The sequence below is a fragment of the Dermabacter sp. Marseille-Q3180 genome (assembly GCF_940792985.1).
GTDB classification, from domain to species: domain Bacteria; phylum Actinomycetota; class Actinomycetes; order Actinomycetales; family Dermabacteraceae; genus Dermabacter; species Dermabacter vaginalis.
Window position 1 is genome coordinate 1,153,160 of record NZ_CALNWU010000001.1, and the last position, 57,076, is coordinate 1,210,235.

Annotated in this window: 49 protein-coding genes and 1 tRNA gene (2 of these 50 cut by a window edge); 24 read left to right on the top strand and 26 right to left on the bottom strand. The window is 63.0% G+C overall.

Features of this window, described 5'->3' with window-relative positions; all coding sequences use genetic code 11:
* The 4 genes from NBW56_RS05195 to serS all read right to left on the bottom strand — a co-directional run.
* On the bottom strand, positions 1–250 hold the 5' portion of the coding sequence (locus tag NBW56_RS05195; protein ID WP_150332589.1) for a peroxiredoxin. 224 nt of this gene lie to the left of the window's left edge; only the first 250 of its 474 coding nucleotides appear in the window; it begins with the start codon at positions 248–250; its stop codon lies off the left edge, out of view.
* A 138-nt stretch (positions 251–388) separates the two neighbouring features.
* A tRNA-Ser gene (locus NBW56_RS05200) sits at positions 389–476 on the bottom strand.
* Between the two features lie 110 nt (positions 477–586).
* Positions 587–1,480: an HAD family hydrolase gene (locus tag NBW56_RS05205; RefSeq protein ID WP_250258236.1), complete on the bottom strand. Its 894-nt coding sequence runs from the start codon at positions 1,478–1,480 to the stop codon at positions 587–589.
* On the bottom strand, positions 1,477–2,736 hold the full coding sequence (gene serS, locus NBW56_RS05210) for a serine--tRNA ligase (RefSeq protein WP_250258237.1): 1,260 nt from the start codon (positions 2,734–2,736) through the stop codon (positions 1,477–1,479). The genes NBW56_RS05205 and serS overlap by 4 nt, the downstream gene beginning before the upstream one ends.
* A gap of 44 nt (positions 2,737–2,780) precedes the next feature.
* Between serS and NBW56_RS05215 the strand changes: the two genes are divergently transcribed.
* Positions 2,781–3,722: a diacylglycerol/lipid kinase family protein gene (locus tag NBW56_RS05215; protein ID WP_250258238.1), complete on the top strand. Its 942-nt coding sequence runs from the start codon at positions 2,781–2,783 to the stop codon at positions 3,720–3,722.
* 6 nt (positions 3,723–3,728) lie between these two features.
* Here NBW56_RS05215 and pheA read toward each other — a convergent pair whose 3' ends face one another.
* Complete coding sequence (gene pheA / locus NBW56_RS05220; RefSeq protein ID WP_250258239.1) at positions 3,729–4,697, bottom strand: prephenate dehydratase; 969 nt, start codon at positions 4,695–4,697, stop codon at positions 3,729–3,731.
* An 18-nt stretch (positions 4,698–4,715) separates the two neighbouring features.
* Between pheA and NBW56_RS05225 the strand changes: the two genes are divergently transcribed.
* Positions 4,716–6,758, top strand: a complete 2,043-nt coding sequence (locus tag NBW56_RS05225) for a hypothetical protein (protein ID WP_250258240.1) — start codon at positions 4,716–4,718, stop codon at positions 6,756–6,758.
* Here NBW56_RS05225 and NBW56_RS05230 read toward each other — a convergent pair.
* The 6 genes from NBW56_RS05230 to NBW56_RS05255 form a co-directional block, all read right to left on the bottom strand.
* On the bottom strand, positions 6,697–7,665 hold the full coding sequence (locus NBW56_RS05230) for a glycosyltransferase (RefSeq protein WP_250258241.1): 969 nt from the start codon (positions 7,663–7,665) through the stop codon (positions 6,697–6,699). The two genes, NBW56_RS05225 and NBW56_RS05230, sit on opposite strands and share 62 nt — an antisense overlap.
* Positions 7,662–8,486 (bottom strand): DUF5926 family protein, encoded by an 825-nt coding sequence (locus NBW56_RS05235; protein WP_065248496.1) that lies wholly within the window; start codon positions 8,484–8,486, stop codon positions 7,662–7,664. Before NBW56_RS05235 ends, NBW56_RS05230 begins: the two co-directional genes overlap by 4 nt.
* A gap of 9 nt (positions 8,487–8,495) precedes the next feature.
* Positions 8,496–8,747 carry an acetyltransferase gene (locus tag NBW56_RS05240; RefSeq protein WP_250258242.1) on the bottom strand — a complete coding sequence of 84 codons (252 nt, stop codon included), beginning with the start codon at positions 8,745–8,747 and terminating at the stop codon, positions 8,496–8,498.
* Positions 8,744–10,063, bottom strand: coding sequence for a uracil-xanthine permease family protein (locus NBW56_RS05245; protein ID WP_250258243.1), 1,320 nt, complete (start codon positions 10,061–10,063; stop codon positions 8,744–8,746). Before NBW56_RS05245 ends, NBW56_RS05240 begins: the two co-directional genes overlap by 4 nt.
* 27 nt (positions 10,064–10,090) lie before the next feature.
* A complete protein-coding gene (locus tag NBW56_RS05250; protein WP_250258244.1) occupies positions 10,091–11,836 on the bottom strand; it encodes a DUF7937 domain-containing protein in 1,746 nt (581 codons plus the stop codon).
* 160 nt (positions 11,837–11,996) lie between these two features.
* Positions 11,997–12,485: a flavin reductase family protein gene (locus NBW56_RS05255; protein WP_250258245.1), complete on the bottom strand. Its 489-nt coding sequence runs from the start codon at positions 12,483–12,485 to the stop codon at positions 11,997–11,999.
* 172 nt (positions 12,486–12,657) lie between these two features.
* Here NBW56_RS05255 and NBW56_RS05260 point away from each other — a divergent pair, with 172 nt between their 5' ends.
* Complete coding sequence (locus NBW56_RS05260; protein WP_250258246.1) at positions 12,658–14,304, top strand: ABC transporter substrate-binding protein; 1,647 nt, start codon at positions 12,658–12,660, stop codon at positions 14,302–14,304.
* Here NBW56_RS05260 and NBW56_RS05265 read toward each other — a convergent pair.
* The gene (locus tag NBW56_RS05265; RefSeq protein WP_250258247.1) at positions 14,301–15,044 is read right to left on the bottom strand and encodes a FadR/GntR family transcriptional regulator; all 744 of its coding nucleotides are present in this window, start codon (positions 15,042–15,044) and stop codon (positions 14,301–14,303) included. The genes NBW56_RS05260 and NBW56_RS05265 overlap by 4 nt on opposite strands.
* A gap of 155 nt (positions 15,045–15,199) precedes the next feature.
* On the opposite strand from NBW56_RS05265, the gene NBW56_RS05270 reads away from it, so the two are divergent.
* The 4 genes from NBW56_RS05270 to NBW56_RS05285 all read left to right on the top strand — a co-directional run bounded on the left by NBW56_RS05270 (position 15,200) and on the right by NBW56_RS05285 (position 20,771).
* Positions 15,200–16,819 (top strand): ABC transporter substrate-binding protein, encoded by a 1,620-nt coding sequence (locus NBW56_RS05270; RefSeq protein WP_250258248.1) that lies wholly within the window; start codon positions 15,200–15,202, stop codon positions 16,817–16,819.
* Positions 16,820–16,921: 102 nt separating this feature from the next.
* Complete coding sequence (locus NBW56_RS05275) at positions 16,922–17,887, top strand: ABC transporter permease (protein ID WP_065248508.1); 966 nt, start codon at positions 16,922–16,924, stop codon at positions 17,885–17,887.
* The gene (locus tag NBW56_RS05280) at positions 17,887–19,935 is read left to right on the top strand and encodes a dipeptide/oligopeptide/nickel ABC transporter permease/ATP-binding protein (RefSeq protein WP_250258249.1); all 2,049 of its coding nucleotides are present in this window, start codon (positions 17,887–17,889) and stop codon (positions 19,933–19,935) included. Before NBW56_RS05275 ends, NBW56_RS05280 begins: the two co-directional genes overlap by 1 nt.
* Positions 19,932–20,771 (top strand): ABC transporter ATP-binding protein, encoded by an 840-nt coding sequence (locus tag NBW56_RS05285; protein WP_153246499.1) that lies wholly within the window; start codon positions 19,932–19,934, stop codon positions 20,769–20,771. Before NBW56_RS05280 ends, NBW56_RS05285 begins: the two co-directional genes overlap by 4 nt.
* 55 nt (positions 20,772–20,826) lie before the next feature.
* Here NBW56_RS05285 and NBW56_RS05290 read toward each other — a convergent pair whose 3' ends face one another.
* On the bottom strand, positions 20,827–23,064 hold the full coding sequence (locus NBW56_RS05290; protein WP_349815705.1) for an exo-alpha-sialidase: 2,238 nt from the start codon (positions 23,062–23,064) through the stop codon (positions 20,827–20,829).
* 213 nt (positions 23,065–23,277) lie between these two features.
* Between NBW56_RS05290 and NBW56_RS05295 the strand changes: the two genes are divergently transcribed.
* From NBW56_RS05295 to argS, 6 genes are all read left to right on the top strand, one after another.
* On the top strand, positions 23,278–24,204 hold the full coding sequence (locus NBW56_RS05295) for a dihydrodipicolinate synthase family protein (RefSeq protein ID WP_250258251.1): 927 nt from the start codon (positions 23,278–23,280) through the stop codon (positions 24,202–24,204).
* 6 nt (positions 24,205–24,210) lie between these two features.
* A complete protein-coding gene (locus tag NBW56_RS05300; RefSeq protein WP_250258252.1) occupies positions 24,211–25,185 on the top strand; it encodes an ROK family protein in 975 nt (324 codons plus the stop codon).
* 3 nt (positions 25,186–25,188) lie between these two features.
* On the top strand, positions 25,189–25,884 hold the full coding sequence (locus NBW56_RS05305) for an N-acetylmannosamine-6-phosphate 2-epimerase (protein ID WP_126846902.1): 696 nt from the start codon (positions 25,189–25,191) through the stop codon (positions 25,882–25,884).
* Complete coding sequence (locus NBW56_RS05310) at positions 25,881–26,795, top strand: DUF4862 family protein (protein ID WP_126846900.1); 915 nt, start codon at positions 25,881–25,883, stop codon at positions 26,793–26,795. Before NBW56_RS05305 ends, NBW56_RS05310 begins: the two co-directional genes overlap by 4 nt.
* Before the next feature lie 32 nt (positions 26,796–26,827).
* Positions 26,828–29,095, top strand: a complete 2,268-nt coding sequence (locus NBW56_RS05315) for an exo-alpha-sialidase (RefSeq protein ID WP_250258253.1) — start codon at positions 26,828–26,830, stop codon at positions 29,093–29,095.
* 193 nt (positions 29,096–29,288) lie between these two features.
* Positions 29,289–31,046, top strand: a complete 1,758-nt coding sequence (gene argS / locus NBW56_RS05320; protein WP_250258254.1) for an arginine--tRNA ligase — start codon at positions 29,289–29,291, stop codon at positions 31,044–31,046.
* 24 nt (positions 31,047–31,070) lie between these two features.
* Here argS and NBW56_RS05325 read toward each other — a convergent pair whose 3' ends face one another.
* A complete protein-coding gene (locus NBW56_RS05325) occupies positions 31,071–32,030 on the bottom strand; it encodes an alpha/beta hydrolase fold domain-containing protein (protein WP_250258255.1) in 960 nt (319 codons plus the stop codon).
* A gap of 39 nt (positions 32,031–32,069) precedes the next feature.
* On the opposite strand from NBW56_RS05325, the gene mtnN reads away from it, so the two are divergent.
* From mtnN to NBW56_RS05340, 3 genes are all read left to right on the top strand, one after another.
* The gene (mtnN, locus tag NBW56_RS05330; RefSeq protein ID WP_126846893.1) at positions 32,070–32,855 is read left to right on the top strand and encodes a 5'-methylthioadenosine/S-adenosylhomocysteine nucleosidase; all 786 of its coding nucleotides are present in this window, start codon (positions 32,070–32,072) and stop codon (positions 32,853–32,855) included.
* A 313-nt stretch (positions 32,856–33,168) separates the two neighbouring features.
* Positions 33,169–34,977, top strand: coding sequence for a BCCT family transporter (locus NBW56_RS05335; protein WP_250258256.1), 1,809 nt, complete (start codon positions 33,169–33,171; stop codon positions 34,975–34,977).
* Positions 34,978–35,117: 140 nt separating this feature from the next.
* Positions 35,118–35,306, top strand: a complete 189-nt coding sequence (locus NBW56_RS05340; protein ID WP_250258257.1) for a CopG family transcriptional regulator — start codon at positions 35,118–35,120, stop codon at positions 35,304–35,306.
* A 22-nt stretch (positions 35,307–35,328) separates the two neighbouring features.
* Here the strand turns inward: NBW56_RS05340 and NBW56_RS05345 are convergent, their stop codons facing one another.
* Together NBW56_RS05345 and NBW56_RS05350 are read right to left on the bottom strand one after the other, a co-directional pair.
* Entirely contained in the window at positions 35,329–36,261 is a 933-nt protein-coding gene (locus NBW56_RS05345) for a sulfurtransferase (protein WP_250258258.1), read from the bottom strand.
* Entirely contained in the window at positions 36,258–37,133 is an 876-nt protein-coding gene (locus NBW56_RS05350) for an HAD family hydrolase (protein WP_250258259.1), read from the bottom strand. Before NBW56_RS05350 ends, NBW56_RS05345 begins: the two co-directional genes overlap by 4 nt.
* Here NBW56_RS05350 and NBW56_RS05355 point away from each other — a divergent pair.
* From NBW56_RS05355 to NBW56_RS05365, 3 genes are read left to right on the top strand one after another with little or no spacing between them, the layout of a single operon-like run.
* Positions 37,132–38,076 carry a PfkB family carbohydrate kinase gene (locus NBW56_RS05355; protein WP_250258260.1) on the top strand — a complete coding sequence of 315 codons (945 nt, stop codon included), beginning with the start codon at positions 37,132–37,134 and terminating at the stop codon, positions 38,074–38,076. The genes NBW56_RS05350 and NBW56_RS05355 overlap by 2 nt on opposite strands.
* Positions 38,077–38,135: 59 nt before the next feature.
* Positions 38,136–38,648: a glutathione peroxidase gene (locus NBW56_RS05360; protein ID WP_250258261.1), complete on the top strand. Its 513-nt coding sequence runs from the start codon at positions 38,136–38,138 to the stop codon at positions 38,646–38,648.
* Between the two features lie 22 nt (positions 38,649–38,670).
* On the top strand, positions 38,671–39,795 hold the full coding sequence (locus NBW56_RS05365; protein WP_250258262.1) for an SPFH domain-containing protein: 1,125 nt from the start codon (positions 38,671–38,673) through the stop codon (positions 39,793–39,795).
* 73 nt (positions 39,796–39,868) lie between these two features.
* Here the strand turns inward: NBW56_RS05365 and NBW56_RS05370 are convergent, their stop codons facing one another.
* Positions 39,869–40,810: an aldo/keto reductase gene (locus NBW56_RS05370; protein WP_250258263.1), complete on the bottom strand. Its 942-nt coding sequence runs from the start codon at positions 40,808–40,810 to the stop codon at positions 39,869–39,871.
* 214 nt (positions 40,811–41,024) lie between these two features.
* On the opposite strand from NBW56_RS05370, the gene NBW56_RS05375 reads away from it, so the two are divergent.
* The 3 genes from NBW56_RS05375 to NBW56_RS05385 are packed head-to-tail and all read left to right on the top strand — an operon-like array spanning position 41,025 to position 43,264.
* Positions 41,025–41,264, top strand: a complete 240-nt coding sequence (locus NBW56_RS05375; RefSeq protein WP_250258264.1) for a sulfurtransferase TusA family protein — start codon at positions 41,025–41,027, stop codon at positions 41,262–41,264.
* 1 nt (position 41,265) lies between these two features.
* Entirely contained in the window at positions 41,266–41,625 is a 360-nt protein-coding gene (locus tag NBW56_RS05380; protein ID WP_126846877.1) for a DsrE family protein, read from the top strand.
* A gap of 22 nt (positions 41,626–41,647) precedes the next feature.
* Positions 41,648–43,264, top strand: a complete 1,617-nt coding sequence (locus NBW56_RS05385) for a 5-methyltetrahydropteroyltriglutamate--homocysteine methyltransferase (RefSeq protein WP_250258265.1) — start codon at positions 41,648–41,650, stop codon at positions 43,262–43,264.
* 84 nt (positions 43,265–43,348) lie between these two features.
* Here the strand turns inward: NBW56_RS05385 and NBW56_RS05390 are convergent, their stop codons facing one another.
* Positions 43,349–44,533, bottom strand: a complete 1,185-nt coding sequence (locus NBW56_RS05390) for a MalY/PatB family protein (protein ID WP_250258266.1) — start codon at positions 44,531–44,533, stop codon at positions 43,349–43,351.
* Between the two features lie 91 nt (positions 44,534–44,624).
* Between NBW56_RS05390 and NBW56_RS05395 the strand changes: the two genes are divergently transcribed.
* The gene (locus NBW56_RS05395; protein WP_250258267.1) at positions 44,625–45,659 is read left to right on the top strand and encodes a glycosyltransferase family 2 protein; all 1,035 of its coding nucleotides are present in this window, start codon (positions 44,625–44,627) and stop codon (positions 45,657–45,659) included.
* 108 nt (positions 45,660–45,767) lie between these two features.
* On the opposite strand, the gene NBW56_RS05400 is transcribed toward NBW56_RS05395, so the two are convergent.
* The 6 genes from NBW56_RS05400 to NBW56_RS05425 form a co-directional block, all read right to left on the bottom strand.
* Positions 45,768–46,103, bottom strand: coding sequence for a branched-chain amino acid transporter permease (locus NBW56_RS05400; RefSeq protein ID WP_055090293.1), 336 nt, complete (start codon positions 46,101–46,103; stop codon positions 45,768–45,770).
* The gene (locus NBW56_RS05405; RefSeq protein WP_074298466.1) at positions 46,093–46,848 is read right to left on the bottom strand and encodes an AzlC family ABC transporter permease; all 756 of its coding nucleotides are present in this window, start codon (positions 46,846–46,848) and stop codon (positions 46,093–46,095) included. Before NBW56_RS05405 ends, NBW56_RS05400 begins: the two co-directional genes overlap by 11 nt.
* A 143-nt stretch (positions 46,849–46,991) precedes the next feature.
* The gene (locus NBW56_RS05410; protein ID WP_250258268.1) at positions 46,992–47,378 is read right to left on the bottom strand and encodes a type II toxin-antitoxin system VapC family toxin; all 387 of its coding nucleotides are present in this window, start codon (positions 47,376–47,378) and stop codon (positions 46,992–46,994) included.
* Positions 47,375–47,632: a type II toxin-antitoxin system Phd/YefM family antitoxin gene (locus tag NBW56_RS05415; protein WP_081976389.1), complete on the bottom strand. Its 258-nt coding sequence runs from the start codon at positions 47,630–47,632 to the stop codon at positions 47,375–47,377. The genes NBW56_RS05410 and NBW56_RS05415 overlap by 4 nt, the downstream gene beginning before the upstream one ends.
* Positions 47,633–47,749: 117 nt before the next feature.
* Positions 47,750–48,760, bottom strand: coding sequence for an adenosine deaminase (add, locus tag NBW56_RS05420; protein WP_250258269.1), 1,011 nt, complete (start codon positions 48,758–48,760; stop codon positions 47,750–47,752).
* A 94-nt stretch (positions 48,761–48,854) separates the two neighbouring features.
* Entirely contained in the window at positions 48,855–49,349 is a 495-nt protein-coding gene (locus NBW56_RS05425) for an NUDIX domain-containing protein (RefSeq protein WP_250258270.1), read from the bottom strand.
* An 83-nt stretch (positions 49,350–49,432) separates the two neighbouring features.
* Between NBW56_RS05425 and NBW56_RS05430 the strand changes: the two genes are divergently transcribed.
* Complete coding sequence (locus NBW56_RS05430) at positions 49,433–50,416, top strand: DMT family transporter (RefSeq protein WP_250258272.1); 984 nt, start codon at positions 49,433–49,435, stop codon at positions 50,414–50,416.
* Positions 50,417–50,552: 136 nt separating this feature from the next.
* Here the strand turns inward: NBW56_RS05430 and NBW56_RS05435 are convergent, their stop codons facing one another.
* Positions 50,553–51,158, bottom strand: a complete 606-nt coding sequence (locus tag NBW56_RS05435; protein WP_250258273.1) for a hypothetical protein — start codon at positions 51,156–51,158, stop codon at positions 50,553–50,555.
* A 428-nt stretch (positions 51,159–51,586) separates the two neighbouring features.
* Positions 51,587–57,076 carry the 3' portion of a S8 family serine peptidase gene (locus tag NBW56_RS05440; protein WP_250258275.1) on the bottom strand. Its footprint extends 48 nt past the window's final position, so 5,490 of the gene's 5,538 nt are visible here — the last part of the coding sequence; its start codon lies off the right edge, out of view — the gene reads right to left on this strand; the stop codon is at positions 51,587–51,589.

A 57,076-nucleotide genomic window follows, 5' to 3' on the forward strand; every position in this document is an offset into this window, starting at 1 on the left:
CCACGAATTCCTCGACCTTTTCAATCGGGTCGGGGGAAATGCCGAGAATGCGCGCACCATTCGCGGTCAGTTCTTCGGCATGATCGCGAAGGTCGCGTGCCTGACGGGTGCACAGAGAAGTTCCCGCTGCTGGGTAGAACCATAAAAGGGCGCGCTCGCCAGCAAGGTCAGCGAGCGTGATTCGACCGCCGCCTGCGAGCGGAAGATCGAAATCGGGGGCCTTGTCGCCGGGCGCAAGTTTGACGTTCATGGGGGTTCTCCTTCGTGTCAGAACTGAGTCTCTTGATCGTACGTACGGCCACGGTGAGAAAGGCAAAACCCCGCACCGAACGCGCATTAAGCACGCCGGAAACGGGGTGGAACGCACGATGAGGCGTGCGCCTTCTTGCGGAGAGTAAGGGATTTGAACCCTTGGTGCAGGGTTGCTGCACAGCGGTTTTCAAGACCGCCACATTCGGCCGCTCTGTCAACTCTCCCTGCGCCCCAGAAGCGAGGCGCCCGTACATCCTACCCTCTCTCGATCAGGGTGAGGAACACAGACCGGGCATCCCCCGCATCAACGCCCTTTCGACGTTTTTCCCCACCCTCAAGGGAGGAAGCGGGAGTCGGGACCGCCGGTGAGGAGGCAGCGCAGCACGAGCTCCGCGCCGTGCTCATCAATATCGAGCGTTTCCGCATCGGCATACGACTTCACACGATCGCTCGCCTGCCCCATGGCCACGCCCACGGCTGCCCAATCGAGCATTTCGACATCGTTCGAACCATCACCAACGGTCACGGTGTGCTCGGGATCCACTCCAAGGCGCTTCCGCAGCGATTCGAGCGCACTCGCCTTCGTCGTCCCGGGGGCCGACATGTCGAGCCAGCTCGACCAGCCCACTGCATACTCGCAACCACTCACACCCGCGCGCTCAACGATGCGCGCAAATTCATCGAGGGGAATATCGGGCGCAGTCACCACGACACGCACAACATCCTTCGCCTCGAAAAGCTCCTCAATGCTCGCTGGGGCCGCCTGAATACCGAAGTCAAGATCATCGAAGCTCTCGGTCCCGATGAAACCACCGCTCACCCGTTCAATCGCGAAGCGGGCCGTGGGCACAGCTTGGTACATGGCGCGTAGCGCAGGCTCGGGGTCAAACGTCACCGTCTCAACAATCTCGTAGGCGGCGTCGGAGGCCCCCGTGATCCGCGTAGTGACCGCACCGTTCGCGCTCACCGACCAACCGTCTGATACGCCCGCCAAGCGCACGATCGGGAGAGTCGTGTTGAGCGAACGCCCGGTCGCAATCACCACGTGGTGGCCGGCCTCGCGAACCGCATGAAGCGCGCTTCGCACGCGCGGATCCATGACACCCGCGTGGTCCACGAGCGTGCCATCCACGTCGAGGCCAACGAGGGCCCGATGCCCTGAAAGCGGTTCGAGCAGGGAACGCAAGTGTTCCTCGTCGAATCCTCTGGTGCTGCGCGCCGGGCTCATTGAACCTCGAAGACTTCGCGGCCGCCGAGGTAGGGGCGCAGCCCTTCGGGAACGACGACGCTGCCATCGGCCTGCTGGTGGTTCTCGAGAAGGGCGACGATGAAGCGGGTCGTGCCGAGCGTGCCGTTGAGGGTCGCCACCGGGCGAAGCGCACCATCGACGCGCTCACGAATATTGAGGCGGCGCGCCTGGAACTGCGTGCAGTTCGACGTGGACGTGAGCTCGCGGTACGTGTTCTGGCTCGGCACCCACGCTTCGCAGTCAAACTTGCGGGCGGCGGATGTGCCGAGGTCGCCCGCGGCGGTGTCGATCACGCGGTAGGGCACGTCGATGAGGTCCATCATCTCGCGCTCCATGTCGAGGAGCCTCTCGTGTTCCTCGTAGGAGTCCTCGAGCTTGCAGTACGAGAACATCTCGACCTTGTGGAACTGGTGCACGCGGATGATGCCGCGCGTGTCCTTGCCATAGCTTCCCGCTTCGCGGCGGTAGCACGCGCTCCAGCCGGCGTAGCGGATCGGGCCACCCTCAAGATCGAGGACCTCGTCGCGGTGATAGCCCGCGAGCGCGACCTCGCTCGTGCCGACGAGGTAGAGGTCATCGTCCTTATCGAGGTGGTAGACCTCATCGGCGTGCTCGCCGAGAAAGCCCGTACCGTCCATGGTTTCGGGCAGGACGAGCGTGGGGGTGATGACGGGCGTGAAGCCCGCGCTCGTCGCCTTGTCGAGGGCGGCGTTGAGGATCGCGAGCTCAAGTTGCGCACCCACCCCGGTGAGGAAGTAGAAACGCGAGCCGGAAACCTTCGCGCCACGTTGCATGTCGATCGCCTTGAGCTTCTCGGCGATGTCGAGGTGGTCGCGCACCTCGAAGTCGAAGCTCGGGATCTCGCCGTGGGTCTCGCGGACCTCAAAGTCCTCTTCGAGCCCTTCTGGGGCGCCTTCCGCGATGTTGGGGATCACACGCAGCGCCTTCTCGCGCGCCTCCTCAGCTTCGCCTGCGCGCTGTTCGAGGTCCTTAACCTTCTGGCTGAGCTCTTTCGCTTCGGCGACGAGGGCCTGCTTTTCCTCACCCTTGGCCTGGGCGACTTTCTTGCCGAAGGTTTTCTGTTCGGCACGCAGCGACTCAAACGACTGCGTGGCCTCACGCCAGGCCTGATCGGCTTCGAGCACGGCGTCAACAGTTTTGGGGTCGCGGCGGCGCGCTTTCTGGGCCTCTCGCATGCGTTCGGGGTTCTCACGGAGCAATCGCAGATCGATCATGTTTTCCAGGGTACAGTGCCACGCCGCCCCCGTATGCTGGAGTGGTGGAAAAACTACACGTTGGGGTCGTCGTCAACCCGTCAAAGCTCAAGGATGTCGCCGAATTTCGCGGCCGGGTCGTGAGCCACGTCTTCAGTGTGGACCCGGATGCGCAGGTGTCGTTCTACGAAACAACCGTGGAGGATGCGGGCTTTGGTCAGGCTCAGCAGGCGGTGTCCGACGGCTGCTCGGTTGTCCTCGCGGCCGGTGGCGATGGCACGGTGCGCCTCGTCGCCGCGGGGCTCGCCCATACTGGCGTGGCGCTCGGCATCATCCCGATGGGCACCGGTAACCTTTTTGCGCGCAACCTCGACATTCCGATCGATAATCTGCGCGGCGCGGTCAAGGTTGCCCTCACGGGTGAGGCCCTCACGGCGGACCTCGGCTACCTCCAGCACGGTGAGAGCCTCGAGGGTGCGAACAGAGCGAAGGAAGAACCGTTCCTCGTCATCGCGGGTTTCGGCTTCGATGCGGTCATCATGGAAAATACCGATTCACGCCTCAAAAAGACCGTGGGCTGGCTCGCCTACGTGGTCGCCGGCGCGAAGAAAATTGTGGGCCGCGGGCAAAGCGTCGACATTGAACTCGATGGTCGGTCGCCAAAGACGCTCAAGGCCCGCACGGTCATGATCGGCAACGTGGGGCGCCTTCCCGGCGGGATCACGCTCATGCCGGGCGCGGATCGCTCGAATGGTTCCCTTGAGATTCTTGCGCTTGATTGGAAGGGCGCGGCGGGCTTTTCCCAGATCCTCGGCCAGCTCGTGCTTCCCGGCGCACCGAAAACCCTCGCAAAAATCTCGAATCACCGTACGTTCCAGGCTCGCGAGGCGATCGTGAGCACGTCGAAGGCGCTCCCCGTGCAGGTCGATGGCGATTATCTTGGCGATGCCACGCACCTCGTCACCCGCGTAGATCCGGGTGCGCTCGTGATCCGCTCGGGTCGCTGAGAATCGCTAGTCCCTCGCGATAAGCCCCTCGAGGCCCGCGACGAAACCGCGCGCCTCTTCGTAAGCGGTATCAGCATTGTGGTCCACAACGTAGGGCACGGAACCGTCGGCCCTACCGTACGAGCCGAGGAATACGAGGCGCGAACAGATGCGATGGAGGCCTCGCAGCGCGGAGGCCACGCGACGATCCTCGAGGTGCCCCTCGAGGTCGAGGGAGAAGGAGTAGCGGCCGAGCGCATCTCCGATGGGGCGCGATTCGATGCGCGAGAGGTTCACGCCGTTCGAGCTGAGAACCTCGAGCATCTCGAGAAGCGATCCGGACCGATCGTGGGCGAGGTGCGCAACAATCGTCGTTTTATCGGCGCCCGTGCGCGCCGGGATGAGACCGTCGCGTTCCACGAGCACAAAACGGGTTTCGGCACCCTTCGTATCCTCGATGCCCTCGGCGACAATGTGCAGTCCAAAATGTTCGGCGGCGAGCGGCGAGCAGATCGCGGCGGCGGTGCGAGCACGCGGATCTGCGTCGTCAAGCTCCGCGATCTCGCGGGCCGCAGCTGCTGTAGAGAGCGCGGGCTGCGGTGAGGCGCCGGGAAGGTTTTCGCGCACGAACGCCTGGCACTGCGCTTGGGCGTGCGGGTGGGAGTACACGGCTTCAAGATTCTTGAGGCTCGACGGCACACGGGTCGCGAGCACAAACGTGATGGGAACGATCTGCTCGGCGACGATCGTGATTCCGCCGGTCGCGGCGAGCACGTCGAGGGTGCCTGAAACCCCGCCTTCAACGGAGTTCTCGATGGGGGCCATCATCGCGTCGACCTCGCCCGCGACGAGGTCGCCGATCGCTTCGGCAACACTGCGGTAGGGCACGAGGGTCTGCTCTCCGTCATCCGGTCGCACGGGCAGCGGACCCATGAGCGCCTGCAAGAGCGCCTGATGGGTGAAGGTCGTCTCGGGGCCGAGGAATCCATATCGCATGTCCCTAAGAGTACGGGTATGCGCATGATCGCTACGCTTGAGTCCATGCACGAGATCTCTCATGCGCGTACACGCGTCGCTGGCGCGGGCCTCATCGCCGCCTGCCTCGCGCTTCTCGCCGCGCTCATCCTTGCCCCGTCCCTCCACTGGGGCGGTCTGCGCAAAGATGCGACACCACCGATCGACCGGGTGCACACGCTCTACGTCACGAGCGGTCTCACGTGGGCAGACATCACGAAAGAGGACACTCCTGCCCTGTGGTGCTTCGCCGAAAATTCTGGCGCCGCGGGCCTCGCGCTTTCGAGCGAATCGGTCATGCCCACCAAGCGGCAGGGCCTCGAAACCCTTGCGACGGGCGCCCGCACCCCGGCACTCGGGGATACAGATGCAGCGGGAAGGGGCGGCAGTCCGGGTGGGAAGGAATGGTCCGACGCCACCTCCGCGCTCGCCGAAGCCGGCATTTCACTCGTCGATCTCGGCGATGTGGCAACGGGCAAGGACGTCAGCAGGTTCGCGCACGAACGCAGTGTGCGCAGAATCGATGCGGCATTCGCGAAGTACGCGGGCGAGTGTGGCGAGCGCGGGGTGGCACTCGCGAGCATCGGCTCCCTCAACCCCTCCTCCGAGCAGGCCTACGAGGTTGAGCACACGCGTGGCTACGATGCTCTCCCCATCCCTCTCAACCTGCAGGTCTACATCGATTCACGCTGGGGGCCGGCATTCCTCACGAGCCCTTCGACGCGTCAGGTTGGCGTGGTCATGAACCTTGATCTCGCGGCGAGCCTCACGGACACGGGGCAAGTCGGCATGGGCCGAGCTGCCGTCGGAACCGCCACTCACAAAGGCACACAGCTCGCGCACGCGCGTGAAGTCACCTTCGCCTCCCGCACCACCGAGGATGCCCTCGCCCCACTGCTCGGTGCACTCATCACGGTCCTGCTGATCGCGGGGGTTCTCGCGCGGCGCGTCCCGGCGGCACGGCACATCGCCAGCGTGGGCCTCCTCGCGATCCCCGTGGGCTACACGTCGAGCATTCTCCCGCTCAGTACCCTCGTTAACCTCGGCATTCATCCTCTTTTCGCGATCGCAGCGTGGACGATCTTCGGCACAGCTGCGCTTGGCGCGGGCCTCACTTTCGGCGTACGCCTACTCGCCTCGGCGCTCCCCGAACACAGTCGCCGCCTCCTCACGTCCGGTCTCGCCGCGCTCATGACCGTGGCCGCGATTGTGCTTGATGCCGCGCTCGGCTCTCACGCGAGCTTCACGTCGCTGCTTGGCAATCAGCCCATCTATGCTGGCCGCTTCTACGGCCTGAGCAACCACATCACGGGCATTACCCTCGCGGCGTGGGCCCTCGGAGTGGGCATGCTCATCCACGCACTTCCGGCCTTCACCACCGGCAGACGACCAGGCCTTGCGCGCGTGCTGTTCGTGGGCGGCACGGGTGCCCTCGTGGGGTTCTGTTCGATCGCCCCGGGGATGGGGGCCGACGCCGGAAGCGCCCTCATCTACGCTCCCGTGACACTCGTCGCCTGCCTCGCCCTCAGCGGCATTCGACTCCGCCCGTGGCACGTTCTCGCGGCGCTCGCGGCGGGCACAGGGGTGTTTGCCTTCGCGGGCGCTCTCGACTACATGCGCCCCGCCTCCTCGCGCACGCATCTGGGCGAATTCGTGGCGACGCTTGTGGAGAAAGGCTCCCCCGCGGGCGCCGCTTCACAGTTCTGGGCAGTGTTCGCGGATCGCACATCACGCATGCTCGAACCGCTCACGCTCTATTCACCACTTCTCATGGTCCCGCCCGTGCTCATTGCGCTCGCACTCACCTACGGCGCGGTACGCAGGGGCTCTCTCGCGCACGAACTCCCCTACCTCTATCGACTTCGCCTCGCTGCCGTGGCTGGCGCATGGATCGGAGCGCTCACGAACGACACGGGCCTCGTGCTCGTGGGTCTCGCCTACGTGGTGGGCGTCGCGCTGAGCCTCACGGCTCGCGCGTCACTTAGTGCTCGGGCTCCTCGCGAGGCTCGTCCACCGGCTCCACCGACTCCTCAGAAGCTCTGACCTGCGCGTTCTTCTCGATCGAGGGAACCGCAAAATGTTTCACAGGGGGCTTCTCCACGATCTCGGGCGCCTCGGGACGCTCACCCGTGAGTGTGCGCACCGGCCCCTCCTCGCCAAGTGGATCATTCGGCGAAAGAGACCGCCGCTTCGAGAGCGCACGCATGACGTCTTTGAGCTGGCTCGCACGGTGAAGCTGCGAGCGAAGGTCCTTGCCGGTCGCACGGTGCGTAAGGTCGGCAGGGATCTCTTTCACCCAGAACCCCTTGTGGAGGGCGTCGATCGTGAGGCCCGTTTCCACGCCCCAACCGTCGGCGAGGGGCTGCACCGCATCCCATGTTTCGCGCGTAATGCAGCGCGTGCCACTCAGCGGCTGCACGGTCTCAAAACCCGTGGCCTTACGGATGCCATTGCGCGCCGTTTTCACAACGAGGCCCATGCCCGCGGCGCCTTCTTGTGCGGGGAGGATCGCGATCGCCATGTCCACGTTGCCCTCGAGCACCGCATCCACGAGCGGCTGCGCACCGCTGGCGGATTCCTGCATGTCAGCATCGATAAACAGCAGCGCGCGTGCCGACTCATTTATTGGCGACGGCTCGCCGCCCTCGTTCCTTTGCTCGGCGTGCTCGGTTTCCTCACGCATGTGCACGACGCGCGCGCCGGTCGCCATAGCCGCGGCCTTGCCGCGATTGCTGCGGTGGCGCACCACGACCGCCCCGGCGCCCTTCGCCAAGGCCGCCGTCGCATCCGAGGAACCGTCGTCGACAACGACAACGAGGTCGACGCCGCGGATAGTAAGCGAGGCGGCAACGGTCTTTTCGATACGTTCGGCCTCGTCCTTCGCGGGGATCACGACAGCGGCTCGCGTGGGCCGCGCTTCCCCGAACGTCGCGGCGTCGACGCTGCTCATCGCAGGGTCACCTCACGTGCGACAATTCCGCCGCGCGCGCGACGCTCGAGAGCCGTAAGCGGCTCCTCGCTCGAAAGCGCCGCTTCGAAACGCTTGAGGAACTCGGGAACCTCATTTTCCACGCCCTCGACGCCGAAGCCCTTCGGCAGGTCCCATACGGGAATCGTGAGGCCATCAGCACGGAACGAGCCCACGTAGCGCGTGCCCTCGCCGATACCCGACTGACGCTTCGCGTGCAGGCGCGCAACCGCGTCGATCACGCGGTCTTCGCTTTCGTCGAGAACCCAACGCAGATGCTCCTTGGGGCCCGCATCGACCCAATACGCGTGCGGCAATCCGCCCACGGCCGCCGTCGGCATGATCGCCTCGTTGGCCTGCTCGAGGCCCTGCTCGATCTGCTCGGTGCGCTCCGCACCGGCGCCGAGCCAGTACTCGAACGAGTCGTGCACGTCGACCGTGTAGTTCTCCTCAATGACGAGGATGTCCTGAAGCCGGGGTGAATCCTCCGCAACCTTCACGGTCGTCACTGCCGTTCCGGGCTCCGAATCAAGCGCCTGCTTGAGCGCTGCACCGAGACCGCGCGAAGTGTCATTACCGGGAACGCTCGCCTGCATCCCGAGCATGACGGTGCCGTTATCGCGCTTGATCGCAGCCCAGTTCATGGGGAGGATCGTGGCGATCACGGCATCGCCACCGCCAAACTCGGGGGCAATCTTCGCCTCGAGGGTCGCCGATGGGATGAGTTGGCGCATCGCCACGAGATCGTGTTCGGCGATGAGGCCTTCAAACGGACGGCGAACGAGAGTAGTGCTAGAAGTCATGGCCCAAGTCTAGCGAGGTGGCGGGGGAACCTCCCGAACGGCCACGATCAACACGCGAGGAATCCTCGCGTATCCACGTTTCGTGTGGATAGTGACCGTTTCCTCGTCGGTTTCGACAACGTAGCCGAGAGCGTCCGCAACCTTTTCTCGACCTGCATGCGTGCGCGGGTCGAGCGCGTAGCGGGCCGTCACGCGCGTCCCCGGAGTGAGGATCGGCGCCCAGCCCGTACGCACTCTCTTGGGCGGTTGCCCGGCAGTCATCGCGCAGAAGTGGCTTCCACCGTCGCTGAGCGAGCGTCGGAATCCTCCTGCACCTCGGTGCCCGTGACCTTCCCGATCACCGTCATGAGGTGATAGATCACGAGCGCCGCAAGGGTGCCGAGCGCGATGCCGTTGAAGGTGATGCCGGCGTCCTTAGGGCCGAACGTCCACGTCACGTTTGCGATGCCCACGACGAGCGCGACGCCCGCCGTCATCTGGTTGCGCGGCCGCGAGAAATCCACGCGACCGTCAACCCACATGCGCACGCCCACGATGCCGATGAGACCGTAGAGCACGAACGTGACGCCGCCGAGCACGCCCGCCGGAATGGAGAAGATGAGCTGGCCGATCTTCGGTGACATCGACAGGGCAATCGCGGCGATGCCCGCGACCCAGTACGCAGCGGTTGAGTACACGCGAGTCGCGCTCATGACGCCGATGTTCTCGCCGTAGGTGGTGGTGGGCGAACCACCGAACGTTGCCGAGAGGGCCGTCGCGATGCCGTCAGAGAAGAGGGTGCGGCCCACCATGTGGTCGAGATCCTCGCCGGTCATCGACCCCACCGACGTCACGTGGCCCACGTTCTCCGCGATGAGCACGAGGATCACCGGCAGGAACATCGGGAGAACCGAGAGATCGAAGTGCGGGTGGTGGAACTCGGGAAGACCGATCCACGGCGCCTCATAGAAGGCAGTGAGATCAACCTCGCCGCGCGCGCGGGCGAACAGGTAGCCCACAAGGACGCCGAGGAGAACGGAGACGCGCCCGAGGATGCCCTTGAAGAGCGCCGTGCACAGGACGATCGCGAAAAGCGTCACCGTCGCGGTAAGGGCCGATTGCTGGAAGTTTTTGTAGGCCGTGGGCGCGAGATTGAAGCCGATCAGGGCGACGATGGCACCCATGACGACGGGCGGCATGAGTGCGGCGATCCATCGTGTGCCGACGAACTGCACGATCACGCCAACGAGGGCGAGCGCGAGGCCCGTGAGGAGCACGGCGCCGAGGGCGGTGCCCATATCGTGCGCTTTCGTTGCCGCAACGATCGGGGCGATGAACGCAAACGAGCTTCCCAGGTAACTCGGGACTCGATTACGCGTAATGACGAGGAACAGGATCGTGCCGAGGCCCGAGAAAAGAAGGGTCGTGGACGGCGGGAATCCCGTCAGGAGCGGAACGAGGAATGTTGCGCCGAACATCGCAATGACGTGCTGGGCGCCAATCCCAATCGTGACCGGCCATGCGAGTCGTTCGGAAGGAGGAACGACTTTCCCTGGCTCAACGGTGAGCCCATTTCCATGAATTTTCCACAGTGGCATGGCGGCCTTTCTTTTTGGGGATAGGGGTTACGACTCCTTGGCGGGGTCGAGATCAGGGGCGGCGGGGGTGAGAGCCTCGGGGGAAACGCTCGCGGGGAAGCGGTGCGTCCGACGCCGGGCTTCGGACACATCGGGGAGGAAAACTGTGGCGCCAGCTACGCCGTTAATACGGGCGCGGAACTGAGCGAAGGTGCGCTCGAGATCTGGCGCGCCGTACTCATCACGCATGGGCGCGGGAACCGTAATCATCAAGGCAGCGGTGATGCCCGCAACGAGGCCAAGTCCACCGTTTGTCAGGCCGGCAGCGGCCCCCGTGATAACCGAGAACACGACCACTCCGAGGAAACCGATAAGCGTGAGGGCCACACCGATGGACACCGCGTTTCCACGCGCTTTGACGGCACTCTTTCGCACGAGGGCCTTGCGACCGAAGTGTGAGAGGAGCGCGAGCAGAGCAACGAGGATGAGTTGAAGGATCACGAGGCCCGAGCCCCCGCGCGCGTCGTACCCCACGAGAACCGCGATGAAATACACGAGCACGGCTGCGAAGGCCACGATGTGCATCGTGCGGGAAAACTCGAACGTGCGGGCGGCATACATGAGCCAGTCCACGCGCTTGAAATTGAGTGTGCTCGAGCGCACATAGGGGCGTGAAATGAGAAGCCCGAAGGCCGCGAGCGCAAACGGGAGCCACACGTAAGAGGTGGAGAAGCTTCCCGGCGCCGCGTATTCGAGGCGCAGAGAGTTGTCGGCAGCCGCGCCCACAACCATCGCTGCCGCCGCACCCACGAGGAACACGTAGTGCGAGGGGCGCTCATTGAGCTTCGGGTTCGCAATGAAGAGGCCTAGTGCGAGAGAGCCAAGAGAGTTGGAGAAGGTGACGAGCGCGAACGCCGGGTCACCGTTGATCGCCTTGCCCACCATCATGACGAGCGAGAGCACGAAGCTCGCGATGAGCAGCACGCGCAGGAGGAGGATCCATCGCGCGGCGCGTCTCTTCGCGGCATCGCTCGGAACGTGTCCTTCGAAACCGCGTCGCTCGGACCCCATCACCGCGCCCATGAGCAGGAGTGCAACCGAAACGCCAACGCCTACGCGCGGCCCATTCGGCAAAGGCATGAGGAGATCGGGAATCGAGGCAATAAGGTCGTAGCCGAGAGCACCGATCGAGGCCACAAACGCGGGAAGCATGCCTACCCGGCGCACGATCCCGAGGTAGCCGAACTGCTCGGGCCTTTGGGGTTCCGCGTCCTTCATATAGGCGGGAACCCACCGCAGGAGGTACACGGCGAGGATGGTCGCGATGCCGACTCCCGCCGCGACTGCCGGAATCCACGCGGGAAGCGCGTCAGGGGCGTGTGTGTAGGTGGTCGTGAAACTCGAACCGAAAGCGAGCACAACAATGACGTCGCGTAGGGCGTCCCAGCCGCTCAAGTCGCTGAATTGCGGGGGAAGCTGCACGGAGCGCTGCCTCGGCGCCGCCGGAGGCGTGGCGCCCGAGCGCGCATAATCGTTCTCCTCTGATGGCGAAGGCGCCGCGATTTCGGCCGTCTCCGTCACTGGCTCCTTCGGCGCCAGGCCCGGAGCAAAGTAATTCTCAGCCTCGCCCTCGAGGTTCGCTCGCTGCATTCTCAGGCGCGCGAAATCATCGCTATCGGGAAGCTTTTCTGTGGGGAGGGTGCCCGGTTCGGGAACAAAGATCCAGTCCTCGGCGGGATCTGCTCCCGCCTGGACGCGATCATCACGGTTCTCCGGTACCTGATCCTTCGCCATGAGCTCCCTCGTTTGTGTCGCGCGGCATGCCGATGCGGGGAAGCGCCTTCGAAGCAAGCACGGCAGGAACGCGCGCGTATCGCGAACATTGTAGAGGCGAGAAGGGCGCTCAGTGCGGCCGTTTCGCCTCGCGTGTCGAGAATCTCTTCAGGGCACCGTTTTACAGGCCCGAGTAGCGCCTCGAGAATCGTACAAGCGCAGAGCGCGCCGGCCCCTGCCACGCCTCACGAACGCGACACACGAAAAGCGTGTGCGTTGCGGCTTCGTGTGACGATTCAACCGCGAGACTGAAGGTCGCAAGCGATCCATCAATATGAGCGTTGTCCCACGCATCCCGCTGATGGGCGACTCCTTCGAGCATCCCTTGAAGTGGGAGGCCCGGCTCACCAAAGCGCTCGGCGAGCCCCTGCTGCTCGGCGCCAAGTACGCTCAGCGCGCACACTCCCGTCTCGTCAAGCGCCTCCGCGGCGCGCGAAAGCGAATACAGGCTCACCGCCATCGTGGGCGGGTCATACGACACGTCAAGGAACGAATCGATCGGCGTCACGAGATCCCATCGCCCCACGCGCATGCTCACGAGTGCGATCGCCGAGGCGATGTCCTCACTCAGTCGGCGATACTTCTCGACATCCACGCCGCTACCGTCCATGGCCTCCTCCTCATACCTCTCCGTCGCGATGGTGTGCAGGCAAGCGTCGGACCCTGCCCTTACGTGCGAGCGTAGCGCCCGCGCTCCCACGTGCCCGTGACTGCCTCGCCCCCGTCACACACCACACTCGCACCTCCACCACCGACTCTGCACACCTATTACTCTGGAGACCATGACCGGACCCGCACGCACCACCAGCCGGCGCGCCTTTCTTACGGCAGGCGCCTCTCTCGGCGCACTTGCCCTCGCGACTACCGCCGCGGGCTGCCAAAGCTCGCCTAACCCGGACCACCTCTCGGTCGCGGAGAAGTTCAATCTCCCCGTCCCCACAGGGCACCTCGACGTTATTCTCAGCGCGCCACTCGGAAGTGACGGCCTCAGCCCGTTCACGACCCGCTCCCTCCAGAACACCGCTGCACTGTGGCACGTGTATGAGGGCCTCGCCATCATGGACCCAACGACCGGCACAACAAAGCCGGGCCTCTCGCAAAAGCTTTTCGATCCCGCCGACGTCGTCATCGATGTGTTCCTTCGCGACGGCGCCATCTTTCACGACGGCATGCCCGTAACCCCCGCCGATGTGATCTACTCTTTCGAGGCCGCACTCGACGACAACAACCATTTTCCGCACCGTGAGCTTCTCGATTTCTTCGACCACGCCGTCCAGGTGGCCGACAATATCGTCCAGCTCCGCTTCAAGTACTCCACGCCCGAGATCAACGAGCGCCTCTCCCTCGTCAAAATCATCCCCGAGGGCACCGACCCTTCCACGCTTCTTGAGGCGCCCAACGGCACCGGCCCATGGCGCATCAGTAAGCGGGACACCGCGGGCGGGACGCTCACTTTTGAAGCATTTGACCAGTACTCGGGAGTGTTCCCGGCGCTCTACGAAACCATGACCTGGCACATCGAGCACAGCGAATCCGCGATTGCTGACGCGGTCATGGACGGCAGTATGCAGGTGGCTCTTCCCGTGCCCCCAACGAAATACCGCGAACTTGCAAAAAGCCCCCGGGTCAAAAACGGTACGCTCCACCTCGCCTCCCAACCGAGCAGGGCCGCCGTGTACGCGATGTTCAACCATGATGAGGGCCGGCCATTTTCTGCAATCGAAGCTCGACGCGCCTTCATGAAGGCTTTCGACTCTCAAGAATGCGCGAAGAAGGTGTTCGCCGAGCACGTCGATCCGGTCACGAGCCCCATGTACCCCGGGACCCCAAAATTTAAGCCCGCCTCACGTGCCTACACACACGATCCTCACGAAGCGCGCGAGCTCTTTGCGCGCGCGGAGATCAGCACGCTTCGCTTGCTCGCGAGCAACGAGCCCTGGACCCGCGCCGTCGCCGAGTTCCTCAAGAGCAATCTCAAGGAGGCCGGGATCGAAACCGAACTCGAGATCCTCCCCTGGTGGGATGCCGTGAAGCGCATGGAGGAGGATTCCGACGGCTGGGACGCCTCCCTCGTATCCCTCGATCCGGCGTTTACGGGCTTCCATCCCGACACGCTGCTGCGCTCCCTCTATGCTTCACCTTTCTGGGCCGATTCCCGCCTGCGCCTCGGCGAGAGTGAACTTCTCGCCGAAATTCGCGACGTGCTCGACCGAAGTACGCGCCTTGACTTGGTGGGTGACGACCTCCAGCGGGCATGGCAAAAATTGATGAATCGAATTGCCACCGAGCTTCCCCTGTATCCACTCATGTGGTTGCGCGCGCTGAGCGCAATCGACACCGCCAAGGTCGCCGACCTCCCCGACACTCGCTCCCTGGGCTTCATCGCTTCGACGGCGACGCCGCCCTCGCAGATGGAGAAGAAGCGCTAGTTGGCGGCGACCTCGAGAAGGCGCCTGAGCGGGCGGTAATGCTCAATGACCGCTTCGCGGTAGGCGGCCGCATCGCCAGCAACGAGCGCATCAATGATCGCATCGTGGGCGTTCACCGTGTCACTGATGTCCTTGGCTTGCGGCAACCCGGCAGCAGGAACAGCTACCGTGTGAATCCGCCAGAAAGCCATGCCTAGCTGCTGCATCATGTGATTGCTTGTCGCCGCGAGTAGATCGGAGTGGAACGCCTCGTCACACGAAGCAAAGCCTCGACCGGCCTCGACACACTCGCGCATGTTCTTCACGTGCTCTCGAAGCTTCGGCTGCGAGGAACCGCGGTATACCTCAATGAGCTCATCGGTGAGCGCAAGGTCAAGAGCCATGCGCACCTCCACAACTTCACGCAACGTGCTCAGATCGTCTTTCGCATTGAGGCGGGCACGAAAAAGAACGGCTTCAATCATGGGGGCGAACGACAGCTCACCCACGCTCATGCCACGTCCGTGCTGAATAGAAACAATATCGAGCGACTGAAGCGTGCGCAGGGCCTCGCGCACGCTCGAGCGAGAAACACCCAAAGTGCCCTGAAGCGATGCCTCCGTCGGGAGCGGATCCCCCGGGCGTAGGTGGTGCTCGAGGATGTACTCCTTGATCGCGTCGACCGTTGCGTTACTCGCGGTCCGGCGCTTGCTTAGCCGTTCATGATTCTCGGGCGCGAGCCCCATGGATTCTTCGGCCACGATCTGCCTTTCTCATGCTCCGAGCTTCCAGTATCGCCACCTCGGCAACATTGACAAAGTCTCGACGGTGCTCTTATGCTAACAGCAAGTCATCAGACGTCTGATGTCTCCATGTGGGGAGCGTTCCCCTAATCCCCCTTTGCAAAGGAGCAAAAGTGAGTAACTCACGCACTGTCTCTCGCCGCACAGTCCTCAAGACGGGTGCTTTCTCGGCCGGCGCCGCGGGCCTCGTCGCTGCCATTTCGGCATGCGCCCCCTCCGATAAAAAGTCCGGTGGTTCCGGCGGTGCAGGTGGCAACGCTGGTTCAGCGAATGAAGACGGCACGATCAAGGCCTCGATTTCCTACGAGCTCGGCACCAACGGTTACGACCCGATGACGACGACCTCGGCACTTACGATCGCGGCTAACTGGCACACCCTCGAGGGCCTCACAGAACTCGATCCAGCGACCGGCGAGGTGTACCCCGCGCTCGCGTCCGAGCTACCGAAGGGTGACAACACCACCGTCGATATCGAACTCCGCAAGGACGCTAAGTTCCATGACGGCTCCCCCGTGACCCCCGCGGACGTCGTGTTCTCGTTCGAGCGCGTGCTCGACCCCGCGAATAACTCGCTCTACTCGCAGTTCATTTCCTTCATCGACTCCGTTAAAGAAAACGGCGACAACGGCGTGAGTATCGCCCTCAAGCACCCCGTCGGCCCGCTTGCCGAGCGCCTCGCGGTCGTCAAAGTCGTTCCGAAGGCTGCCGTCGAGAAAGATGCCAAAGGTTTCGATGCCAATCCCATCGGTACCGGCGCATGGAAGATGACCGATAACGGCGCCGCTTCGAAGATCGTAAAATTCGAGCGCAATGACGACTACACGGGTCAAAAGCCCGCGCGCGCCAAGACCATGGAGTGGCAGGTCATCCCCGACGCCGCGACTCGCACCAACTCGCTCCAGTCGGGCGACGTTCAGGCAATTGACTCGGTACCCTACCTCTCGATCGACGCCCTAAATTCCGTCGCGACCGTCGAATCCGTTCAGGGCTTCGGCCTCCTGTTCGCGATGTTCAACAACACCGAAGGCAACCCCTTCGCGGACGTCAAGAACCGCCAGGCCTTCCTCTACGCGATCGACATGGACAAGGTCATCGAGACCGGCCTTGCCGGGCAGGCAACCGCAGCCACATGCTTCGTGGATAAGGAGAATCCGGCTTACAAGGAAGCCGCGACCGTGTACACGCACGATGTTGACAAGGCTAAGCAGCTCTTCGGCGAAACGGGCCTCACCGAGTTCCGCATGCTGTGCACCGATCACGACTGGGTCCAGCAGGTCACGCCGATCATCCAAGAATCCCTCAAGGCGACCGGCGTCACCGTCCACTTCGAGCAGAAGCAGTCCGCGGAGGTGTACACCTCGATCGACGGCAAACCTGACGCCTTCGACGTCGTGATCGCCCCCGGCGACCCGTCAGTGTTCGGCTCCGATGCTGACCTCCTCATGCGCTGGTGGTACGCAGGCGACACATGGACGGATTCGCGCATGCATTGGAAGGGCAGCGAGGCTTACACGCAGCTTCAGGAGCTCCTCGACCAGGGCATTCAGGCGACTGAGGAAGCCGCCCAGCTCGAGGCGTGGCATGCAGCATTTGATCTCATCTCGAACGAGGTTCCGCTCTATCCGCTGTTCCACCGCAAGACCCCGACCGCGTACAACGCCGACACGCTCATCGACTTCAAGCCCATTTCGCTCACGGGCCTAAGCTTCATCGACGTCGGCACGACCCTCTAATCGAGGTTCTTCCCTCAACGCCGGGAGGCGAGGCGTTTCCACTGCCCCTCGCCTCCCGGTCACCACGCCAAAGATGGCGCTCACTCTTAAGGACAAAGTCGCATGGCTCAATTCGCAAGACTCATTGGCCGAAGGCTCATTTCCCTGCCCTTCATGGTTGTCGGCGTTGCACTGCTCGTTTTTATCGTCATGAGCTTTTCAAACGTCGACCCGGCTCGTCTCGCACTCGGCGAAGCAGCATCGCAGGAAGCCCTCGCGCAATACCGCGAGGCACACGGCCTCAACGACCCGCTCCTCGTGAGGTTCTTCTCGTTCCTTGGCGGACTCGTCACTGGCGATCTCGGAACGTCCTCGGGTGGCGTCCCCGTGACACAGATGGTGGCTGAAGCCTTTCCGCGCACCCTCGAGCTCACTTTCCTCAGCCTCATCATCGCGGTCATTCTTTCCTTCACGCTCGGTGTGCTCGCCGCGCTCTATCGCGATACCTTCGTTGACCAGGTCATCCGCGTACTCTCGATCGCTTCGCTCGCGACCCCGAGCTTCTGGCTTGCAATCCTCCTCATCCAGTGGCTCGGCGACATCCCCGGAGGCTGGGGATTTTTCCCTGCGCTCGTCTCCGGGTGGACATCATTCGCTGACGATCCGCAGCAGTACCTCTTAAACATGACGCTCCCGGCAATCGCGGGTGCCGTTCCCGTGGCGGGATCTCTCACGCGCGTTGTGCGCACCTCAATGGTGGAAGAATTGGACCGCGACTACGTACGCACCGCCATCGGCGCAGGCATCCCCTACCCGATCGTCATTTCTCGCAATGTACTCCGCAACGCTCTCATCACTCCAGTGACCGTCCTTGGTCTTCGCGTGGGTTACCTCATGGGCGGCGCGGTCATCATCGAAATCATCTTCAATATCCAGGCGATGGGCAAGCTCATTCTCGACGGCATCCAGCGCAACGATGTGTACCTCGTGCAAGGTGTCACTCTGACCGTGGCTATCGCGTTCATCGTTATCAACCTGCTCGTCGACATCCTCTACGTGCTCATCAACCCGCGGATTAGGAGCATCTGATGCGACCGAATCTTGACGCAAAACTCCACCGCTCTTCGGGCGGCACCCTCAAAGCACTCAAGGGCCTCAAGCCCATGAACGTGCTCGCGGCGGCGTTTCTCGCGATCCTTATCCTCGCGGCGATTCTCGCCCCCGTGATCGCACACCATGATCCACTCGCGACGGGCACGCCCGTGCAGCCGCCAAGTGGAGAGCACCTCTTTGGCACTGACCAGATTGGGCGCGATGTGTTTGCAAGGGTCATCTACGGATCCCGCTCGTCTCTCATTATCGGTCTGAGCGCGACAGCACTCGCTCTTCTCGTCGCGGCAGTCCTCGGCTCGTTCGCAGCGACGGCTCACAAATGGGCGTCCGAAGTTCTCATGCGGTGCCTCGACGTGGTCATGTCGATCCCCGGCATCGCGCTTGCCGCTGTGTTCGTCGCAGCATTCGGCAACTCGCTTCCCGTTCTCATCATGGCAATCGGCTTCCTCTACGTGCCTCAGCTCGCGCGAGTCGTGCGCGCGAATGTCCTCTCGCAATTCGGCGAGGACTACGTGAACGCCTCGAAAGTCATGGGCGCGGGGGTTCCCTGGATCCTCATCAAGCACGTGGCACGCAACTGCCTTGCACCAATCCTCGTGTTCGCCACCGTCCTCGTTGCCGACGCGATCGTGCTCGAGGCCTCGCTGAGCTTCATCAACGCGGGCGTGCAGCCGCCGGACCCTTCGTGGGGCAACATCCTCGCGCAAGGAAAGCAGCTACTTCTTTCCGGTTACTGGTGGCCCACATTCTTCCCCGGCCTCATGATCCTCGTTACCGTTCTGAGTCTCAACATCCTCTCTGAGGGGATGACCGACGCGTTCGCCTCGCCTCGCGTGAAAACCGTTGTCGATGTTGACGCCGACGAGAAGAAAGCCCAGGCCGCGCCGGAGGCGAGCCTCAACACGCTTGGGCTCATCGATCCCCAGCAGGCCCGCGCGACCCTCCTCGAATCGCTCGATAAGCTCCACGTCAAGGAGAGCGCGCGCAAAGACCGTCTCGTATACGCGGGTGACCCTGAAGCGGAGCCACTCCTCGACGTGCGCGACTTACGCGTCTCGTTCCCAAATGCCCACGGCGATGTCGACATTGTTGACGGCGTCAACTTTACGATTCGCCCGGGCGAGACCATGGGGCTCGTGGGTGAATCGGGCTCGGGTAAATCGGTCACCTCCATGGCAATCATGGGGCTTTTGCCAAAGACCGCGCGGGTGCGCGGAACCGCGACACTCGAGGGAAAAAACCTCCTCGACATGAACACTCGCCAGCTCAATGAGATGCGCGGACGCGAGATGGCGATGATCTATCAAGACGCACTCAGTTCGCTCAACCCGTCAATGCTCATTAAGAGCCAGATGGCGCAGCTCACCAAGCGCGGAGGCACGCGAAGCGCGGAAGAACTACTCGAGCTCGTGGGCCTCGACCCAAAGCGCATGCTCAAGAGCTACCCGCACGAACTTTCAGGAGGCCAGCGTCAGCGCGTCCTTATCGCTATGGCCCTGACTCGAGATCCGAAGCTCGTGATTGCTGATGAACCGACGACCGCACTCGATGTCACCGTGCAGAAGCAAGTAGTGGAACTCCTCAACAAGTTGCGAGAAGAACTCGGCTTCGCCATGCTCTTCGTGAGCCACGACCTCGCACTGGTTGCACAACTCGCCCACAAGATCACGGTGATGTATGCGGGTCAGGTCGTCGAGCAGGGAACCACGACGGAAGTTCTTACGGATCCGCGACACGAGTACACGCAGGGCCTTCTCGGCTCTGTTCTCTCCATCGAGGCGGGCGCTGATCGACTCCACCAGGTTCAGGGCACGGTGCCCTCACCCCGCGAGTTCGTTGCGGGAGACCGCTTCGCGCCTCGCTCCTCAACTCCAGAAATCGGACTCGCGGAGAAGCCGCGCCTGTGGGATGTTCCCGGCACTACTCATCGAGTCGCCTCAACCGTTGGACTTCCCGAATCCATCGTCGCCACCCGTTCCACGCGGGATGCGGCCACGAGCGCACACAAAGGTGATCAGGCATGAGCCACAGCGTCACATCACGAACAAACAACGGCTACCTCGCGCCGGACCTGCACGAACCGCCAGTCCTCGATCTTCAGGACATCCACGTCGTGCACACCCTGCGCACGGGATCGATTCTCAAGCCTGACACGATCCGCGCGGTTGATGGGATCAGCGTCCAGGTACGCCGGGGCGAAGTGATCGGCATCGTCGGCGAATCAGGGTCGGGAAAATCTACCCTCGCGAACGTCATGCTCGGCCTCCAACAGCCAACTAGCGGGAAGGTGCTGTTCAAGGGCAACGATCTTCGCCGCAGTCGCGCTGCTCGGCGCGAGCGGGGGCGGGCAATCTCGGTCGTGTTCCAGGATCCATCTACTGCTCTTAACCCGCGCATGATCGTCCAAGACACACTCATGGACCCCCTTCGCGTGCATGGGATCGGTACGGATCGTGAGCGGCTCGCGATGGTCAAGGAACTCATGCACCTCGTGGGCCTTCCGCAGTCAGCGCTCTCGGTTCTTCCGCGACAGATCTCGGGTGGCCAGCGTCAGCGTGTCGCTATCGCGCGTGCACTCGCACTCGAGCCCGACATCGTCATCGCCGATGAGCCGACCTCCGCCCTTGACGTGTCGGTCCGGGCGCAGGTTCTCAACCTCTTGACCGACCTCAAGAAGGAGCTTGGACTCGGCCTCGTGTTCATTTCTCACGACATCAACACGGTACGTTTCGTGTCGGATACGCTCCTTGTCATGAATCGCGGCAAGGTCGTTGAATCGGGCCCGAGCGAAGAAGTATTCCGAAACGCCACGGATCCGTACACGCAAACGCTGCTTGCGGCGGCCCCCGCACTTCTTTAGCCGTCGTGAAGTACACGAAAAGGCGGGAGGCCTCGAGGCCTCCCGCCTTTTTGCCCTAAGCCTTGAGGAGGGTACTAAGCGACTCCGTAAGCCATGCAAGCGGGATTTCCGTAAAAAAGAGCCCGTGCCATTCGCGCTCCCACAGGAGCCCGAGATTGCCGTTCTGCAGCTGGGTCATCGACTGGTACACGTAGTGGCGTGGGTTGAAAACGCGATTATGCGGCCACGTTCGTGCACCGTCAAAACTGAGCCGGAGCGTGCCACATCCGCGGAAAGGCAAGAGTTCGCTCGCGTTGGCAAAAACCACCGCTGCTTCGCCTCCCACCTCAATTCGCACAGCATTGGGTTGGCTAAAGATTTCGGTGAGCTGCGGATCATACGAAACCGCCGACCACGTCTCACCCCCATCGGTGCTTCGCGAAACCGCGACTCTCCCGGAAGCATGCTGGTTACGCGCGAACACCACGAGATCGCCTCCTTCAACCTCCACGATGCTCGACTCATAAAGTGACGCTTCGCGGTTTCCGCGCCATTCGCGTGTGTCATTAGGAGAACCACCGAGACGCCACGTGCCTCCTGCGTTATCGCTCAGGAGTGCGGCACAGGCAAACGACGAGCCGGATTCATCGCTGTAATACACGGGCATGACAAGACGCCCGGCATAAGGCCCGTTTTCTATGCACACACCCGTGCCAGGCGAAGCGCCGAGGAACGGCATCCACGGCTCCTTTACTTGAGGATTCAGATCGATGGGATCGCTCCAGCTCTCACCGTCATCCTCACTGACAACCATCCACAAATAACTCGTGGGGACAGCGGTGAGTGGTGGTGCTGCCGGATCCCCCCGGAACATTTCGACGTGCCCAAGTTCAGTTTCACCGTTGCGCAAGCTACCGTCGGGATCGAGCACGAACTCCGTTAATTTCCCCGACTCCGTGCGGACTCGGCCATCGCTGCCCACAGCGTACTCTCGGCCTTCCCGGTCGAGCAGAACTCTCTCGCCGTTGCCCGTAAAGCCCGAACCCGCCACTGCGTTCAGCTGTCCGATCGCACCCGGAAAATGATCAACGAGCGCGATAATCCGCCCACTCTCGCGATGTTCGACGAGAACAGGGTCGGTTGCTGAGGCCCCCGTCAAGCCACTACCCACGGAGCGAACGACGGTCTGAAGTGGCCCCCACGAGCGCCCACCATCGGTGCTGCGTCGGATGACAAAGTTAATATGATTCGGGCTGTCGTTCGGGATGCTCGTGCGCTGATCAGCGCCCGCGATAAGAGTTCCCTTGCTGGTCGTGAGCAGTGCGGGGATGCGGTAGCTCTGGGCACCGTCGTAGCCAAGGTCGACAATCGCGCGCGTCGTCAAAGGATCGACACCGGCGAGACGTTTGACGTGGCGATCGGAGAGTACGCGGTCGTAGATCATCGCACTTTGCGCTTCTCCGAAAAGGCGAGCACCGTCGAGGTCTTGCCCGACCGAGACGCGATCAACATGTGCGACGTCACCGAAGAAGCACACTCCTGCGGTTCGCGCGACCTGGAAACCGTCGATGTAAAGCGCGCTCGCACCATAGCCTGTCGTGACGACGAGGTCGTGCCAGTGACCGTCGTCCCATTGTCCGTGTGCCTCAAGCTCGCACAGCTTCTCGCCAGCGACGATGACACGATATACGATACTTCCACGCTCGATTGAAAGTGAGAGATTTCCATCTTCTCCGCGCGCTTCAAGAATTGTTCCTGCTTGGTGCTTTCCACGCACACGGAATCGCGAACGAATCGTGCCTTTTGAGAGCTTTCCTACGCATTTAGCGTCACGCGACGAAAGGTGCGATGCCGCAAATTCAACGTACGGTGAGACAGCCGGGGCGTTCGCGAGGATTTCTCTCGGATCGAGCTCTCGATTGTCGTCTTGAACTTCGTGCACCTGGGGATCTCCGGGCTGGTTAACTACGGTCTCGGCGTCGGTTGAGCTCGGCCACGCGAGGGTTGAGGTCGAGCAGAAAGACTCGTATCCATCGAGATACAGGGTCGTTCCACACGCCGTTCTCGTGAGAGCAAGGGAATGCACTTCTCCATCATCTACATGGTCGGCATCTTCAGCGTCGAGACTGCGCTTGTGACCGTCTCGTTCAATGTGCGCAACAAGATGGCCATTTTCAACAGCAACTTCTAGTCGTGCCTCTTCGGTGCTACGGGACATCAGAGTGCCGTTTCCACGTGCAGTAAACGTGATGTGAAGGCTCGCTTCACTCTCAACCGTCGCGTCTTTCACCTTTGAACAAGACGCCGTTTCCATGATCCCTCTCCATCCTCTTTCCAAGCTTTCTCACCAACCACCATGAAATCGCGTGAATCTCACGGCGAGTGCGGTCAAAGACCCCGACCTTCTTGACGGAGCACTCCCCTCACTCTAGTCTGTTGTCAGACATCAGACATCCGACGTCTGGTTTTATGAGTTGGTCCGCCGGCAAGGACGCGGCGGAACCTCGAACAGAAGGAAATTGTTGCCATGGCTTCCCAGGGACGCCTCACGGGCGTCATCCCGCCCCTCGTTATTCCGCTTACCGAGTCGCGCGAACTCGATGTCGAATCGCTCGAGCGTCTCATCAACCACCTCATCGACGGCGGCGTCGATGGCATCTTTGCCTTGGGTTCGTCGAGCGAGGTCGTGTTCCATACCGATCGCATGCGCGAGCGCATTCTCGAAACCGTCACGGGGATCGTTGCCGGCCGCATCCCTGTTCTCGCTGGCGTGATCGATACCGAAACAAACCGCGTGCTCGAGCACGTGAAGGTCGCCCAGAAGTACGGCGTCGCAGGCGTCGTCGCAACCGCACCTTTCTATGCGATTACCGGTCCCGCCGAAATTGAACGACACTTCCGTATTCTCGGCGAGCAGTCCGAGGTTCCCGTCTGGGCCTATGACCTCCCGGTTTGCGTGCACGTCAAGTTGAACCCCCACATGCTCGTGGGCCTTGGCAGCGAAGGGCTTCTCGCCGGGGTCAAGGACTCGTCGGGTGATGATGTGTCATTCCGCCGTTTGACCGCCATGAATCGTGCGTCTGGCAATCCGTTGAGTGTTCTCACGGGTCACGAGGTCGTTGTGGACGGCGCCTACCTTTCAGGTGCTGATGGGTCCGTTCCAGGCCTTGGCAACGTTGATCCCGCGGGCTACGCGCGCATGCACAAGGCATACCTTGCCGGTGATTGGGAAACGGTCCGCAAAGAACAGGATCGCCTTGCGGCGCTCTTCGAGATCGTATTCCAGCCTGTTGGCAAGACCGGCCCCGCAGCTGGCGTGGGCGCATTCAAGACTGCGCTTCGCGAGCTCGGCGTATTCTCGACGAACGTCATGAGCGAGCCGATGACGGCGATCGAAGGCGATGCGGTCGAGAAGATTCGCGGGATTCTCACGGCGACCGGCCTACGAAAGTAGGCGCTCATGCCCGCTGAGTTAACGCGAGTGCTCGCCGTCGACCTCGGCGGGACCAAGATCAACGCGGCCGTCGTGGAACTCAAGGGTGAAGGTGCTCCACACCTCGGGCCCGTGGCTACGGCGCCCACTCCGGCACGCGAGGGCGCCAATGCTGTGGTAGCCGCAGCGGTCAACGTCGCTCACGAAGCCCTTCAGGGCACCGATGGAGACGGACCTCCTCTCGCCGCCATCGGGATTGCCTCGGCGGGTGTGATTGACAGCGCTCGAGGCGTGGTAACCGCCGCAACCGACGCACTCCCGGGATGGCCGGGAACGGATCTTTCCGGCGCTTTCCACACCGAGTTCGAGGTGCGAACCCGCGCTCTCAATGACGTGCACGCGCACGGCCTCGGTGAGGCGATGTTCGGTGCCGGTCAGGGATGCGATTCGCTCCTTCTGGTCGCCGTCGGCACGGGGATCGGTGGCGCCTTCATCACCCAGGGTCAGGTACTCACGGGCTCTCGCGGCGCTGCTGGCCATATCGGGCACGTCCGCACCGCCGGTGTTCCTGGAGTCGAAGATCTCGTGTGCTCGTGCGGACGACGAGGGCACCTCGAAGGTTTCGCCTCAGGACCCGGCATCGCGGCCGAACTCACGAGACGCGGCACTCCCGCAGCTTCGACACGCGAAGTCGCGGACCTCGCCAACAACGGTTCGAGAATTGCGCTCGGCACCCTCATCGATGCAGGCCGGCTCACGGGCCGCGCAATTGGAGATCAGCTCAACATTGTCGATCCGCAGGTCGTTGCGGTCACGGGAGGCGTCGCCTCCGCGAGCGGTGCCGCCGGTGAGGAATGGTGGGCTGCACTTCGCGAAGGTGTGCACGAAAGCGCCATGGATGCCGTTGGAAACACCCCCATTGTGCCCGCGAGCGCGGGCAACCACGCGGCGCTCCTCGGTGCCGCGCATTTCGCATTGACCGATCCCGCCACGGAAGGCTGAATCATGCACCCCGTTGTCAAAGCCCTCGAGGGTTCCCTCATTGTCTCGTGCCAGGCATACCCCGGCGAGCCCATGCGCGATCCCCGCACGATGGCTCAGATCGCCGCTGCCGTCGAGCAAGGCGGCGCAAGTGCCGTGCGTGCGCAGGGGCTCGAGGATATTCGCCAGGTGAAAGCGGCCGTGAGCGGCATTCCCGTAATCGGCATTTGGAAGGACGGCAACGAGGGCGTGTTCATCACACCGACCCTCAAGCATTGCGAGGCCGTATTGGATGCAGGTGCGGACATTCTCGCTCTCGATGGAACACTGCGTGAGAGGCCGGACGGCCTCACCTTCGCGGAAACAGTTACGCGAATTCGCGAACGTAGCGACGTACCGATCATGGCCGATTGCGATAGCGAGGAATCTGCGCTCGCGGCAGCCGAGGCGGGTGCCGACATCATCGGCACGACCCTCGCGGGATACACGGGCATGCGACGAAAGACCGACGGCCCCGATCTTGAACTTCTCGCGAGCCTAGTGGAGAAGCTTCCCGGTCGCGCAGTGGTTGCTGAGGGACGCGTGCATAGCCCTGCCCAGGCGATGGCGTGCCGCGAGGCGGGCGCGTTCGCGGTCGTGGTGGGGACCGCGATAACGCACCCCACATCAATCACCACGTGGTTCAATGCCGCCGTGCGCGGCGTCGGTGACCGGGGATGACCGGTTCACCGGCGTGGATTGCGGGGGCGTATGCCGCTCTCGAGCCCGGCTTGACGGCGGAGCGCGCCGAAAGGGATGCGCGTGAACTTTACGCTGTTCTCGCACAGCCTGGTGCATTCGATGGCCTCGAGCTTCCCTATCGCTCTTCGCTGCCTGATCTCGCCCTCGTGACTGGCGCGCCTTTCACGCGGCACGTCATCACGGCGATTCCGGGGACGATGCAGCGCCTTGCAAAGGACTGCTCTTTCGGCCTTGCCTCGCGAAACGACGAGGGTCGGAAGGCGGCTCTCAACTTCACTCGAGAAGTCGTGCGAGCCTCACGCGACCTCGAGGGCGCCGTCATGGCGATCGAAATTCACTCGGCTCCGTCGGACTGCGCCGATCCCAGCGCCTTTGCTGCCTCGCTCGAAACGCTCATGAGGGAGCGCGCAGAGAGTGACCCCGAGTTCGTGATCGAGCACTGCGATGCGGCTGGCATGCCGTTCCCAGGCGAAAAGCGCTTCCTATCCCTCGAAGAGGAAGTCCACCTCGCGAAGGAAACCGGCGTGGGTATCGCCCTCAACTGGGGTCGCTCCGCGCTCGAAACACGCAATCCCACAACAGCGCTCGAGCACGTCCAGCATGCAGCGCAAGCGGGAGTTTTGCGGGCATTTATGGCATCTGGAGCCGGCGCTGGCACACCCGTGTACGGACCCGAATGGGCCGACGCCCACCTTCCCCACAAGGATCACGAACCTTCATCAATGATGACCGACGACGCACTCTCCTCGTGCGCCGCCGCCGCTGGGGGCAACCTGCTCTACACCGGTGTCAAAATCCAGACCCCTCGGGGCTTTACGGCCTACGAGCGATCTCGCGTGCTCGCACGCGTCGCGGAGCCAATGCGCTCCGTCTTCAGCCGCACGGGATAATCCGCGCGGCACCCCCACCAAATAGGAGTCCAATGATGAATTCCCCCTTTACCCCGTACGCAAAGATGCTCGCCTTTGGCGCCACTGTAGCGCTCACGCTCGGCGCTCCGCTTTCCGCACTCGCGGCCCCCTCTGACACACCGGAAACGGCCGGGGCCTCTGCTGCCGAGTCGAGCTTTACCTCGCAGCGCATCGCCATGGGTGGCGAAGGCGGCTTTGGCAATTACCGCATCCCGGCGGTCATGCAGCTACGCAACGGCGACGTTCTTCTCGCCTACGACGGACGCCCCACGGGCACCGATGCTCCCGGCCCAAACTCGATCCTCATGCGGCGTTCGACCGACGGTGGGAAGACCTTTGGCCCACAGACGGTGATCGCCGCTGGTGAAAAGTCCACACCCATTCATGGCTACTCGGATCCGAGCTTCGTGTATGACGAGGAAACGGGTGATCTTTTCGCGTTCTTCGTGCATTCCAAAGACACGGGCTTTTGGAATAGTCAGGAAGGGCATGATGACGCTGACCGCAAGGTCATGAGCGCCGCACTCGCAGTGTCGAAAGACAACGGCAAGACGTGGGATCTTCGTTCCCTCACCGCGACGGTGAAGCCTGAGGGCGTGCGCGCGACGTTTGCGACGAGTGGCCACGGTATTCAGCTCAAGAACGGTGCCCATAAAGGTCGTCTCGTGCAGCAATACGCGGGAGCCTTCACCGATGGGACCGTTCGCGCCTATTCGGTCTACTCCGATGACCACGGCGCAACGTGGAATATGGGCACGCCGGTAGGCACAAAAATGGACGAGAACAAGGTCGTTGAGCTCGCTGATGGCACGCTCATGATGAACTCGCGTGCCCACGACACGCACACGGCTCGCTGGGTGGCCTATTCGAAGGATGGCGGCGAGACGTGGAGTGAGCCTACGCTCGACCATACGCTCACCGACCCCCGTAACAACGCTTCGATCATCCGCATGAACCCCGCGGCCGCTCCCGAGACTCGCGAGGCACGGGAACTCCTCTTCTCGAACGCCAATTCCTCCGAGGGCCGTAAGAACGGCAGCATCCGCTATTCGTGCGACTCGGGTAAAACCTGGCCGACAATCACGACGTTCAATGCCGGGCCAACGTCGTACTCGGATCTCGTCGCGCTTCAGGACGGCACTTTCGGTGTGTTTTACGAGAGCGCCGATAGTGAGCAGCGCTACGGCTCATTCACGCGGGACTTTGTGAACCCGTTCTGCGCGGCGTTCGGCGAGGCAACAGCCGACATCGATGCGGGAAGCACGAGCGAAGTGACGTTCACGCTGCGCAACGACGACACTCGAGATCTCATCTCTGGCACGGCAGTCGTTGACCTCCCGAAGGGCTGGAACGCACCTGCCGTGACGACCCCGACCCTCAAACCGGGCGAGAGCACAACAATCACCCTCACGGTTTCGGCCCCCGCGTGGGCGTCCAAGGGCGAGGTTCACGGTGAGGTGCGCATCGAGGCTGGCGACACCACGGTCCGCGGCGACCTCGACCTCACCATCGTAAATGCTGCACCCAATACGCTGGGCGCCACGATCGTGGGGCGACCAGGAGATCCCGATCGGGATCTTAGCGAGAATCCATACAAGGTCGGCGACGAGGTGCCCTATACCTTCCGCGTTGACTCAACGGCGAACGTCACCGAGACCGTCACGCCAGTGTCCGGCAATCTCTCCCCGCTTGTTCCGGAAGGACCCGGCAATTGCCGCTGGCGTCATCTCAAGGCCGGCGACGGTTACACGTGCGCGTCCCCCCGCTACACGGTCACGGAAGAGGATCTCGCGCGCGGTTATTTCATCCCCGAAAGCCAGTGGGAGCTTACCGGAACCGGACTCGACCCCGTAACGATGACCGTCACGGGCGAGAAGGTTTGGCTCGTAGCTCCGATCGAGAATCCAGTGGTACCACCGGCGGAAGAGCCGGACAGTACCCCGGTAGAACCGCCAACGGATGAGGCAGGCGAGGAACCGTCGAACTCTTCGGATGGCGACCAGAGTGAGCCGGGCAAGTCAAACGACCCCCATGCCAGCGAACATCCTTCGAAAGACCCGGTCATTAACGGCACACAGCCTGCCGGTTCCCAGCAGGCGTCGCACGCGAATATCGGGAGGCCACAATCGGTAGTACAGCGTTCGGGGCAGAGCGCAATGTCCTCCCGCAGCCTCCCCCGCACAGGAACGTCAGCGTTGCTGACGGCGGCTGCCGCGGCGGGTGTTCTCACCGCGGGCATAGCGATGACGCTCGGGGTACGACAGCGCCGACAGCGCTAAGCTCATCGTCCGCTCCGCGGCACCGCGCGGATGACCCGGGGCGGCCTTGCCGATAGGGCGAGGTCGCCCCCAATGCGCAAGCAACCGTCGGCCCCTCCCGGATACCGCGGTCCCACTCGGCGTGACGAAACCGTCGCTCCCCGCGCCCCCTTCCAGCGTGCCGTAGCACCGCATGACACCGTAGGCTTGGGTTATGACTGCACCGGAACTTGCCCTCACGACCCGTTTCCAGGATGCCTTCGCCGAGGCTTTCGGCGAGGAGTACCGCACCGCTGACCCGATTATTAGGCCGGGAAAGTTCTCGGACTTCCAGTGCAACGCGGCGATGGGGCTTGCGAAGAAGCTCGGCGCGAAGCCGCGGGATCTTGCGCAGCAGATCCTCGACAAAGTACGGCTGGACGACATTGCCGAGACGCCCGAGATTGCCGGGCCGGGCTTCCTCAACATCACGCTCAAGACCGAGTGGGTCGCCTCCCAGGCGGCTGGCCTGCACGGCGATGATCGCCTCGGGGTGGGCAGCCCCGAGAAGGCCGAGACGATTGTGATCGACTACTCGGCGCCGAACGTCGCGAAGGAAATGCACGTGGGGCATCTGCGCACCACGGTGGTGGGTGACGCGCTCGCGCGCGTGCTCGAGTTCGAGGGCCACACGGTCGTGCGTCAGAATCACATCGGCGACTGGGGCACGCCGTTCGGCATGCTCATCGAGCACCTGCTCGAGGTGGGCGAGGATTCGGAAGAGGCGAAGCTCCTCGAGACCGATCCGAACGCGTTCTACCAAGCAGCGCGCGCCAAGTTTGATGCGGATACGGAGCAGACCGATTTTGCGAAGCGGGCCCGCGCTCGGGTCGCGACCCTGCAGTCGGGCGATGAGGCGACGCTCGCGATGTGGACCAAGCTCGTGGGCCTTTCGAAGCAGTATTTCCACCGCATTTACGACATGCTCGACGTGACCCTCACCGATGAGGATCTCGCGGGCGAATCGACCTATAACGACGCGCTCGCTGGCGTGTGTGACGACCTTGAGCAGGCCGGAATCGCACGCGTGTCGGACGGCGCGCTGTGCGTGTTCCCGGCCGGCTTCACGGGCCGCGACGATCAGCCTCTTCCGCTCATTATTCGCAAGTCCGACGGTGGCTACGGCTACGCGACGACCGATTTCGCGGCGATTCGCCACCGCGTGGGTGACCTCCATGCCGATCGCATTGCTTACGTTGTGGGTTCCTCGCAGGAACTGCACTTCCAGATGGTGTTCACGACGGCGCGTGAGGCCGGCTGGCTCCCCGAGAGCGTGGACGCTGAGCATGTGAAGATCGGTTCGGTTCTCGGTGAGGACGGCAAGATTCTTCGCACGCGTTCGGGTTCGTCGCTGCGCCTCATGGCGCTTCTCGAGGAAGGCGTCGTCAAGGCGCGTTCCGTGATTGACGAGCTTCGCCCGGATCTGTCCGAGGACGAGCGTGCGAAAATCGCACGACAGATTGGCATCGGCAGCATTAAGTACGCGGATCTTTCGACTGCACACGATTCGGATTACGTGTTCGATCTCGATCGCATGCTCGCTCTCCAGGGCAACACGGCGCCGTATCTCCAGTACGCGGTCGCACGCATCCGCTCGATCCAGCGCAAGGCCGCGGAGCAGGGGATCTCTGCCGAGCAGGTAGAGGCGGCAACGCCGCGCGTGATCGACGACCCCGAGCGCACCCTCGCGCTTCAGCTCCTGCAGTTTGCGCCTACGGTGGCCGAGGTGGGCGCTCAGTACGTGCCGCACAAGCTCGCGGCGTATCTCTTCGATCTCGCGCAGGCGTTCATGAGCTTCTACGAGAAGTCGCCAATCCTCAAGGACGCGAACGATGAGGTGCGCCTTGGTCGACTCGCCCTTGCGAAGCTCACCGAGCGCACGCTCGTCGCGGGTCTCGACCTGCTCGGCGTGCAGGCTCCCGCGCAAATGTGATCGTGGCCGAGGTCGCTCGGGGATCTACTTCCCGGGCGTCTCGGCGAGGCTCGCCTCGAGAAACTCCCCTTGCTCCTCGAGGAGTCGGGCCATGTCGGCGCCGCGGCGGAGCCTCGGGTTGACGCTAATCTTCCCGGGAATCTCGCGGTAGGTGAGGTCGATTCCTTCACGCTCGAACTGGTGCGTGACGATCCTCGAATCGGTGAGGAACAGGTCCTTCGTGCCAACGCTGAGGTGCACCGGCGGCAGGCCTTGAAGATCGCCGTTGAGCGGCGAAAGCGCAGGGTCATCGAGCGGGGTGCGGCCGGCGTATTTCTTCGCGGCGAGCTGCATGATGCGGCGCTCGTGCACGGGATCGTGCTGGTTCGTTTCGCTCAGTTCGAGGTTTGTGAATTCGAGATCGAGCAGCGGGTTCATGAGCACGATGCCCGCAGGCTTCGCCTCAACGTTTGCGAGGCCGCCGTCGACTCTCGTGTTGACGAGCGAGGCGAGCGACAATGCAAGCCCTGCCCCGCTCTGGTGGCCGGCGACCGCCCAGTTGCCCTGGGTGATAAGACCCTGGTCAGAAAGCCCCTTGATGACTTCGAAAGTGTCCTCGAGGGCCGTGGGGTGCATGTAGTCGGGGCCGTAGCGGTAGTCGATAAGAAGCCCCGCGCACTCACGCGCATCGACCTGCATGCTGAGCCACTCCCAGTCACCCACGAACGGACCCGCCATGTAGCTGCCACCGTGGAGGTACACGATGATGCCGCGGTCGGCCTTGTGCTTGTCGAGCCAAACGGTTCGCGTGCGGTTGAGCAGTTCGATGTCGATCGCGTGCCGCTTCTGCACGGGTGCAGGTGGCTTGACGATTCGCACCTTGCCGAACCCAATTTCGTACACGAAGTTGGGAAGCGGGGTGCGCGTGAGTGTGCGGCCCGCAATGGCGGCGTAGTGCTTGATGCGACCCATGGTGGGATCCTCCTGGCTCGATGCGCGAATCATCTTAAGGCTAGTGTTTCGACCTTACGAGATACTGGCTCCATGACTTCTCACGTTGATGTTCTCGTTGTTGCGGCGATGGCTGAAGAGGCTGCCGCCGTTTCGTCCCTCAGCAAAGACCTTCGTTCCGTCGCGCATCCGTTTAGCGGTGCCGGCACGGGGGTGGGTGCGAGCGCGTCCGGCGAGGTAAGCGCATCGGTGGGCACGCTCGAGTGCGCGGGCTCCGGGGCACTAGGGTCCGACGCTTGCCAGGCTCCCATCGCGCTTGTGACGACCGGTGTGGGCACGGCCGCGGCGAGTGCCGTTCTGACGTGGGCTATCGGGCAGTTTTCGCCGCGTCTCATCGTGAATGTGGGCAGCTGCGGCGGCCTCGCTGAGGACATCACCGTGGGCACGGTCGCCCTTGGTTCGTCCTATGCGTATTCGATCGCGGAGGCCACGGCATTTGGCTACGAGACGGGCCAAGTGCCGGGCGCTCCCGCGCAGTTTGGTGGGGAGGAGTGCGAGGCGCGTGCACGTCGCGCTCTCGAGGCCGTGGAGACCGCGGGCCTTCGTGCTCGTTCGGGCCTCATGCTTTCGGGCGATGCCTTCGTCACGGCCGATATCGCCGAAGGGGTGCGCGCGAAGTTTCCGGGCGCGATCACGGCGGATATGGAATCGTGCGCGTTCGCGCACGTGGCGAATCTGTTGCAGGTGCCTTTCCTCGCGCTACGTGCGGTGAGCGATTTGTGCTCCCCGCGAGCAAACGAGGAGTTCCACATCGGTCTCGAGGTGGCGGCGGAGGCGTCGGCCCAGGCCCTCGCGCAGGCACTGCCTGCCTTGCGGTAGGCCACCCTCCCTCCCCTTTCCTCCTACCCTCCTTCCCGCCTACCCTGCCCCTGGCTCCCTCCCCTATCTGAAAGTGGTGAAAAATCGCCACCTCACGTGTAAAAGCCGAACCCTCACGCCGTTTTTCACCACTCGCCGAACCTGCCCGCGCGCGAGGCAGGGAAGGTGGGGCCTGCCCGCGCGCGGGGCAGGGAAGGTGAGGCCGTTCACCGAACCACGCGCGCGAAACCGCACTTCATGTACGGTGGGGAAGCATAGGCAGCCCTCGGGGCTGCTTTTTCTTGCCCTTTATCCGCACTGAAGGAGGTTGGCCTTGACGAGCGCAACGGCCACGAAACCCACGCGCACCAAAACCCCGCCCGGCACGAACGAGCCGCGCAACTACGGCATGGCAAAGGGGGTCTTCTACCCCTCGGCCGCGATCATCATCGTCGCGATGCTGTTCTCCGTGCTTCTGCCAGAGCAGTTCAGCCAAGTCGTGAGCACGATCAACACGACAATCGTGGAAAGCGTTGGCTGGTACTACATCCTCGCGGCAACGTTCTTCGTTGGCGCAGCAGCCGTTCTGGCGTTTTCGCGCCTCGGCTCGATCAAGCTCGGCAAGGACGATGAGGAGCCGCAGTACGGCCTCATGTCGTGGTTCGCGATGCTTTTCGCGGCCGGCATGGGCATCGGGCTGGTGTTCTGGGGTGCCGCGGAGCCGCTGACGTTCTTCGCCTCAAACCCGCCGCCGAACATCGCGGAGCTTCCCGATGCGGCCCGCGCACCGAAAGCCATGGCGCAGGTGTTCCTTCACTGGGGGCTGCACGCGTGGGGTATCTACGTCGTCGTAGGCCTCGCCGTTGCGTACGCAACGCACCGTCGCGGCCGCCCGCTCTCCGTGCGCTGGGCGCTCGAGCCTATTCTTGGCCGCCACACCGACACGTGGATCGGCAACGTCATTGACACGATCGCTGTTGTCGGCACCCTCTTCGGCGTGGCCACGTCGCTCGGCTTCGGCGTGAACCAGATTTCCGCGGGCCTCGTGCACCTCGGCTTGCTGCCCGATAACCCGTGGCTGCGCTTCGTCATGGTCATCGTCATCACGGGCCTCGCGACTCTCTCGGTTGCCTCGGGCCTCGAGAAGGGCATCAAGTTCCTCTCGAACACGAACCTGATTCTCGCGGGCGTGCTGCTCGTGGTCATGCTCATCCTCGGGCCCACCCTGTTCCTGCTGCGCGATTTCGTCTCGGGCATCGGCAACTACCTGCAAAACTTCATTTCACTGAGCTTCCAGACCCTCCCGTTCTACGGCGATGATGGTGCCTCGTGGCTCAACGGCTGGACGACGTTCTACTGGGGCTGGTGGATCTCGTGGTCACCGTTCGTGGGCGTGTTCATCGCGCGCATTTCGCGCGGCCGCACCGTTCGCGAGTTCATCATGGGCGTCATGCTCGTGCCGACCCTCGTGACGGTCCTGTGGTTCACGGTCATGGGTGGCACGGCCATTTACAAGAGCGTGTTTGAAGGCGCGAACTTCCTCAACGCCGACGGCGGTATCGACAAGGATCTCGCCCTCTTCCAGGTGTTCGAGACGATGCCCGCGAGCAGCCTCCTTTCGGGCCTCGCGATCATCCTCGTGACGATCTTCTTCGTCACCTCGGCTGATTCGGGCGCGTTCGTGGTCGACATGATCGCGCACCGCGGCGATCCGGAACCGCCGCGCACGACCCGCATCTTCTGGGCCGTCACGAGCGGCGCGATCCCCGCGGCGCTCATCGGCATCGCCGCCTACACGGGCTCGGGTGACGCTTCGGGCATGAGTGGTCTACAGGCGCTTGCGCTCATCGCCGCTCTCCCGTGGTCGGTCGTCATGATCGCCATGGTCGTCTCCATGTTCAAGGCGCTGCGCCACGAGGTGCGCATGATTGAGCGTCTCGAGCTGCAGATTCGCCGTCGCGAGCTCGTCGAGCACGTGACCGACCACGTGACCGAAAACGTCTCGGACCAGGTGGCCGATCAGGTCGCCGACAAGGTCTACGAGCGCGTGGCTACGGAAACGGGCCAGATCGACCTCGGTGCGATCAGTGCTCCCAAGGCAGCACCGGTCAAGGGTACGCACACGCACCGTTCCCTCGACTAGGTCGCGCATAAGCGCAAGGACTGATCCGTCACTCGAAGGGTGTGGCGCTGGGCTCACCGCAGCCTCGCGCCACACCCTTTTCGTATGATCCTGGGCCCTTTGGCCCTTTTTTCTCGTTCCTAGGTAGTTAGGTTTGAATCATGACTACCTCAAGTTCGGCCTATTCAAAGCGCCAATTCAATGTGCAACTACCGATCGAGCTCATCACGCAAATCAAGCACGCGTCGATCGATGAGTCGATGACCCTTTCGGAGTTTGTCGAACGGCTTCTTCGCTCGGCTCTCGAGGAGCGAACCGAGCCCGCTGACGAAGGCGCTGCCGCAGCCTAACGCTTGCGGTCCCGACGGTTGCCTAGGAACCGTCGGACCCCTCCCCTTCCCCCGTTTCCACCGCGCGTTCGGGGTTGCGCGACCATTCAGAGTATGAGCCTGCGTAGAGGTAGACGTGGGCGAACCCGGCGAAATCCATCGCGAGTGTGTTGACCGCGGCGCTCACGCCCGAGCCGCAATAGTTGAACGTGATTCGTTCCGTTGTCGCGCCCGCGCGTTCGAATGCGGCACGAATCTCCTCGCGCGAGCGGAAGGTCCCGTCGGCCTCGAGAAGCGACGTAAACGGGACATTTTTTGCGGTCGGGATGTGCCCGGGCCGCGGGTCGAGGGTTTCGGATTCTCCGCGATAACGCGCGGGCGGGCGCGCGTCGATCAAGAGAGCACCCTTGGTGGGGATCGCGTGCTGGACTTCGTCTTCGCTCACGAGCCGCACGTAGGGCTGCCACGGGAAGTCGCTCGGCTCGCGACGCACCTCACCAGTGTCAAGCGCGTGCTCTCCCGCACAGCGCACGTAAGCCTCGAGCCCGCCATCGAGAACGGCAGCATTCACGCCCACGAAGCGCAGCATAAGCGCGAGTCGAGCAGCGCCCATGGGGTCGCCCGCGCCGTAGCAGATCACCGTATCTTCGAAGTTGATGCCGAGCGCGCTAAGTTTCTCGGAGAGCTCGTCGTCGTCGGGGAACGGGTGGCGGCCGCGCTCTGGCGCCCCCTCCCCCGTGAGGTCCTGTTCGAGGTCCACAAAAATCGCCCCGGGAATATGCGCTTTCAGGTAACTATCGCGCATGGCACCCTCCGCAACGCTCCAGCGCACGTCGGCAATGACGAGGTCACCCGTTCCCGGTTCGAGACTTCCAATGTTCGCGCTCCCGGCCTCGGGCGCGCGCCCTCCCGTGCGTTCAAGGAGCGCCGCCGCACTCACGAACGGCGGCAGGTCCTGCCAGTCAAACTCGCTCATGTCTCAAGCGTAGTGCGGGCGAGTGCGCGCGCTCTCAGAGCCGCGTCGATCACGTGGGCAACACCCGCGTCGGTATTTGCCGGGGCGAGGGCGTCGGCGTGTGCGTGGAGGTCCGGGTGAGCGTTACGTACAGCAATTCCGACGCCTGCAGCGTTCAGCATCGGAAGGTCGTTTGGCATGTCTCCCACGGCCCACACCTGGGCGGGCTCAATCCGGCGTGCGTGACATGCGTGAGCGAGCGCGGTGGCCTTCGATATGCCGAGGGGGCTAAGTTCAGCGAGACCGTCGGACGTGGACACGTGTAGTTCGGCGAGGCCCTTGATACGCGAGCGCACCTCGCGGTAAAACTCCTCCGTGTCCAGAAGGCTCGACACCGCGAGGATCTTGCCGGCGCCGCACGAAATCTCGCTCAACAGGGTGAAGGTGGCGTCGGACTCTCGATCCCGCTCCCCTGCCGCCGGCGCCGAAGGGAAAGCTCGCTCCCGCACGAAGCCTTCGGCGGTTTCGGCTGAAAGGGCGATTCCCGAAACGGGGGCAAGCGCACGAGCGACCGCGCGGACCTCACTTATCGAAAATCCACGATCCTCAAGGATCGCGCCCGTCGCGGCATCGAGAATGTATGCGCCGTTCGCGGCATAGATCGCGCCCGCGCTAAGTCCCCGAAATCGTGTGAGCCAGCGAGGTGGGCGCGCCGTCACGAGGCAAAAATCGAGCCCATTGTCGCGTGCCCTCTGGAGCGCGTCGAGGTTCTTCGGGGGAATCGCCCCCTTGTCGTCCACGAACGTGCCGTCGATGTCGGCGGTAATAAGGGCGGGCGCGGGCGGTGAAAGAGGGAGCATTGCCTCATCGTAGTGCCCGTACACTCGAGTCATGCCCCGAGTTCTCCATACCGCCCAGGCGCTTGTCGATGTCATGATCGAGGTTCCCGCACTTCCGAGTACGGGCGCCAACGTGAATGCGGTTGGTGTCCCGAGATCCTATGCGGGCGGAGCCGTCACTATTTCACTCGCCGCGGCTCGAGTGGGGGCAAAGGCCGTACACGGAGGTGCCCACGGCGAAGGGCCGAACGGCGACCTCATCCGCGAGGTTCTGCGGGAGAACGGAATCGGCCTCTCGAGCCCCGTCATCGAGGGCACGGACACGGGCTGCTGCTACGTGTTCGTCGAGCCTTCCGCCGAGCGCACGTTCGTGACGTGCTACGGCGCCGAACGTGCCATCACCGCGGAGTCCCTCGCCTTGCTGGAGCCCGAGGCGGGCGACCTCGTGTGCGTGAGCGGCTACAGCCTTTTCGAGCCCACGCGCGATCCGCTCCTGACCTTCCTCGACACGCTTGACAGCGGTGCCCACCTGGTTCTCGACCCCGGCGCGCCGTTCGCGTCGTTCCCGCGAGCCCTGCGGAAACGGATCCTCGCGCGCACCGACGTGTGGACGTCGAACGCCGATGAAGCACGCGAGATCACCGGCATCGACGACGTGAGAGGAACCCTGCCCGCCCTCGGCCGGCTTCTCGGGCAGGGTGCGGTGGTGATCGTGAGGGATGGTTCCGACGGTTGCTACCTTTTCGAGCGCGGCCACCTCGACTACGTTCCCGGCTACCCGCAAAAGGCGATTGACACGAACGGCGCGGGCGACACTCACACGGGAATTGTGCTCGGCGAAAGGGCACTGGGCACACCGTGGCTCGAAGCCGCGCGACGAGCGAATGCCGGGGCGGCACTCAAGGTGACCCGTAAAGGCCCCATCACCGCACCCACGCGAGGCGAAATTGACGCTTTTCTCGCGTCGAGTCCTGCCACGTCCCTTGAAGTGCACTGAGGTGCGCACGGTACTCTGGTATCGCACGTCACATTCTGCCCTCGATCGAAGGATCCTTCGTGAACTCTGCCCACACTGAGGCCACCGCTCCAACAACTCTGTTCGACTTTACGGTCACAGGTGCGAGCGGTGAGCCGCGGGATCTCTCCGAGTTCACGGAAAAAGTCACTCTCGTCGTGAACACCGCAAGCGAATGCGGATTTACGCCCCAGTACGAAGGCCTCCAGGAACTCCAAGAACGCTTCGAGGATCGCGGTTTTAGCGTTCTGGCCTTCCCGTGCAATCAATTCGGCAACCAGGAACCCGGAACGATGGAGGACATCGTCGATTTTTGCGAGACCCGCTACCGCACGACTTTTCCCGTGTTCGCCAAGGTCGACGTCAACGGTAAGAATGCCGATCCGCTGTTCACCTGGCTCGAAGAACAGCGCGGCGGGATGCTCGGCGGCCGCATCGCGTGGAATTTCACGAAATTCCTCGTAGGCCGCGATGGGCTCGTCATCCGCCGCTTTGCACCGCCCATTCCACCGTCGCGCATCGCCACATCGATCACCAGGGCCCTCGCGGCCTAAACCCCACGAAGAAAGGACCCCCATGGAAGCTCTCGTCGGTATTCTCACCGGTGGCGGCGTCTTAATCGTCATCATCATCGTTCTGCTCGCCCTGCTTTTCGGCGGCCTCCGCTCCTCGATCCTCTTCACCGTGAAAACGCAAGAAAACGTGATCGTCGAGCGCTTCGGCAAATTCCTGCGCGTTGCGAAGCCCGGCCTGAATACGAAGATTCCGTTCATGGACACGCTCACGAAACCGATCTCGCTGCGTATCCGCCAGCTCGAGGTCAATATCGAGTCGAAAACGAAAGACAACGTGTTCGTGACCGTTCCGGTCGCCGTGCAGTACGTGATCCGCGAAGAGTCGGTTCAGGACGCCTACTACCGCCTCTCCAACCCCGAGGCGCAGATCCGCAGCTACGTGTTTGACACGGTGCGTTCGGCTCTTTCGGGCCTCGATCTTGACGCAGCCTTCGAATCGAAAGACGACATCGCTCGCAGCGTCGAGGCGACCCTCTCGACCCGCATGCAAGAGTTCGGTTTTCACATCGTCAACACCCTTGTGCAGGACATCTCGCCCGATCAGCGCGTGCGCGACTCGATGAACTCGATTAACGCCGCACAGCGCGACCGCGTTGCTGCGCAGTCGCTCGCCGAGGCTGACAAGATCAAGCGCGTGACGCAGGCTGAAGCCGAGGCCGAGTCGAAGCGCCTCCAGGGTGAGGGTGTCGCGGCTCAGCGCCGCGCGATCGCCATGGGCATTGCGGAACAGTACGAGATGCTCAAGCAGGTGGGCATCGAGAACACCGCTGAAGAACTACTGCTCATGACCCAGTACTTCGACACGATGCAAGACGTGGCCCGCAACGGTCGCTCGAACGTGCTGTTCCTCCCGTCCAATCCATCGTCGGTGGGGGCTATGGGGGACGAAATCCGTTCGGCTCTCCTGCAAGCACAAGCGGCAAACGACACGATCAACGGCGATTCCACTCCCGTGAACCCCGCCGAGCCCGTTGACGGGGAAGGCAATTCGCGCGAGCAGATTGAGCGTCTCCGCGCGGAGGCCAAGGAACGTGCCCGCCGCGCGCGGGAAGAGGCGCGCCGTAACGCCGAGGGCGCCGCGCAGAGCGCCCGCGAGCGCTTCGGTAACGAAGAGCCGAATCTCTAATCTCTTCGCCACTCACCAAAAGGCGGGTCCGGATGACTCCGGACCCGCCTTTTCCACGCGCGTGGGCCGCGCCTTAGCGTTTCGGCAGAAGCTCCGTGTCGAGGGCATCCTTCTCGCCGCTTTCGAGAGCCAAGCTCATGGCCTTCGCCGAGTCCGCGATCGAGGCGGGGCGCGACGCTCCGGGGATGGGGAGCACGTGATCGCCGAGCGACATCTCCCACGCAAGAACGACCTGCTGGGGGCTCACCTTGCGGTTGCGGGAAATCTCGGCGATCGCGGGGAACCGCTCACCGACCTCGGCGGCACCGCCACCCGTGCCGCCAAGGGGCGACCAGGGCACGAACGTGATCCCGTGCTCACCGCAGAACTGCAGCTCATCCCAGCTCGTGTGGTTGAAGCGCGGTGAGAACTCATTTTGTACGGCCGCGAGGTTTCCTTCGCCAAGCACCTCGAGCGCAATCTCGATTTCCTCAACGCTCGCGTTGGAGATTCCGATGTTCTTCACGTGGCCCTGATCCTTGAGCTCCGCCAGAGTCTCAATGGCCTCTGCGTACACGCGCGTGCGATCAGGGCGATGAAGGTAGTACAGGTCAATCTTCTCGACCCCGAGGTTCTTTTTTGAGCGCACGACGGCCGCGCGAAAGTGCCCCACGGAACTATCGCGGCCCCATTTCTCGCCCTCGGCTCGCGTAATGCCGCCTTTCGTCGCCACGGCGATGTTCGCGCGGTCAAAGTCAGGGTGCGAGGCCGCGTAGGCTTCAAGCGCATCGGCGACCTGGCGTTCGTTGTGGCCCACCTTGTTCCATGCGGGGGCGTAGATGTCGGCGGTATCAATGAGCGTGATCCCGGAACCGAGCGCAGCAGCAATGGTGGCACGTGCGTTTTGCACGTCGTCCGCTTTTTCCTCGAACGAGAGCGGCATTGCGCCGAGCCCGAGTGGCGTCACCTGGAGGCGCCCGATCGAGCGCGAGGGGTAAGCGATGGACGGGGAAACTGCACTGTCTGCTGTGGTCATAGCCTCAGCCTAGCCGTAATAATCGGGGCATTGGTGAGACTCGTGGTGCGCGAGCTGCCCCAGCACATGCACAATGATGGCGGGGTCGCGCCATCACTTTTCGCATACGCGATCTCGCGGGAAAAGGGTCCTGACCGGGACTGATATGGTGGTAACGGCGGTGTGCGCTTCACCACACGGCCTCAAGGATGACCCACCGGTGAAAGGCACACGCATGAGTGAAACTGCCGATCTCGCAGTCGCCGATAGCTGGGACGCCGGAGACTTGGGCTGCGGCGAACTTGTCATGCAACTGCGCTCGCGAATGCTTGCCCTACAACCGGGAGAAATCTTTGAACTGATCGCTACCGATGAAGGAGCGGTCATCGATATCCCCGCCTGGTGCAGTCTCACCGGGCATTCCCTGGCTGCGGCGCATCCGCCGCAATTCCTGATCCAACGAAAGGATTCCTGACATGTCCAAGATCTGCGTAAGCATCACCCACGCGAAAGACAATGTTGATAAGGCCACCGTCGCATTCGTGATCGCCAACGCCTCGATCGCCTCCGACCAGGAAACCGTCGTGTTTCTTTCCTCCGAGGGCGCACGCCTCGCCGAAGAGGGCTACGCCGATGACATGCACGAAGAGGGCTTCGCGTCGCTCAAGGAACTGATCACCAACTACGCCGAGGCGGGCGGCACCATCTGGGTCTGCTCCCCCTGCTACAAGAAGCGCGGACTCGATGAAGGAAAGCTCATCAAGGGCGCCACGATCGTGGGCGGCGCGAAGCTCGTCGAGTACATGTCGCAAGGCGCAAGCTGCGTGAGCTACTGATCCGTTCTCTATCGATACCGCCATGACACACAATCACGAGTTCACACCGGCCACCTTCAAAGACGGTTTGCAAGGCCACACCAGTTTCGACGGGGGAGATCTGGATTGCGGCAACGGGCTCCTGCTCTTGATCCGCAAACACCTCGACCCCCTCGATCCCGGTAAGTTCCTTGAGATCGCCTCCGTGGATTCCACGGTGGAGGTGGATTTGCCATCGTGGTGCAGCATGACCGGAAACGACCTGGTCGATACCCTCACCACGACCGTGCAATTCCAGGGCCGTGAACTCAAGCAGTGGCGGTTTTTGGTGTGCAAGGGCGCCTATGCGGGCACGGCACATGCACGTGCCGAGGAGCCTGCACCCACTGTCGCGGAGCCCGCAGCGGGCACAGGAAAGAAGCCCCGTAAACGCCCCCAGATGGCGATTACGCAGGAGGTGGTCACACCGCACATCCCCGACCGCCTTCCCGAACCCGCTGCGGCGCCAACCCTCGAACCCCTGTCAGTGCACACCATGGGCAGTTGGCCCCGGCCCTCATGGCTCATTCGTGCGCTTCATGAACACCTTGAAGGTCGACTTCCTGATGCGGAGTTTGACGCCGCCGCCAACGACGCCGTGCAACTGGTGGTCGCCGCCCAGGAACGCGCTGGTGTCGACGTGGTCACCGACGGCGAAATGCGCCGCGACAACTACTCCAGCTTCGTGGGGGGACTGCTACAAAACTGCCAGCTCATCCCCATCACCGATCTCCTGCCGTACGTCGATGACCCCGTGCAGTTCGAACGCGAACTGCGCGCCCTCGACGTGCCCGCTGGCGAAGTGCGCCACCCGGCGGTCTTCGGGCCGCTCGGCCGCGATAAGTCCCTCGCCGTGCACGAGGCGACGTACCTGAAAACCATCACCGATCGTGCAGTGAAGGTCGATCTGCCCGGCCCCTACCTACTCACGCGCACCATGTGGATGGAATGCGTCTCCGATCGCGCCTACCCCGATAGGGAAACCCTCGCGACCGATGTGGTGCGGATTTTGCGAGAAGAAATCGCCGAGCTGCTCGCCGCAGGCGTTGCCCTGGTGGAGATCGACGAGCCCGTGCTCAGCGAGGTGGTGTACGGCCACCAAGGTGGCGGTGGACGCACCTTCATGTGCGGTGCGCTCGGTGAACGGAAAGCGGTGCAGCCGGAACTGGAGTTCGCGACCGACCTGATCACGCGGGTCGCTCATGGCTTCCCCGCTGATCGCCTCGGCATTCACGTGTGCCGCGGCAACTGGACGCCCGACGAATCCAAGGCTCTTTCGGGAGACTATGCGCCGCTGCTGCCACTGCTGTCATCCGTGCCGATCGGCAACGTCATCCTCGAAACGTGCACGCCGCGAGCCGGTGGTTGGGAACACTTGACCGGCCTTCGCGACGACCAGCGGCTCGGTATCGGGATCTTCAATCAAAAGGCACCGCAGAACGAAACCTTCGAGGCTGTACTCGAGCGAGGGCGCACCGCGGTGAACATGTTCGGAAAAGAGCGCCTGCTGCTGAGCACTGACTGCGGCTTCGCCACCTTCGCCGATAACCCCATCGTGGCCGGCAAGGAGGCGGAAGCGGCGATGTCGATGCTCGCGCGGGTGCGCGACGCCTTGCGTTAGGGCATTTCTGCATCGGCCTCCCACCCGCGTCAGTACAGGTTTCCCCCTGGGGCGCATGCAGCCCCTCGTGCCCGAACCTCGGCACTAACGACCGTGCGCCTGAGCGAGGCGCACCAGGGCCTCCTCGAGAACCCGTGTGGGCGTGCCGAGATTGAGTCGTTCGAATCCGGGCGCACCGAAGGTTCGCCCATGCTCGAAGAACACGTGCGCCTCTTGATCGTGCAGGCGCGTCAGCTCGCGCTCATCGATTCCAAGTTTGCGGAAATCGATCCACTGGAGGAACGTCCCTTCGAGCGGCGCGATCAACACCTCCGGGAAGTGCTCAGCGAAAAATTCTCTGCTGACGCGATCATTGCGTGCCACGAGCTCGAGGAGGCCCTCGAGCCAATCGCTCGCCTCCGTGTAGGCGATCTCAATCGCGCGATACCCGAGACAGTTCACGAAGTGGAAGCCCCACGCCTCGAGTTCCCGCTCGTAGGCAGAACGCAGCTCGGCGTTCTCGATGATCGCCCAGCTCGTTTGCACGCCCGCAAGGTTGAAACTCTTCGACGCTGACGACAGGGTGATGGTCCGTGACGTCGCATCCTCGCTGATCGCCGCGAAAGGGATGTGCTCGAAACCCTCGTGAACGATATCCGCGTGGATTTCGTCGGCAATGACCGTGACGTCGTTGGCGCGTGCGAGGTGCGCAATCTCCTCGAGCTCCGTGTACGTCCACACGCGGCCCGTGGGGTTGTGCGGCGAACACAGGATCAGCACCGAAACATCCTCACCCGAGAGGGCTTCGGCGAGGGCCGCGAAATCAATGCGGTAGCGCCCACCCTCGCCGTCGAGGGGAACGCGGACCACGCGCCTGCCCGTTTTCTCGATTGCCTCGACCATGGGTGGATACGCTGGCGTCAAGAGCGCGACCCCGTCGCCAGCCTTGCTCGCTGCGCGCACACCGGCAAAAAGCCCCGTCACGACGCCAGGCATCAGTGAAATCCAGCTCGTGTCAATCGCCCAGCGATGGCGCACGGCTTGCCACATTTGAATCGCCGAGAACAGTGCAGGCGTCGGACCCGTGTACCCCAGGACCGCACTCGCGAGGTGCTCGCGCAGCCCCCGCGTGATCTCCGGCGCGGGAAGGAAGTCAAGATCCGCAGTCGACAACGGCGCGATGCCAGCCGGCACGTCCCCACCACGCTCGCGCATGAGCTCCCACTTCACCGAGCCCGTATCCGTGCGATCCACGAGGGTTTCAAAATCGTATTCGGGCGCGGGAGTCACGGCTCATACCTCTCATATTGTCGTCGTTGAACCGGTAGCACTCTCCATCGTACGGCGCTCACTCTCGGTTCGTGGTCGTACCATGATTCTTATGCGTGAAGCCCCTCTGATCTCATTCGTTGTGCCGTGCTACAACTCAGCGGAGTACATGCGAAGGGGTATCGACTCGATCCTCCTTGACGGCGACGAGCCTCGCGAGCGCATCGAGATCATCCTCGTGAACGACGGATCGACGGATGCCACGGAGCAGATCGCGCGCGAATACGAGGAGCGGCATCCGAGTATCGTGCGGGTCGTGGCCCAAGCCAACGGCGGGCACGGTGCGGCAGTCATGGCGGGTGTGCGCACCGCAGTGGGCACGTATCTCAAGGTTCTCGATTCTGATGATCGACTCGACGCGCGAGCTCTCACCGCGCTACTGGACACGGTCGCCTCTTTTCCGCCGGATCACCACCCCGATGTTGTCCTCACCGATTACGTGTACGACAATCACGCGCTCAAAAGGAACCGTCGGATCGGATACCGGCGCACCGTGCCGGCGCGCCGAACCGTCACATGGGATCAGGTCTCGAGGCCCCGTATGGGCAGCTACTTCCTCATGCACGCCATCCTCTATAAGCGCAGCGTTCTCCTCGACTCAGGTCTCGAACTCCCCCGCCACACGTTCTATGTGGACAACCTCTATGCGTCAATCCCTCTGCGGTATACGCACACCCTCTACTACCTGCCCGTGCCGCTTTATTACTACTTCATCGGTCGCGAGGATCAGAGCGTCAACGAAAAAATTATGATTTCGCGGCTTGATCAGCAGCTTCGCGTCAATAGGATCATGATTGATGAGTTGCGCGTGGAAAACATCGCCTCGCGTTCGCTCCGCCGCTACCTGCTTCACTACCTCACGATCATCACGAGCGTGTCGCTCACGTTCGCCGTGCTCGCGAAAACTCCCGAGGCAAAAGCTCAGGGCCGCGAACTTCTCGCCTACCTCAAGGCGCACAACTATCCCGCGTATCGGGCTTATCGACGCACCCCCATGAGCATCGGGCTCAGCGCACGCGGGCCGGGTGCGCACCGGTTTATCCGCACCACCTACGGGGTTATTCGCAAACGGTTTGGGTTCAATTAGGTCCGACGGTTGCCGGGCTACCGTCGGACATTTTTGCACGCACCGAACCACGCAACCGAGCCGAGAGCGCTCCTGCCTCCGCGGCGCCCTGCCGCCCCAACGCTTTGTTTAGAAGAAGTTCACGAGGAGCACGAATGCGAGGGTGCCCGCGGCGACACTCACGAGGGTGCGGCGCCCAAAGAGAAGATGCACAGCGATCGTGACGGCCGAAGCAATGAGCAAATGAATGACGCTGCCGGGTTCCTCGGCGAGGGTGCTCTTGAAGGTCGCGAGCGCGAGGATCACGAGGATGCCCGCGGGCATCCACACGGCCATGACGCGCACGAATTGCGATTTGCGCAGTGGTTCGAGAATCGCGAACGGGAGCGCGCGCAGCGTGAAGGTCACGGCGAAGGCGATGAGGAGAACCGAGGCGAGGTACCAGAAGGGGATGTCAAGCTGCATCGTCGCTCTCCATCTCTGCCGGGAGTGGCCTCGTGAGGCGCACGGCGATCGTGTAGCGCGCGGCGAGGGTGGCGACGAAGCCGATCATCGCCGCGAAGATCGGCTGGCTAGGAAGTAAAAGAAGCGCGAGGCCGAAGGCGGCAGCGCCGAGGAGAAGTGACGGGATCTCCTGTTTCGTGCGGCACGCATCGAGGGTCAGCGTGATGAACAGGGCGCACAGCGCGAAACTCAGGCCGCGGATCTGGAAGGGGATGAAGCTCGAGAGCAGTACCCCCATGAGGCCGCCACCCACCCAGCAGATCTGGAGTACGGCCCCTGCCGAGATCACGCGCGGCTGCGTCCAGCCCTTCGGGTTCGCGACCGTGACCGCGAAGATTTCGTCGGTGAGCGAATACATCGCGTAGAACTTCAAAAACGGGTTCTTCACGACCTTGAGTGGGAAGTTGAACGCGTAGAACACGTGGCGGAAGTTCACGAAGAACGATGCCGCCGCGATCGTCACAAGCGGCGTAAGCGACGTGATGAGTGTGATGAGCAGAAGCTCGAGGGAGCCCGCGTACGCGAAAAACGAAAGGGCGGGCGCCATCCACCACGGGAGCCCCGACTGCACCACAAGAAGGCCGAAGGCGATCCCGATCGGGATCATGCCGAGGCCTGCGGGGAGAATCAGGAGCGCGCCCTGCGTGATCTCGTGGCGCACGCTATAGGGTCGCTCGTGTGCGCCAGGCTGCGCCTCAACGCTCATGCGCGACTCCCTTAATCTCAGTGAAGTTCCGAACCCTGCGGTATGCAGGCAAATTTAATCTTCGCACGTCGCCACCGCGTCACGGTGCAAAAAAGGCACCTGACCTGTGTATACATTGCAGTGGGGGTGAGGTCGTTGACCCTTTACGCGGATAAAGGATCGCATACGGTGAGGCCCAAGTCCTGGGCAACAGCGAGCATTTGCTTATCGTGGCTCACTACGGTGACCGCACTGCCCAACTGTAGGGCAGTCGCAAGATGAATGGCATCAAGCGAACGAACGTTCTGCGGTAACGCCTCAGCGATCGAGAGCACTGCGTCAGTAATCGGCGCGACGTCAACATAGCGGAGAAGCAATTCTCGCTCCTGTACCGGCCGTCCCTGACGCCGCAGCACTCGAGTTAACTCAGTTTGGAGAAGCCTGGAAGAGACCACTCCGCGACCTCCAACGGCTTCTTTAAACCACGCTCGCGCCGGCACGTTTCCTTCGAGCACCGCTACCGCCACCGAAGTGTCGAGGTAGTTCGTCACCGGTCGCCTCTCGCCCAATCGACGAGTTCGTCTATCTCTGATTGCGGAGCGGCCGGCCGATCGGGCCAATCATCGTACGAGACCGGACCTCGATCGCGGGCCGGCGCTAAAGGTAGGGAGCCGTTCTCTTCCAGCGGGCCAAGCTGCGCCCAGGGGCGGTGATGTTTGGTCACGACATAGGTTTGCCCAGCAGCCGCATCATCGAGCGCGCGTGTGGGGTTCTGCCGGAGTTCGGCCACTGAAATCGTCTTCATGCCTCGAGTGTAGATGCAATATCTAGTCGAATCTAGAGCATTTTCCGCACCTGGGACGCAACGGGGCCCGGTGACTTTCTCGAATGTAGGGCTCTGGATGTTTGCAGCTTTTTGCACTCAGTTCGCGGCGACGAACTCCTCGAGCGAATCAAGCATCGCCGAACGCTCCGAATCCTCGGCCCACGAAATCTCGATCGAGTTCCGCGCGAGCTGTGCAACCTGTTCCTTCGTGAGGCTTTCCTTTTCCGCAAGCGTAAGGAAGTTATCCGCGATGTAACCACCGAAGTAGGCAGGGTCGTCGGAGTTAATCGAAACCTTCACCCCGCGGCCGAGCAGCTCCACAATCTCCTCGCCCTTCATCTCTTCCGTCACGAAGGAGTTCGACATGGGGCAGCTCGTCAGGCCGATCCCCTTCTCCACCACAAGCTTCACGAGCTCGGGATCCTCAATGATGTTCGTGCCGTGATCGAGGCGCTCGGCACCAAGCTCCGTGAGCGCGGTACGGATGTTGTCGATCGAACCGACCTGGTCGATATCGCAGTGCATTGTCACGCGAAGGCCGTTCTCACGTGCGAGGTCAAACGCCTCGGCGAACTTCTGCGGCGGGTTGTCACGCTCATCAGAATCGAGCCCCACGCCCACGAACATGTCCTTGTACGGAAGCGCCGCACGAAGGGTCTCAAGTGCCGAATCCGCCGACATGTCGCGAAGGAAGCACAGGATGAGATCCGCGCTCAGGCCATTCTCACGGGCCTCCTCGACGGCGCGGTAGTAGCCGCGGATCACAGCTTCGAGCTCGACCCCGCGCGAGGTGTGCGCCTGCGGGTCGAAAAAGCACTCGGCGCGCACAACGCCATTCTCTTTCGCCCGCGCAAAGTAGGCCGAGCCGAGCGCGTAGAAATCGTCCTCATCCTGAAGCACGTTCATTGCCGGGTAGTACACGGCGAGGAACGACGTGAGCGAATCAAACTGATACGAGGCCTCGACCTCTTCGACGGTCTCCTGACCGATATCGATCCCATTCTTCTTCGCAAGCTTGAGCTTGAGATCAGGTTCGAGAGTGCCTTCGAGGTGAAGGTGAAGCTCAGCCTTGGGAATGCCGTGGGCGAAGTCTCGCGAAATAGCCACGATTGCTCCTCATCATCGTTCGAGAAAAATGCTTCTTCGGGAATACCCTTTTTGTTGTTGCACCACGTGCGGCAGGCGAACGTCGGCCCCGCCCCTACAGTGACTGCTCGCGGATCGTGCCGAGCGTTCGCGGACGGATACTCGGATCTGCTTGGAGCCACTCGCCAACCTCGCGCGGTCGAACGTCGACGGTGTGGAGGTCATTGATCTCGATCCACTTGACGCCCACCTGGTGCGGGTCGTGGCCCTCCCCCATGCGCGGTTCACTACCGGGCTCGAGGTCGCACCAAAAGAGAAGATTTTGCTGGTGGAACACTTGCCCTGAGTCGCGGTGGCGGCCCACCTTCGCGCTGATGAGGTCGAACGTACACGCGAGATCGTAGACACGCACGGCCGCGCCAACCTCCTCCTCGCACTCCCGCTTGAGTGCCTCAACCTGGCTTTCGCCGTGTTCTTGCCCGCCGCCGGGCAGCACGAACACGCGGTTGCCGTGAACATCGATGTTTTCGTTGAACAGCACGCTTGTTCCGCGCACAATAATCGCCTTGACGCCCACACGTACGTTCGAATAACCGGGATCGAGTTCCATACCCCCATCGTAGGGGTCCGACGCCTGCCTGCCACCCTCGCGTCCTCTTTTGCGGGGAGTTTCTGCGCGAGACAATGGTGCACATGAGTACGCAAACAGAAGTGGCAGATGAGCACCAGGGGGAAGTCGCCACACCTCGCGCGCCGTGGTGGGCCATCGCCATCATTATGGCAGGGGGCGTTCTCGCCGCACTCCAGTCCCGTATTAATGCCGATCTTGCGGGCCAGCTCGAGAGCCCTTATCTCGCGGCCTTCGTGAGCTTCGGTATCGGCTGCCTTGGGCTTCTCGTGATCGTGCTTGCTCTGCCCGCTGAGCGACGTGCGGCGCGAGAATACGCGCGCGACCTCGCGACGGGTCGCTTCGACTGGCGGTATGCGATCGGCGGCCTTGGCGGCGCCTTCCTTGTTTTCACCCAGTCCCTCACGGTCGGCGTGCTCGGGGTTGCCCTCTTCATCGTGAGCGTCGTTGCGGGGCAAACTCTCGCTGGGGCGGCTCTTGACCGCGGAGGTTTCGGCCCCGGTGAGCCTCGTCGCTTGAGCACCTCACGCCTTGTCGGCTCAGCCCTCATGGTCGTGAGCGTCGCCTTGGCGCTTGCCTCCGGGCTCACGAATGCCGTCCCGTGGCTCAACCTGATCCTGCCGTTTTTCGCGGGCATAGGCGTCGGCCTCCAAACGGGAGCCAACGGCATCGTCACGGCGCACACGGGAAGTTTTCTCGTTTCGGCTCTCGGAAACTTTACGCTCGGCTCACTCGCGCTCGGCATAGCCGCGGCGGTCAGCCTCGCGCTCACCCCGCTGGGTGGGGCGTTTCCCACCAATCCGGTGCTCTACCTCGGTGGTCTGATCGGCCTCACCTACATCGCCGCTTCCGCCGCCCTCGTGCGGTACACGGGCGTGCTCGTGCTGAGCGGCGCGGCGATTGCGGGCCAGATCATCGGATCGGTCATGCTCGATGCGCTCGACCCGAGCGTGCACCTCTCCCCGCTCACGGCGACCGGGGCGGCGCTCACGCTGCTCGCGGCTGTCATCATCGCGGGCTACATTCCCCTGCGCTCAACCACGACCTGAACAACGCCCACACCGTCGGTCGTATCCCGAGGCTCCCGCAATCGCGACACGCGTGCGCGCGGCATGGGTGTCGAGGTAACGAGCAAGCGTTTCGGGAGCGTGCTGGAAGGTGGATGTGCGCGTGAGCCTCACGCGATCACGCCCGATCTGCGACGAGGCGAGCGCTCAGACCATCGGAAGCAAATTCGACATGGGAGGAGAGGTCCTCAACCGATTCGAGCACCGTGAACGTTGAGCGCTGCGACGCGGTGACGGCGCGCCACACATCCTCACCCGGATTGCTAGCTTCGGGGCTGAGCGCGGCAATCGCACGCGTGACGGTATCCACGTACTCGTCGAGGCTCGTGGCGAGCAGGTGCATGTCGAGCTCCTCGTCGATCCACCACACGCCACCCGGGATACCCTCATCATTGAGCGTGAGAATCACGGCGTCGTCAACGGTCTCGAAGAGGGGGTAGTACGACGTTGGCTCGTCCAGCAGAGTGAACGGCCCCAGGTCGGTGCGCTCCTCGGCCAGAAGATTCAGTTCAAACTCCTCCCCGACGCGTGCCCCCGCCATTTCATCTGCGAGGTCCTTGAGAGCGGGGGGAACATCGGCCCCGGATTCTTCGGGGTCGATCGGTTCAGCGAGGCCATTCGAGGCGGCAACGGCAACGGCAAGGCGCTCGAGCGCCGCCCGCATTTTCGAGGTCTCAACATCGGTAGTAGGAGTGGGCCAGTCGAGTTTTACGGGCTGATTCACGTGCATTCTCCTCGGGGCGCCGGGCCTTCGTGTAAAGGTTTCGTAAGGAACCGCGGCAATCCTACCGTGACCTCAACCACGATTCCCAGGCTCTAGCGCCAAAATCGCGGCGCTACCAGCACAAACATCAACTCGGCGAGCGAGTCATGCAGGTAAAGCGCAGCGCTCCCAGCATTTTGCTAGGCCGAATACAGCGGCCGGGAAGAATGAGGCGATTACATGTACTCACGCGTTAGCGGCGTACCGATCCTTTGAGGAGAGGATCCGTACTCGAAGCCCTAGCGCGGGGGAAAGGGATACGGCGCCGGCTCGTGGGGACGAGCCGGCGCCCTCTTTTTATTCGAAGCGGCAAAGCTGCCCTGGCCGGAGGGAAAAGAAGGGCCGCCCGGGGATCCACTCCCGTGCGGCCCTCCCAAGAGGCACCGGCCTTACAACCTGTGGCCGCGCCTACGACTCACCACGAGCACCGCGCCACCAGCGACGAGGGCACCGCCAACGAGCATGAGCCCTGCGACCTCGGTGCCCGTGCGGGGCATGAAGCCCGATGCACCGTTCGCCTTGCCGCGACTTGGATTCTTGCCGCGCTGGCTGCCGGGAGCCGTCGGCCCCTCACCCTCGCTGCTGCCACCGGAGCCCTCCGCATGACCGGAATCGCCCGGCTTATCGGGGCGTGCACCGGCATCGCCCGAGCCGCCCTTCGGACCCGGCTTCGCAGGGGCGATGATCTCCTTGCCGTCATCGCCACCATCGGTACGCGCCGGCTCACTCACTCGATAGGTCGCTTGCGACGAGCCTGCCCACGTGAGAGTGCCATCGGCCCAGGTCGAGCCGATCGGTTCCACGGTGCCGTCCTCACGCACAAGCGCGACGGTCGACCCCTCAGGAGCAGGCAGTGTGAAGGTCGCCTCGAGCGGGCCGAACGCGTTCGACACCGCGATCGTGTGCACGCCGCTCTCGCTCGCGACATCTGCGGTCAGCACATCGTCGCTGCGGAACGTCGACGTAGCACTCAGGTCGCCCGCGTGCAGCGTGACCTGCTCCAGGTCGATCGTGACCTTGACATTGCGAACCACTTGGCGTCCGGCAGCATCGGTCGCTACCAGAGCAACGGTGTTCTCGCCGGGGGCGAGAATCGTGCCCTCGCGAAGCGAGAGGCTCGTCGTGTCGCCCTTTACGACGGTCCCGTCGGGGAGAACGGCACCGTCATCCGTGACCGAGTACCGCTCAAGGACCTGCGCAGCAAGCGCCTCATCGTCCGCGAGGTCCTTCCGGTTCACGGTGAGGGAGAGCGCATCCTCGCCCTCGATCACGGGCTCCGCGTCAACATCGAAGGTGCGTGTTTCAGAACCCTCATTGCCGGCGAAGTCGGCACTTGTCGCGCTCACGGTATAGCGGCCTGCGGGCAAGCTCGACGTCTCGAGTTCACCCGAGAGATGCGTCGTTTCGGGAACGGCGAGGGTGCCCTCGGCGGTCACATCGTCGCCTTCACCCGGGGTGACCGTGTCCTCCGCGGGTGTTTCGACACCGTCAGCATGCTCCGCTTGCGGCTTAGAATCCTCTCCGTCGTCAACCTCATCGACATCTACGAGAACGTTTTCGACGGTCACCTTCTCGGCATCGAGCGGAACACTCGCGTTCACGAATTCACGCGTGAGGTTGCCGTCGGCCGTCGCACCCGCAAAGCGTGCGTTGAGGCTCGCAAGGTGCGGGTCCGCAGCGCTCACGGTGAGGGTGCGGCCGTCGGTAATGCGCTCGCCGTCGGCAACGGTGTCGATCGCCACCTCGGGCGCGACCTTGTCAACGATCACGGGGATCGCGGCGACCCTCGTGTTGCCGATCGAATCGGAGAAGGTCACGAGGATCGTGTCGCCATCCGCCACCGCAACTGTCTCGGAGAACTCGCGGCGGTTCGCCTCGGGCCCGATCGCGTTCGGTACGTGGATGTCCACGGCCTGCTGGTTGTTGACGCGGAGGCCATAGCCCCAACCGTCATCCTCCGCGGTTCCCGCAAACGTTGCCTCGTCCTTGTTTGTGAAGAGGGTTCCGTTCACGAGGTTCGGGCTGTCGAAGCGCACGGTCGGCGCGTTGACGTCGAACCAGATGTTGAGGATCTGGCGGCCCTTCACCTCGCCTTCGGGGTTCGTCACGACGTATTCGTAGTGGTTCTCTCCGGTTTCAACGGGAACCTTCGCGGTGAAGGTACCGTCCTCGCCGACGGTTGCCGTGATGGGCTCGAGGCTACCGATGTGCTCGCCTTCGGCACGCGCACCGGGGGTGAGGGTGACGGTCGAGCCGGGCTGACCGCCCTTGCCGCGCAGGGTGTAGGTTGAGCCGTCTTCACTGAGGTCACCCGATTCGGGCGACACGAGGCACAGCGCGAATCCCTGGAGGCACTCGAGGTTCTCGAACTCGGGAGTCGGGGTGGCTTTGGAGCCTTTCACGCGCCCCGAGATCTCCACGACGAGGTAGGTGAAGTTGGCGTTGTCGCCTGCCTGGAGCACGAAGAGCGGTTCCTCTTCTTCCACCGAGGAGGTCGTCACCTCGAACGAACCATCGGGTTCAGCGCCCACGAAGTCCCAGTTCACACCGGCCCACAGGCCACCTTTCTTCGCGACCGGGTTGGAGGGCTCCGGATCCTTGATGGTGCCCTTGATCGTGAAGGAGCCATCCTCGTTCGGGATGATGCGGCCATCCTCATCGAGGTTTGAGGCGGAAATATCCACCTCGGCCGGTTGCGCATCGTAGTAGAACGTGAGGGTTTCGGAGTCGATCTCTTCGCCGGCCTCGTTGAAGGCGCGTGCCGTGATCGAGTTTTCCTCATCGGGGGTCACGTCCACGAGCGCCGTGAAGCCACCGTTGGTGATGTCGTAGCTCTTGCCTTCGACCTCGACCTTGGCCACCTGGCTCGAGACGGTTCCGCTCAACTGGAACTTTCCGTCCACGTATGCGTCGGAGGCATTGCCGAACACGAATTCGGGATCGTTGTAGGTCTTCGTGTTGAGAAGCACGAGCGGGTCGCCGTCAACGAGGACCTTGCGGAACTCCACCTTGTTGTAGGCGTTGTCGGAAGCAATGAACCACAGGTACTTCGAGGCTTCGGCGTCCTTGACCGTTACGGTGTAGGTGCCATCGCCGTTGGCCTTGACCGGGAGGCCCTCCCCCGTGGCATCGATGACGGACAGGGACGGGTTGGCCCCCGAGAGTTTGTCGTCGATCGTGATGGTGATGGTGCCGTTTTCAAGCTCGCCAACGCTGACTTCGGGTGGCGTGACGTCGATGCCGAAGGGCATATCGACCGTCTGCCAGTCGAAGTCTTCCGAAAGCCTGGACTTCACACGGTAGATGTAGCGGCCTTCGGGGACGTTCACGAATTCGCCCTTCGCCGGGTCCCACATGCGGCCGTCGAAGGTGCCGCCGTTGATGAGGGTCGAGCCTTCGGGGGCGAGCTTGTTCTTGACTTCGAGCACGTCACCCGCGATGGTGCGGGGAACACTGTGGGTGGCGCCGAGGTCGACGAGCGGCTTGCCGTCTTCCGTCAGGACGCTGAATTCCACATCCGCGGCGTTGCGCATCATGGCAAGCGCCGCGCTGGCTTCGTCTCGCGTGCCGTCGCCGTTGGGTGAGAGCCAGCCGCCCTCGGGCAGCGTGCTCGGGTAGGGACTACCGAACAGGTCGAGGGTCGTGGAAAGGCCCGTGACCTCACTCTTCACGCCGAGCGCGTCCCACCCGTGACCCTGCTCAGCCACGATGGGTTCCGCGTTCCAGTCGCCCACGAACCCGAAGTACGGCACGGAAAGGGTGGGCGCGCTTTTTGAGGTGAGCACCGCGTACCCCTCAATGAAGTGGTCTCCGGCGCTCAGGTCGGGCTTGAGGGTGAAGGTCACGTTCGCGGTGCCGTTGGCGGGAACGGTCACGGACTTTTCCGACGCCTGCAAGCTCTCGTGGGAGACCACGCTCGTCGTCTCTTCTCCCTTGGCATTCGTTTCGTTGAGCACGGTCTGCGCGGGGATGTCGTAGGTGACCGCCTCGCCCGAGTGGTTCGTGAGGGTCACCGTGAATTCGCGAACGGAGTTGACCTCTTTGAGCTCGACGGCCGGCTCGCCGTCGACGGTCGCGTACACGTTCGTATCGAGGGCGTTCGCCATTTGCGCGAGGCCCGCGCCGACCTGACGCGGAGGCGCAACGTGCTCGCCGTTCTTCACGGGGATCGCCGTGTTCATGAGTGCCGTGCGGGCACGGGCAAGCCGCTCTGGGCCACTGAGGTCGGGGTAGCGTTCGGCGTAGTTCTCAAGGAGCAGTGCGGACATGCCCGAGATGTTCGGGGCCGCCATGGATGTTCCGGACTTCGTGCCGTACTTGTTGTCGTTGAGCGTCGAGTAGACGCTTCCGCCGATGCCGGCGATCTCGGGTTCGAACTCGAGATTGGGGGTCGTGCCCCACGAGGAGAACGTGGAGGCCTGGGCCGCGGTGGGATTCGCCTCCGAACCAATCTCGTTTGTGAGGCGGATCGTCACGGGCGTGTCGCCGCCCTTTGCGATCGCATCGCGAATAGCGACGCCCGTCGAGTGCTTGAGGGAACCGCCGATGATCGTGAAGTCCTCGATACCGGCCATGCCGGCGAAGGCCTCGCCGCCTTCTTCGGAGTTGAACACGAGCACGCCGGCGGCGCCGTGGTCGATCGCGCGCTGGAACTTCTCGGTGAAGGAGATTTCACCACGCTCGATGAGGGCAATCTTGCCGCTTAGATCAGTGCCGTCCGGGTAGTCCTCTTTTTTGCCGAGACCCAGGTAGGCGACCTCGTAGGGCTTGTTCGTCGCTTCGCCGATCTGGAGCTGGTAGCCGAAGGGGTGGTCTTCACCGTCGTTGTAGAAGCCGCGTGGTGTGGAGACGACGTTGTTGTCAACCGAGGCGACCGTGAGGGCGTTGCCCTGGATGCCGGGGGTGCCCACTGTGCCGTCGTCGAGCTTTCCGAGGGCGTCGTCGGTTCCTCCCGTTTCGGAAAAGTTGAGCCCGTCGTTGCCCGAGGAGATGACGGCGAGTACGCCCATCTCTTCAGCCTTCTTGAGGGCGAGGTTCGAGCCGTCGGAGTCCCACTTGACGCCGTTGGTCGATCCGAGGGAGAGGTTGATGACGTCGGCCTTAAGTTTGACGGCGTCCTCGATTGCGGCGATGAGGTCGGAGTCGGAGGCGTAGGGGTTAGCGCCGTTGGAGAAGACCTTCAACGAGAGAATCTGGGCGTTGGGGGCGACACCCTCGAGCCCGCCTTTCTTGCCGTCGGGGGCGTTGGCGGCGACGATTCCGGCGACGTGCATGCCGTGCTGGCTCGTCGTTGTATCCCAGAATTCGTAGTTTTCGTCGGCGTAGTTGTAGCCCTCGGGGATTTTCTTCGTGAACTTGCCGTTCGGATTCACCGTGTCGATTTTCGTATCGACGCCATCGTCGATGCGCATGTCTTCGTGGGTGGGGTCGACGCCCGAGTCGATGACGGCGACGACCATCCCGGAGCCGTCCACGCCATAGTCGTCGAAGGCCGCCGAGACCTGTTCCATTTCGCGCGCCTCGTATTCGGTGCGCTCGTACTGGCGCTCGCGACGCACGGAATCGACCTCGGGCTCTGCCTGGAGCTTCGCCATGTTGGCCGCGGGCATCGTTGCCGAGAAGCCGTTGACGAGGAAGCCGAACTGACGGTCGACCTCGATGCCATAGGCCTTGCTCCACGTGTTGATGAGGCGAATCTGCTCGCGCAGGTTGCGGTTTTCACCGTTTGTGGAGGGCGATCCCGGCTGGTTCTTGAGGGTCACGAGAACGGCGACCCGGTCTTTGCTGGAGTTGGACTCGACGTGCGCCGGGTCCTTTGGGGGCTCGTTGCCGTGCGGCTGTGCGGCCACGGGCGCGGCTGTAAGCGTGAGCGCTGTGAA

What these genes read in the sequence shown, in the direction of transcription:
- mtnN (WP_126846893.1), top strand. Translation starts at nt 32,070, where the DNA reads ATGACTTCTCACGTTGATGTTCTCGTTGTTGCGGCGATGGCTGAAGAG.
- NBW56_RS05245 (WP_250258243.1), bottom strand. Translation starts at nt 10,063, where the DNA reads ATGCCACTGTGGAAAATTCATGGAAATGGGCTCACCGTTGAGCCAGGG.
- NBW56_RS05350 (WP_250258259.1), bottom strand. Translation starts at nt 37,133, where the DNA reads ATGACTCGAGTGTACGGGCACTACGATGAGGCAATGCTCCCTCTTTCA.
- NBW56_RS05315 (WP_250258253.1), top strand. Translation starts at nt 26,828, where the DNA reads ATGATGAATTCCCCCTTTACCCCGTACGCAAAGATGCTCGCCTTTGGC.
- NBW56_RS05300 (WP_250258252.1), top strand. Translation starts at nt 24,211, where the DNA reads ATGCCCGCTGAGTTAACGCGAGTGCTCGCCGTCGACCTCGGCGGGACC.
- NBW56_RS05305 (WP_126846902.1), top strand. Translation starts at nt 25,189, where the DNA reads ATGCACCCCGTTGTCAAAGCCCTCGAGGGTTCCCTCATTGTCTCGTGC.
- NBW56_RS05255 (WP_250258245.1), bottom strand. Translation starts at nt 12,485, where the DNA reads ATGGACGGTAGCGGCGTGGATGTCGAGAAGTATCGCCGACTGAGTGAG.
- NBW56_RS05345 (WP_250258258.1), bottom strand. Translation starts at nt 36,261, where the DNA reads ATGAGCGAGTTTGACTGGCAGGACCTGCCGCCGTTCGTGAGTGCGGCG.
- NBW56_RS05290 (WP_349815705.1), bottom strand. Translation starts at nt 23,064, where the DNA reads ATGGAAACGGCGTCTTGTTCAAAGGTGAAAGACGCGACGGTTGAGAGT.
- NBW56_RS05430 (WP_250258272.1), top strand. Translation starts at nt 49,433, where the DNA reads ATGAGTACGCAAACAGAAGTGGCAGATGAGCACCAGGGGGAAGTCGCC.
- NBW56_RS05295 (WP_250258251.1), top strand. Translation starts at nt 23,278, where the DNA reads ATGGCTTCCCAGGGACGCCTCACGGGCGTCATCCCGCCCCTCGTTATT.
- NBW56_RS05275 (WP_065248508.1), top strand. Translation starts at nt 16,922, where the DNA reads ATGGCTCAATTCGCAAGACTCATTGGCCGAAGGCTCATTTCCCTGCCC.
- NBW56_RS05425 (WP_250258270.1), bottom strand. Translation starts at nt 49,349, where the DNA reads ATGGAACTCGATCCCGGTTATTCGAACGTACGTGTGGGCGTCAAGGCG.
- argS (WP_250258254.1), top strand. Translation starts at nt 29,289, where the DNA reads ATGACTGCACCGGAACTTGCCCTCACGACCCGTTTCCAGGATGCCTTC.
- NBW56_RS05405 (WP_074298466.1), bottom strand. Translation starts at nt 46,848, where the DNA reads ATGAGCGTTGAGGCGCAGCCTGGCGCACACGAGCGACCCTATAGCGTG.
- NBW56_RS05375 (WP_250258264.1), top strand. Translation starts at nt 41,025, where the DNA reads ATGAGTGAAACTGCCGATCTCGCAGTCGCCGATAGCTGGGACGCCGGA.
- NBW56_RS05395 (WP_250258267.1), top strand. Translation starts at nt 44,625, where the DNA reads ATGCGTGAAGCCCCTCTGATCTCATTCGTTGTGCCGTGCTACAACTCA.
- NBW56_RS05355 (WP_250258260.1), top strand. Translation starts at nt 37,132, where the DNA reads ATGCCCCGAGTTCTCCATACCGCCCAGGCGCTTGTCGATGTCATGATC.
- NBW56_RS05325 (WP_250258255.1), bottom strand. Translation starts at nt 32,030, where the DNA reads ATGATTCGCGCATCGAGCCAGGAGGATCCCACCATGGGTCGCATCAAG.
- NBW56_RS05340 (WP_250258257.1), top strand. Translation starts at nt 35,118, where the DNA reads ATGACTACCTCAAGTTCGGCCTATTCAAAGCGCCAATTCAATGTGCAA.
- NBW56_RS05400 (WP_055090293.1), bottom strand. Translation starts at nt 46,103, where the DNA reads ATGCAGCTTGACATCCCCTTCTGGTACCTCGCCTCGGTTCTCCTCATC.
- NBW56_RS05230 (WP_250258241.1), bottom strand. Translation starts at nt 7,665, where the DNA reads ATGAGCAGCGTCGACGCCGCGACGTTCGGGGAAGCGCGGCCCACGCGA.
- NBW56_RS05370 (WP_250258263.1), bottom strand. Translation starts at nt 40,810, where the DNA reads ATGACCACAGCAGACAGTGCAGTTTCCCCGTCCATCGCTTACCCCTCG.
- NBW56_RS05385 (WP_250258265.1), top strand. Translation starts at nt 41,648, where the DNA reads ATGACACACAATCACGAGTTCACACCGGCCACCTTCAAAGACGGTTTG.
- NBW56_RS05415 (WP_081976389.1), bottom strand. Translation starts at nt 47,632, where the DNA reads ATGAAGACGATTTCAGTGGCCGAACTCCGGCAGAACCCCACACGCGCG.
- NBW56_RS05285 (WP_153246499.1), top strand. Translation starts at nt 19,932, where the DNA reads ATGAGCCACAGCGTCACATCACGAACAAACAACGGCTACCTCGCGCCG.
- NBW56_RS05250 (WP_250258244.1), bottom strand. Translation starts at nt 11,836, where the DNA reads ATGGCGAAGGATCAGGTACCGGAGAACCGTGATGATCGCGTCCAGGCG.
- serS (WP_250258237.1), bottom strand. Translation starts at nt 2,736, where the DNA reads ATGATCGATCTGCGATTGCTCCGTGAGAACCCCGAACGCATGCGAGAG.
- NBW56_RS05380 (WP_126846877.1), top strand. Translation starts at nt 41,266, where the DNA reads ATGTCCAAGATCTGCGTAAGCATCACCCACGCGAAAGACAATGTTGAT.
- NBW56_RS05235 (WP_065248496.1), bottom strand. Translation starts at nt 8,486, where the DNA reads ATGACTTCTAGCACTACTCTCGTTCGCCGTCCGTTTGAAGGCCTCATC.
- NBW56_RS05225 (WP_250258240.1), top strand. Translation starts at nt 4,716, where the DNA reads ATGCGCATGATCGCTACGCTTGAGTCCATGCACGAGATCTCTCATGCG.
- NBW56_RS05365 (WP_250258262.1), top strand. Translation starts at nt 38,671, where the DNA reads ATGGAAGCTCTCGTCGGTATTCTCACCGGTGGCGGCGTCTTAATCGTC.
- NBW56_RS05205 (WP_250258236.1), bottom strand. Translation starts at nt 1,480, where the DNA reads ATGAGCCCGGCGCGCAGCACCAGAGGATTCGACGAGGAACACTTGCGT.
- pheA (WP_250258239.1), bottom strand. Translation starts at nt 4,697, where the DNA reads ATGCGATATGGATTCCTCGGCCCCGAGACGACCTTCACCCATCAGGCG.
- NBW56_RS05310 (WP_126846900.1), top strand. Translation starts at nt 25,881, where the DNA reads ATGACCGGTTCACCGGCGTGGATTGCGGGGGCGTATGCCGCTCTCGAG.
- NBW56_RS05280 (WP_250258249.1), top strand. Translation starts at nt 17,887, where the DNA reads ATGCGACCGAATCTTGACGCAAAACTCCACCGCTCTTCGGGCGGCACC.
- NBW56_RS05260 (WP_250258246.1), top strand. Translation starts at nt 12,658, where the DNA reads ATGACCGGACCCGCACGCACCACCAGCCGGCGCGCCTTTCTTACGGCA.
- NBW56_RS05240 (WP_250258242.1), bottom strand. Translation starts at nt 8,747, where the DNA reads ATGACTGCCGGGCAACCGCCCAAGAGAGTGCGTACGGGCTGGGCGCCG.